The sequence below is a fragment of the Salibacterium qingdaonense genome (assembly GCF_900114715.1).
Classification (GTDB): domain Bacteria; phylum Bacillota; class Bacilli; order Bacillales; family Marinococcaceae; genus Salibacterium; species Salibacterium qingdaonense.
The window spans coordinates 57,066-114,736 of the sequence record NZ_FOTY01000002.1; the positions used below are offsets into that span (position 1 = coordinate 57,066).

Consider the following 57,671-nt stretch of genomic DNA (forward strand, 5'->3'; position numbering starts at 1 on the left):
AGTCGTGCCTTCTCAGGATAAAAAAACCGAACGATTCATGAAAGAATCGTTCGGAAAAAGTCGTTGTATTCCAAAACGCGCTTTGTTTAACGTTTCCGCCCGAGACCAAGGGCCCGCTCCGCTTTTTTCAGTGTTTTAAAAGATGCACGCTGCGCCCGGTCCGCCCCTTCATCGAGAATTTGATCCAGTTCCTCGGATTCCATCAATTCATGATGACGTTCCCGGATAGGGCGGAGCAGTTCCACCACGGCAGCGGCGGTGTCTTCTTTAAACGTCCCGTACCCTGAGCCGCTGTAGTCTTTTTCAATGGAAGCGATATCCTTTCCGGAAGCAAGGGAGAGGATACTCATTAAATTAGCAACACCAGGCTTGTTATCCCGGTCAAATCGTATCTCCTGATCGGAATCTGTAACGGCGCTCTTAATTTTTTTCGTTATTGTCTTATCATCATCGAGCATGGAAATGTACGCTTTCTGATTTTCATCGGATTTGCTCATCTTTTTGTCCGGGTCCTGAAGCGACATAATTCTCGCTCCGACTTTTGGAATCTGTACTTCCGGCACCGTGAAAATGTCGTTGTACTGCTGGTTGAAGCGTTCAGCGAGGTTTCTGGTCAGCTCCAGGTGCTGTTTCTGATCTTCTCCAACCGGGACAATATCTGTCTGATAGAGCAGGATATCAGCGGCCATCAACGGCGGGTATGTAAGAAGTGCAGAGGATACCCCGCTTTTGCCGGCTGACTTATCCTTGAACTGGGTCATCCGTTCCAGCTCTCCTATGTAGGATACACATTGCATAATCCACGCGAGCTGGGCGTGGGCCGGTACTTCCGACTGAATGAATAATGTTGACTTCTCAGGGTTGATCCCTGACGCCAGGTAGAGAGCCGCCAGACTCCGTATGTTTTTTCGAAGCTTTGTTTTATCCTGCGGAACCGTAATGGCATGCTGATCAACAATACAGAAAAAACTGTCATGTTCTTCCTGCATGCCGACAAAATGCTGAAGCGCTCCGAGGTAGTTGCCAAGTGTCAATGTGCCGCTCGGTTGTATACCGGAAAACACTGTACTCATATATATCGAATCCTTCCCTTCTATACGCTTTTCTCGGTTATCTCCTCTTTATCATATCGAAAGTCGCCCCCTCCGTAAACCACAATCACAGAGGGACATGCATGTCTTCTGCTGTTCAGGCATACACTGACCACAGAGTATACCTAAAGGGTGGTTTCATGCGCATTCACATATGGACAGCCTCTATAGGGGCCGGCCACAATGAAGCAGCCCGGGTGCTGCAGCAGGAATGGAGGACACAGGGACATACAGCAGAGATCTATTATCCGCTCGAAACCGGTCCGCATTTATTTTTTAAGCTTGGTAAGAATGGGTACAAGCTGCTCGTAACATGGTTTCCCTCTCTCTGGAGACACCTTTCAGAAAAAAAACTGCCGGTTCAAAGCGCGGTCCCGCCGGGAGGATGGTGGCCGGAGACTATTCGGACGGCGCTCGATGCAGATGCTGTCGTATCTGTCCATCCTATCCTGACAGCTCTGGCAGCTTCGGCGAAGGGAAAGTGTCCGAATATAAAGCTGTTTCATGCAGCAACAGACTATTGGCACGTACCGGCAGCCAACCTCCCGGAAGTGGATGGAGTGTTTCTGCCAAAGCAGGTGGGGACAGACCATCCGGCATCCCCGGTAATGCCGTTTGGGATACCGGCATACTTTCAAAAAAGTCCTTTTTCGAAAAAAGAATGCTGCCTGGCAAACGGATGGGACCCGGAAAAGCCGCTTATTTTGATGAGCGGAGGAGGGGAAGGTCCATTCCCTTATCAGAAACTCCTTCGCGCCACCCGGAACCTCCACCCCTTGTGTACGATCGTACTATGCAGCGGGAAGTGGAAAGAGCCGCGCCGGATGGTGATGGAAGGTCATGACGTATTCTTGTATCCATGGAGGAAGGAGTTCAAAAATTATCTTCAGATATGCGATGTTCTCGTTACAAAAGCCGGGGGTATGACGCTGACAGAGGCGTTTCTCTATGAAACCCCTGTCGTCATAACTGCTCCTCTCCCCGGACAGGAAGAAAAGAACGCCCGTTATGCCTTGTGCCGTCAGGCCGCCCGGCAGGGAAACTGTCCCGATACGGTATGGAAGCATGTATCAACACTGCTGCAGTCACCGTTTGAGAGAGAACGTATGAAAAGAAGACAAAAGCGGCTTCAGCAGCCGGATAGTGTGAAACGGATAACCCAAACGGTATGCCGGGTCGTCACTGCTTCCGGTGCTTCAGCCCCATATATACCGCAAGTACAGGAACAGCGGCAAGCAGAGTCAGCCCAAGCGGGGTTTTTCCAAGAAGCGGAAACCAGTTTGACAAAAGAATAAAAGCAGCCGCCGTTGCGGTCAGGATGTAAAGAATAACCCGTAAAATGTTCATGTAAACCACCTTCAGATCATGAAAGGAAGGATCTTTCATGCGATTTTTCCAGAAAAGATTAATGTTTATGACCTTATGCGGTCTCATATGCATAACCGGTTTATTTTATCAGGCTTCTTATAATCCAGCAAAGCCGGCCTCCGGTTATCCGGCTGCCGGACAGGCTGAAGCGGCAGCAGACCTTAAGCTTGAAGGAATGGATGAACAAACTTATGAACTGTCTTCCTTTATGGATAAGCCGCTGCTTGTCACTTTTTTTGCAAGCTGGTGCGGTATCTGCAGTCGTGAACTGCCGCAGCTGTCCGCTTACCAGGAAAAACACAAAGAGAACTGGAACATGGCAGCCATAAATGTGACAAAAGAAGAGATTAATTTGGAAGGTGTTCGTTCATTTGCACGTGGTCTTACGGTCCCGGTTCTTTTGGATAGAAAAGGGGAAGCGATGGATCATTTCGGGGTGAGAGGAGTTCCCGCTTCTTTTTTACTGAATGAACGAGGTGCCGTCATCAAGAGATTCTACGGCCCGATTGAAAAAGACGAGCTGGAAAAGGCATTGTCGGATGTTCAGGCCGGAGCCTGAGGACAAAGTGGAGAGATCACCCTCTTTGTCCCGGGAATCAGTGTACTAAAAAATGAAAATAAAATACGATGTCAGGAAATAAACGAGAATAAGGAGTGCTGACGGCCAAGGGTAAAAGTGAAAATCTTTTTTCCTGCCGCGAAGCACCGAAAACAACACAATTGCTGCCAGCAGACTGACCGCACCTGCCGTAATCTGATGAACAGGGTTGGAAGAGGCAATGATTGGACCATTCAAAAACCCTGCATCACTGACGAACAACAGAATAACATTGAAAAGATTACTCCCGAGAATGGATCCAAGTGCGAGGTTATGATTGTGCAGCTGCAGCGCGACAAGAACAGCGACTGCTTCCGGCAGGGAAGTGGAAGCTGCAATCAGAAAACTCCCCACAAAACTGGAGCCAAGACCGGTCTGCACCGCAATTTGATCTCCTGTAATGGTTAACATCGACCCGGCGCCGAGAATGACAATGGCGGCAATAACAAAACCGACACCGGCATGTTTCAACGAGGTGGCGTAGGAAGGAGACGTTTCATCTTCTACTGCTGGAGCCGCTTCCTGCCCGGGTTCGCTGTTTCCAGTTTTTTTATTGATGAAAGTGATGCCGGCGATGTAGACAGCAAAGATAACAAATGTATCGAGACCGATCCAGAACAAAGACGCCTCGGTTTGAATAAACATGGCTGCCAGTACCAAAAGAGCAAGCAGGATACCAAGTGATGCCGTGTAGGCGTGGGAGACATCCGTGCGCGAGAACAGTTTTTCTCTGCGGTAGTACAGGTCAAAGGCCGCAATAATCAGTAAATTGAACATATTGCTGCCGAGAACGTTTCCTACTGCGATATCCGGGTTATCAAGAAATACTGCAGTTAAACTGGTCGTCACCTCCGGAAGAGATGTGGCTCCGGCAAGAAGCAGTGTACCTACCATCAACCCTCCCCATTTCGACTTAATGCTGATGACATCAGCATAGGTGGATAATTTAACAGCAGCAATAACCGTAATAACAGCTGCCACAGCAAACAGGAAAAAAACCATCAATTTCACTCCTTTTTCTATAAAAAAGGGAGAAACATAAAAAAGACCTTTTTATAAAAAGACCGAAAAAAGATACTTCGCTCCTTTTATAAAAAGGTCTTGCGCACATTCACTGCAGCTGACGAAAAGAACGCAGTGAAGCTTAATGAACCGAGTACACTACCCGCATACTGTCCTGACGATTCATTAATCCTATTGGACGCTACTCCCCTTCTTATTCCATAATAAACATACCACCAGATTCAGGTGGCGTCAATATAAAAAAACAGGACGAACAGGCAGGAAAATCGGGAAAATACCGCAAAGTATTACATTGCCTAAAAAAAGGTTCAAGAAGGGAGAGGCTGTATGAAATTATTTGCTGTACTGCTTCCATTAAAAGACAAAGAATTATCGCAGACACACAGGCCCGAGCATCTTCAGTTTCTGGAAGAACAAAGGAACAAGGGAAACGTAGCCGCCAATGGTAAATTCACGGATGGTTCCGGCGGACTGGTAATATACCGTATGCCGGATAAAGAAGCGGTGGAAGAACTTGTTTTGAATGATCCGTTTGTAAAACATGGAGCCCGCCATTACCATATACACGAATGGGAAATGGTTTCCGGCGAATGGGAGTAGAAGGAGGAAGCCTATGGCTGTAATAGGATTTATCGGACTTGGAAACATGGGCATGCCGATGGCACGAAATCTAGTGCAGTCGGGATACCTAGTCTATGGTTTCAATCGATCAAAAAAGAAAGAAGAAATGTTTGAAGAGCTGGGAGGGCGTAAGGCGGAATCTCTGTCTTTAATAGCAGAAAAGGCGGATGTTATTATGACCTGTCTGCCCGAACCAAAAGATGTACAAGACGTCCTGTCTGAGCTCTTTGAACTGGGAATCGGCGGTTCGCAGATCATCGATTTCAGCACCGCATCTCCTGCTCTTCATGAAGATATGAAGGAAAAAGCATCACGTGAAGGAGTGGAGTATCTCGATGCCCCGGTAAGTGGAGGCACGGCCGGGGCAGAAGCTGGAACCCTTTCGATAATGTGCGGCGGGGAAGAAGATGCATTCGAAAAAGCCCGCCCTCTCTTTGATGTACTTGGTGCCAGTATCACACATACCGGTCCAGCCGGAAGCGGGACGAAGGTGAAACTGATCAACCAGTATATGGTCGGTATGCATACCGCAGCCGTCGGGGAAGCACTCCATCTTGCCGAAGAATCCGGCATTGATCAGAAATTGCTCTATGACGTTCTTAGTCAAAGCTTTGCACAAAGTAAGATTTTTGATAGACACTACCCTGATTTTATCGCCGCGGATAGAGAAGAACCGGGCTTTGCATTATCCCTTCTTTTAAAAGACCTGAATCTTGCGGGAGAGATGGCAGGAAATGCAGAAGTGCCGCTTGAAGCCGGGAGAAAAGTGAAAGAAATGTTTGAAGATGCAGACCAGCAGGGCTACGGGAATAAAGATATGAGTGCTTTTTACCAGTATACTTCTGGAAAACACTACTGAAGGGACTCGTGTAAAGGGGGAGAGCCGCCCGTGCACTTTTCTTTTCATTCTCTCCCGGATTCGTTACAATAAGCTTTGTATGTCAAAGTATTTCACGAATTTTTGGGAGGGATAGCAGTGAAAATTGCTGCGATAGTAGGAAGTACAAGAAAAGAATCATTTAATCTAAAACTGGCCCATTTTATGAAAGAGCGGTACGCGGATCAGTTTGAATTGGATATCCTGGAAATCGGCCATCTGCCGTTTTACAATCAGGATGAAGAAATGACTCCAACGGCTGAAGTTGTAGAGTTCAAAAAAAATGTTGCTGATGCGGATGCTGTATTGTGGGTCACGCCGGAATATAACGGGACAATCACCTCTGCGATGAAAAATGCCATAGACTGGCTGTCCCGCGTCGATCAGGTGATGATCGGGAAACCATCCTGGATCGTTGGAGCTTCAATGGGAGCTCTTGGAACAGTGAAGGCTCAGTCGCACCTGCGCGATATTCTCTTTGCCCCGGGGCTTTCTTCTCCGGTCCTTCCGGGAAATGAAGTATTGATCGGTTCTGTCCACGAAAAAGTGGATGAAAATGGCTATCTGGCAGATGAAGGAACAATTGCCTTTCTGGATGCTACCGTAGAAAATGTGCGTCCATGGTTGGAAAAGCAAGCTGCTGTTCGAAACTAAGGGGCAGTAATGGACCAAAATACAAAGAGTCCGGGACAAACAATACCGATTCACTGATTATCCGAATGATGGGACAAGCAGCTGCGCTCCGGCCTGCTGTTCCATCATTCGGATTTTTTGATCAAAGGTTTTCCTCCAGGCAGCAACCAGTTTGTTTGTCTTTCGTCCGTCAGCAGATCAGCACCTGAACCTGGTGTCCGGCAGCCATCCTTGCACCCTGGAGTGAAAGCAGAGCATTTGGACAAAAGGGTGCAGTATGAAAAAAGTGCCGGACGATTCAACATTGAATCGTCCGGCACTTTTTAGTTGGTAATGATTTTGTTCCGGTTTTTTTGCAAAAAAGCGTCATTCTTTTGTTATATGTCGCTGGTCTGTTTTTCCGCGGAAGGTTTCAGAGCTTTGTCGATAAGTTGATCGAGTTCGACAATCTGCCGGTGGGCTCTTCTTTCTGAAATCCAGCGGTAATGATGCTTTCCTTCCGGTTCTTCATCAAGCTCATCCGCCTTGGCAACAATCTGCTGAAGCGTGCTGAGCTGCAGCTGGTCATGATCGACAGGGAGAAAAGAGTCTGTATGCAAAAGCACTGCCACAGAAATTTCTTTGGCAGCGGCAGGATCTTCCCCCAGACGTATCAGCAGCTTATGGGCGCGCTCTGCTCCTTTGATAGCATGAATATCGTTATTTCTGTAAAGATCAAAATCCCACTGTCCGTCACGATACCAGGTATAGTGCCCCATATCGTGCAGGAATGCAGCTTTAGCAGCCGAATCTGGATTTGTATTATTTTTTACAGCAAGGCGGAAGGCATGATAAGACGCCGCGATCGCATGAGCAAGACCGGCTCTTTTTACATATTTCTGGGTAACCGGGTGCTCATATATCTGCTCTAACGTTACGTTTCTCATCTTTACCCCTCCTGCTTAACGTGTCTTTAAATATATTTTTACTATAATAACGATTTCTTTATTGAATTTCAAGAAAAATTTAAGAGGGAACGAGCATATAATGTAATATAACACGATTTATCCGAAAAAGGAGGATAGTCGGAGACGGAGAACTTGGCATATTTTTCTTTAGACCTATTGGTGAATGATAAAAAACTATGTATAATTTCAAGTAGAAGCCGTTATATGATTGTGAAAACATAATTGAATAAAAGAGAGATGGGAAATGATGAAAAAAATCTGGGTATCTATGGGGGCTGCCGCCCTTGCGGCAGGAATATTCTGGTTGGCAGGCGATACAAGCGGGGAAGAACATAATTCTATAACCTATCACACACATAAACAAACCAATGAAATCAATAAAGAAATGAAAGAAGACATGTCCCGGTTCACTTACGACAGTGGTTATGATTTCACCTATCCGGAAAATGGAGTGAAAGGAACCTATGTAACAGGTCATTCGGCGGGAGGGGCCCGTTTTAATGAACTGCTTGAACTTACAAATTCCACCGGCCTGAATTCGATGGTTATCGATATTAAAGACGACCGGGGGAATTTGACGTTCAAACCCGGCGAAGACAGCGATCTTCCAGATATCGGAAAGAATATGATCAGTGATCCGAAGCAGTTGTTAAAAACACTGGAGGAAAATGACATTTACCCAATAGCCAGAATTGTGGTGTTTAAAGACACGGTTCTCGCAGAAAAAAGACCGGATCTCTCCTATCAGAAAAACGGAAAGGTATGGAAGAACGGAAAAGATGAAGCATTTGTTAACCCCTACGAAAAAGAGGTTTGGGAGTATAACCTCGATATTGCAAAAAAAGCTGCCAAAATGGGTTTTCAGGAAATACAGTTTGATTATGTCCGGTTTCCCGAAGGGTTTGAACATCGGGATGAAGAACTCAGTTATTCACGTGGAGATTACGGGAAAGAAGGAACCAATGTGGAGCAGCGGGTAACAGCCGTTACTGATTTTGTGAAACATGCCCGCGAAGAATTGGATAAAACATTCGATGTCGATGTGTCGGTTGATATCTTCGGATATTCAGCCACGCTGAAACAAGCTCCCGGCATCGGCCAGAACTTTTCCAAAATTGCAGGGAATGTGGATGTCATCTCGTCTATGATATACCCGAGCCACTGGACTCCGTATTTTGGAATCGATAAACCGGATCTTCACCCTTATGAACTGACTAAAGAATATGCAAAAGTGGAAAATGAGGTACTCGGAGAACTGGAGCAGACTCCGCAGTCCCGTCCGTGGATTCAGGATTTCACCGCCAGCTGGCTCGGTTCCGGGAATTACCAGGAGTACGGCGTAGAAGAGGTGGAAGCACAGATCCGCGCTCTGAATGAACAGGGGATAAATGAGTTTCTGCTTTGGAACGCGACAAATAATTATACAGAAGGGGTGGATTACACTCCTTAAGTGGGTAAAATAAGGGATGTCCTGACTCTGGATTATCCCTTTTTTTTATGTGGAATCCATGAAATCTCAGAACCCGGCCATAAGAGGTGGGCAGAAGCAGTCGTTTCGGTATATAATATAGAAAAGAAGGAAAAGGAGACTTTTGTGAACTCGATGAACTGGTATGACAAATTAAATCAATACTTTCCCGTGGAAGAAATGAAATCCAAGGAGCACATGGAACTTCTCCTTCAGGAACAAGGCGACATTTATCATAAAGAAGAAGGTCCGGACTACGTTATGATGTACGTTGAAATGGAGGGTTTCATCTTCATTGATTATCTTTTTGTTTCCCGTCATGCAAGAGGAAAAGGAACGGGAATGCAGTTAATCGAAAAGCTGAAGCAAAGAAAGAAACCCGTTATTCTTGAAGTGGAACCGCTTGATTATGAAGATACTGACTCAAGAAAACGATTCCGTTTTTATGAAAGAGCCGGATTCCGGCGGGCAGCATCGATTGGATACAACAGAAGGTCTCTTGCTACCGATAAGATCAACACATTGGAAATCATGTTCTGGTCTCCTGAAGATGAATCAGAAGAAAAGATTTTTGAAAAGCTGAAACAAACGTATAAAAATGTTCATACGTATAAAGATAAAGAACTGTACGGCAAATCGTATGAACCCGCAGAAGAAGTACTGTCCTATGATCAATCAAAAGAACAATGGGATATAATCATAAAAGAGGGGGGAGATAAAATGAGAAATAAGGACAAACAAAAACGCCGGAAAAAACGCCGTGTACTGAAAGATCTGCTTCCCGGAAATCTGAAAGACTGGAAAAAAGCACCCGGCGGTCAAAAACCAACCACTCCCACCAGTATGAAACCCACCGCCTGAACACGTTACTCGTAAAAAAAAGCTGCTCTCTCACGGGGCAGCTTTTTACAATAATAAAACTTTGTCACATTTTCGTCATACTTTTTCCCGGCACTTTTGTTTGAGGTATAGTAAAAAGTGGAATGATAGAAATAACCCTGCTGTTTTCAATGATAAAGAATAAATTATAGATGTAGAATATCTATAAAATCAAACATAACAGGATAAAAGAACGAAGCCATTCACCATTGTTCATTGAAAACACTTTTCAAATTAGAATAATTATTGTATAATGACATTGTATGAAAACAGCATGGTAGATAATGAAGCATAGAACTCCTTTATGAACTTATCTGGCGGATGAAGAAGGGAGAGATGAACCAGATGGTTACATTGCTAACATCTCCAAGCTGCACTTCCTGCCGGAAGGCAAAAGCTTGGCTCGAAGAATATAATATCCCGTTTGAAGAGCGGAACATTTTTGCATCTCCACTGACTGTGGATGAAGTAAAAGAAATCGTCCGGCTCACAGAAGATGGAACAGATGAAATTGTATCAAAACGATCAAAAGTATTCCAGGAACTTAATGTAGAATTGGAAAACCTTTCTCTGCAGCGCTTATTTGAACTGATCAGCGAGTATCCGGGACTGCTGCGGCGCCCTATTATTTTCGACGAAAAACGTCTTCAGGTCGGATATAACGAAGCCGAGATCCGCAGATTTCTGCCCCGTAAAGTCCGTACCTTCAACTTGATGGAAGCACGGGATATGGTCAATTAAATAAAGCGGCACAGAAAAACTTCTACTTTTATTAACAGTAGAAGTTTTTTTGTTTTCATGTCGGGAGAACCTTTGTTATCCTTGTAGTAATAAAGCTTTTCTTTTAAATGAAAAGGATAATGAACATTTCATTTGAATACGGTAAGGGTAAATGAGTATTTAACTATTGACAATGCACAATCTTTCCTTGACAATATACATTTAATAGCAGGAAAGACCGCGTTTTCTCTTTTCATACGCTCCGCTCCCTCAAAATATCGACGGGATGAGCATTGGTCCTTAACAACCGGCATCGTCCTCGTATAAAATAATGGTAAGATGAGGATGAAGGTTACAGGTGCCCGTCAAAGGGTATGATGGTAATATATAGAGAAAACATGGAAGCGGAAGTCACCTTACCTTCTAAGGAGGGAGAAAATCGTGGAAATCGAAAGAATTAACGAGTCTACGGTCAAATGCTACATTTCCTATAAGGATATTGAAGATCGTGGGTTTGACCGGGACGAAATCTGGTACAATCGGGAACGCGGGGAAGAATTATTTTTTGAAATGATTAATGAAGCGCATGACCGTGAAAATTTTGAAATTGAAGGCCCTCTGTGGATTCAGGTACAGGCGCTGGATAACGGCATGGAAATTGTAGTCACACGCGGTCAGATCACCGATGGAAACGTGAAACTGGAAATACCGGTATCCCAAGGCAAAGGGGAAGATATGCCGGTTGATGATAACATTGTTGATATGCTTGATGAGCAATTCCGTTCTTCCCAAAAGTCAAGACAGGCTCACGGAGATTCCGATTACCTTGAAATTGTCATTTCTTTTGATGATTTGGAAGATCTGCTCGCCTTGAGCCAGGCTTTTGCACCGGCGGGAGTACAAAATGAGATTTATCATTTTGAAGGAACGTATTATCTATATTTGATGTTTGACAATCAATATACAGAAGATGAGCAGGACGATATGGTCAGTCATGTTCTGGAATACGGGGAAGAATCCGACGTATCTATTTTCCGTATACGGGAATACGGAAAAACCGTGGCAGCATCGAGTGGTCTCGAGACGCTGCGGGAAACCTTTTCATAATCCTGCCTGAAAAACCAGCCCAAATATGGAGCTGGTTTTTTTTAGGTTGAAAAAAGGGATCCAACCCTGGCATGTCGAATAAGAAATGGCTGCGATATAAGTATTCTCAGTCAAAAAAGAAGAAGGAGCACATGCCATGTTCAGTGCCGTCACGAATCAGGGAAAACGGGTTATACTGCATCCCTTCGAGCATACCGGTATTTCTGATTCTCCCCCGTACCATTGTCCTATCTGTAACGAAGAAGTAGTATTAAAAAAAGGAAAAGTCCGCCGTTGGCACTTTGCCCACCGTCATCACTCTCTATGCCGCGTTGCCCCGGAGTCTGAAGAGCATCTTGAAGGAAAAGCGGTACTGTTTCAATGGCTTGAACGGCAGAATGTCTCACCGCGTCTTGAAGTTTTCCTCCCGGAGCTGGGACGTCAAGCTGATATATTGTTTACGTGGAATGCGGGAACGTACGCGGTGGAATATCAGTGTGCTTCGATTCCGCTGGAGGAGGCAGTCCAGCGTACAAACGATTATCTGTCACATCATATCCAGCCGCTTTGGATATATTCTTCGGACCGTCTCCGTTTTGACCGCTCCCAAAGATATTCGATCCATGCGTTCGAATGGACAGGGCTGCGTGAAGATCAAACCGGTTCCCGCCGCACCGCACTGACATATTTCTCCCCGGTAAACGGTCGTTTCTCTTTTCTTTATCCCCGTGCTTCTCTTTCTTCAGCCATCACCTATGGAGATCTTTATACAGCGGATCTTTCATGCATGTCCATTTCCGGACTCGTTAATCTTCCTGTTGTCGTTTCGGGGGAGAGAACGTGGATACGGACCTGGCTTGATACCAAGAAAAAGTGGAGGTACTCCCGCAGCCGGTGGCACCTTTACCCGGACACCCGTTATCTGCGCGTTCTATTTGCAAAACGCCGCTCGGATATCCCATATTTTCCCGCAGAAGCAGGCTGGCCCGTTGAAGGTATGAACCATTTTAATACACCTCCTCATCACTGGCAGAGTGTCGTGCTGCTTTCTTTTCTGGATCCCCTGCCTTTATATACTTCTTTCTCCTTACAAACCGCTGTTGAAGAGTTCCGCTCTGCTGCTGATGGGATTCTAAGGTTGAAACAATCCCCGCTTGTGAATCATCCAATAGACAAGGCATTGGAACAATATTTCAGATTACTGGAGAAAACATCCCTTCTTCAAAAAAACGGGGATGGATGGAAAAAAGTAAAAGATGTGTATCTGCCTGCTTCTATTGACGAAGGATATAAAATGGATGAATATTATTTCTCCTGTCTGTTTTGAAGAGAATCAACAGAGCATAGTATATTTTGTGCCTGCAAGCGGTACATGATTTCCTGCCTTGTGTCTGAAAGGCAAACATTGGTCATTTATCCAAGTGTCCGGTAAAATAGACAGTGAAAAATGGAGGTGTTGAAATGAGTACTCAGGAAACGAAATCATTGCCAAAACGAGAAGAAGTACCGAAAGAATGGACCTGGGATCTCGAGGATATATTTGCTTCCGACGACGAATGGGAGCAGGAATTTGAAGCAGTGAAAACATATATTCCTGCAATGGAGGCTTTCAAAGGTACACTTGGGGAGTCAGCGGAAAATTTGTATCAGTGTCTGAAAACAGAAGATGAGCTGGGTGCCAGGTTCGGCAGACTGTTTTCCTATGCCCACATGAGAGCGGACCAGGACACCGGTAACTCTTATTATCAAGGGCTGGAGGACCGGGCATCCAGTCTGGCAGCCAAACTAGGCCAGGCGCTTGCTTTTGTCACCCCGGAAATACTCTCCATCCCGGAAGAAACGATTACTTCTTTCCTACGTGAACATGAAGGGCTGGCTTTTTATAAACAGGCTCTCGAAGAAATTAATGAAGAGCGGCCCCACGTATTGAATGAATCGGAAGAATCCATGATGGCTCAGGCCTCTGAAGTCACAGCCTCTCCAGGAAATACATTCGGCATGCTTAACAATGCGGATCTCTCATTTCCTACTGTGAAAGATGAGCAGGGAGAAGAAGTGCAGGTGACACATGGACGTATTCTGCGGTTTCTGGAAAGTGACGACCGGAGAGTGCGTAGAGATGCGTTTAAAGCTGTATATGATACGTACGCCAAATACAGAAATACATTTGCCAGTACACTTGGTGGTGAAGTGAAAAAGCATCTGTTCACAGCCGGTGTACGTAACTATGAGTCGGCAAGACAGGCGGCCTTGAGTTCCAATCACATTCCGGAAGTAGTCTATGATCAATTGGTGGACACGGTGAATAATCATCTCCATCTGCTGCATCGTTATGTACGACTGCGGAAACAGATTCTCGAGCTTGATGAGATTCATAATTATGACTTGTATACACCGCTTGTCAAAGACGTCGACATGAACGTTACGTATGAAGATGCACAGGAGAAGATATTGAAGGCGGTTGAACCACTTGGAGATGAATATGTAAATAAAGTCGCAGAAGGCTTTCAAAGCCGCTGGATTGATGTGTATGAAAATGAAGGAAAGCGCAGCGGGGCTTATTCTTCGGGAGCATATGGAACCAAACCATACATTCTGATGAACTGGCAGGATGACGTAAATAACATGTTTACGCTTGCCCATGAACTGGGACACTCGATGCACAGTTATTTCAGCCACCGGGAGCAACCTGTACGTTACGCCGATTATACGATTTTTGTCGCGGAAGTGGCATCTACCGTCAATGAAGCACTCCTTAACGATTATCTGTTGAAAACGACGGAAAACAAAAGAGAGCGGCTGTATTTGTTGAATCACTTCCTGGAAGGTTTCCGGGGAACCGTGTTCCGCCAGACCATGTTTGCAGAATTTGAACAGCTTATTCATGAAAAAGCAGCAGCCGGGGAACCACTCACACCGGATGTTCTGGAAAAGGAATATTACGCTTTGAATGAAAAATACTTCGGCGAGGACATGACAGTGGATGATGATATTGCGCTGGAATGGGCCCGCATCCCTCATTTCTACATGAATTTTTACGTGTATCAGTATGCGACAGGATACAGTGCAGCGGCAGCCTTGTCCAGGCAGCTGCTGGAAGAAGGACAGCCTGGTGTTGACCGGTACCTCGCCTTTCTTCAATCCGGAAGTTCCGATTATCCAATCAACCTTTTGAAGCAGGCAGGTGTTGATATGACATCTTCTGCTCCGGTGGAAGAAGCGATGAAACTTTTTGAAGACACTTTGTCGGAAATGGAGAAACTGCTTGAAGAAATATAAATCTAAAAAAGAGGAGCCCCCTTGACTAAAGGGAAAGCTCCTCTTTTTTAGATAAAAGCACAGCGTCTATCGTTTCATGCGCATGCCCTTAAAGCGGCGGCGCTCATTAAAGCAGAATACAGAGAAAAAAATAGATAAATATAAAAGTATTATTCCGACCAGTATAGGAAATAAATTCATTAAGCCGAGAGTAAAGAGACAGAAGCTGGTGAAAATACTGACAAGACCGATTATACCTTTTTTCAACCTCGGAGTCTCCTTTCTCCCTGTTGATTACTACCATCATATGGAGAGAAAGAAATTATTATGATCCAGGGTCAGGAAGAACGGATAACTCTCCAAAACGTCCCGTGTTTAACCGGTACCTGCTCAATCTTCTGCTGAAGGGCAAGTTCATTCAGTTTCGCTTTGGCTGTACGCTCGCTCCAGTCATATACAACGGCGACTTCTTTTGTGGCAGCCAGCTTGTGTTGATCCATAAAAGCTTCCAGGCTGATTCTTTCTTTTGGAACCGGTGTTTCCCCGAGCATTTCTTTCATGATTTCCACATACACATCGAAGGAATACAATCCGGGTACTTTGACTCCGCCGTCTTCTACACAGTCGTTAAAGAATAGAAAAGTGGGTGTGCTGTCGACCTCCATTTCTTTTGTTGTCTTCACGTCACACTGCAGAGCGTTGATGGCGCAGTCGGAATGAATGTCTTTTTTAAACTCTTCCACATCAAGCCCGACAAGGTCTGCGCATTCGATTAACACCGACTCATCAGCGATGTTTCTTTTATCCAGAAACAGCATTTCACGAAGCCGTCTGAAAAACACCGTTCCGAGCTGTCGTCCCTGCATTTCAGCGGCTTTTACCGCAATCGAGGGGGCATAGGGGGAATTAACTGGGTTTTCCAGCCAAACGTCACCATCACAGGGCATCCCGGTATTGGCCGCTGTCTGTTCATATCGTTCGGCCATATTTTTATGGGTTGTTGATTCGTTTTTGTCTGATGTGTTCCACGCGTCCAAATGAGCCGCGACAAAAAAACGCATGGAAAAATAATGGCTGTATTCGAGCATTAATTTTTTCAATGTGGGTTCGAACGCCCAGCAATCAGGGCACAAAGGGTCAACAAATACATAGAGCTCCAGCTTTTTGGAGGTCTTCGGTTCCAATGTAGCACTTTCTTCAGGAGAAAGACCGCAGATTCCCAGCTGTTCATCGCAGTTTAGCTGATTATCTTTTTGATTCACTGGTCCGGACTCCTTTCTCTGTTAATCTTCTGGTGTGTTTATCATGTTTCGGGCCGTCATCGTCAGGCGCTGCATCATTTCTTCCCGAGCGGGCCCCTCCAGCTCTATTTCGTCCATGGCATCTTCCATACAGGACAGCCATGCTGAGGCTCTTTTTTTAGTAATAGTAAATGGGAGGTGTCTGGCTCGAAGCATTGGATGGCCGTGCTCTTCCGTATAACGCCTCGGACCTCCCAGAAACTGGGTAAGAAACTGTTTCTGTTTCCGTGCCGTTTCGGTGAGGTCTTCCGGAAAAATGGGGATAAGATCCGGATGACTTTTTACATTACTGTAAAAAGTCTCAACAAGACGGTCTAAAACAGGCTTTCCCCCAATTGCTTCGTAAAGACTTTCCTGTTGTTTCATGGTTCACCTCGAGTGTAATCTGAGTGACTGTATACTTTGTTTAAGATAACGATTATAGAACAGGATTGCAAGAAAAACGGTTCGTTATGAAAAATGCCGGTACATCAAAGCATTGTTATGGGGCAAAGGAACCGGCTGTACAGGGCATATAACAGCTTCATACCTCTGTGTTTCTTATTTTACATTGTAGCAATGCTGTTACATGACAGCAAACAATATGACCGAACCAAAAAAAGTAACGAATCCATCCGGACCCGTTACCAGTTATGCCATATTATTATATTTACTTAATACGGATGGAACGTAAGACTGAGTTTCCGAAAAAGGCGGGATACCGTTATGCTGATCGACATTGCCCGGGCCTGCATTATAAGCGGCCAGTGCCAGAGACTTATCCCCGTCGTATTTATCAAGCATCTGTTTTAAGTATTTCGTACCGCCTTCAATGTTCTGTGCCGGGTTGTAAGGATCAGAAACGTTCAAATAGTTGGCGGTTCCCGGCATGAGCTGCATCAGCCCCATTGCTCCGGCGTGACTTCGCGCATTAGAATCAAAGCTGGATTCCTGTTGAATGACAGCCCGGACTAAATCCGGATCGACGTTATGCCTTTCTGCACTGTTTTGAATCATGCTGTCGTAATCACCGGAAAAAGAGGGGGAAGCTGTTGAAGATGCCGTATGATGAACGGGCGCAGCTGCATTGTATCTGCTCTGAGCTTCCGGATTTAGAAAAAGTCCACTGCTTTTCGATGTAGAAGCATCCACAGAGGCAGATGCCGGAGAATACCCGTTCATTTCCTGTTCCAGGTACGACTGGAACGAAGAAAATATGGAAGAAGCTGCTGAAGGGCTCTGATTTTTATAGCCGCCGGAAAGACTGTTCCTCTGTCCAAGTGCCTGTAAAAGGATATCTATCCTCAACTGACGGTCACCTCACTAAAGTAGGACTGTTACTCAAAATATAGCAGAACTTTCCCCGAAATACAATCAGCTTCTGTGTTCGTCAAAATCGTTTAATTCCTGTTTTCGTTGAAAAAAGCGCTTTATTTTGTTTGGTGTGCTGCGTTCGGGGATTTTCTCTTCTTTTAATAGTTCATCAAGTAAACTCTCCACTTCTTTTTCCGACGTTCCCTCGATTTCGATCTCAAAATCCTCTACATCCAGATATGTACTGTGATCGAGAAACAATACTCCTGTTTTAAATGGGAATTGTGCGCGCGTCGTTTCCAGTGTTCCAAGTTGTTTAAGATTTTCCGGATCGATATGCAGCGATTCAGTCAACGCTTTTTTCACTTCCCCTTCAGGAAACATCCGGCCGGCCATTACTGCCTCTGTTTCGTCTGCTGACAGGGGTTGATTTGTTTCAAGCAGACCTTCTTCTGCCGGCTGTTTCAGGGTAAGAACCATATCTTTGTTCTTCTTCCTTATTCGAAGAGCGGCTCCTTCTTCTCTGATTGCTCCCTGCTCTGTATCAAAATACGTATTAGCCTGCCGGGAAAATTGGTCCTCGTTTACGTTAAACCTATCGCACAACTGCTCGAATTCCTCTTTTGTCAGCAGATTTTTCTTTTCAATTTCCGTTTCGCTGCTCATAATGATTCCCTTCATCCTTTCTTTCATGTTTCCCTTGATTTTAAAGACGTACCAGCTTTCTATATGGTATCATATCGTTTGGAAAATGTAGTGCGCAGCACCACAGTACCCTGAAGGATGAGCTTTTCTAAAGAAGGGTACAGATGTGATAAAATAAGGAACAGATAGGCGAAATGAGGTGGACGACTAATGGAACATGTACTAACAGTGACGGAAACAGAATACAGAGAAGATGCGGTATATCTCATTCCAATAGAAGAATGGCCGCAGTCAGAATGGGTGGAGCTTGAAGATGGCGGGCGTATGCTGGCAGACTCGGATGCCCTCGCGTTCGTATATACCCTTGAAGGGCCGGACTCTTTTGTGCAGCTGCGTCTCCCAAAACAGGTCTGGCCATCTTTAAAAAAAGCATATGAAGAGAATTTGAAGGTCTGGGTGAAAGGCCCGGAACTTCTTGAACTGCCGCTTTTTCCGGGAGAGCTTTCGTTTATTCTTGATAATGTTCCGGGAAACGGTAATTACGGAAATACAATGGTTGAAGCTGTAGAAGACGCATTCAAGCTGGAGTAGAATGATGCATAAAACAAGGTGGTGCTTGTTATCAGTAACTGGGACACGTTTTTAACGCCTTACGTGCAGGCGGTAGAGGAATTGAAAGTGAAATTAAAAGGACTGCGGGAGCAGTATCAGCTCTCTTCCAAACATACGCCGATTGAATTTGTGACCGGCCGGGTAAAGCCGGTGACAAGTATTCTGGAAAAAGCACAGCGGAAAAATATCCCGCTGGACCGGATCGGCAGGGAGATGCAGGATATCGCCGGCGTGCGTATTGTATGCCAGTTCGTAAATGATATTGATACGATAGTTGAACTAATACGCTCCAGATCCGATTTTAAAGTGGTGGAAGAAAGAGACTATATCAAGAGGAAAAAAGAGAGCGGTTACCGTTCTTATCATATGGTCATTGAATATTCGGTGCATACTATAGATGGTGAAAAAAGTGTGCTTGTGGAACTGCAGGTAAGAACGATGGCTATGAATTTCTGGGCTACGATTGAACATTCCCTGAATTATAAATACAGCGGGGAGATACCAGATGAAATAAAGGAACGTCTGCAGCGTGCAGCGGAAGCGGCGTTCCAGTTGGACGAAGAAATGTCGAAAATCAAAGGGGAAGTCCGGGATGCCCAGCAGATTATTATAAAAAACCGGGAAAACTCTTCAAACTAACGAAACTCAAAGGGGAGGCAGTATCATGCATTTTGCGGTGACATCCCGGGGAGATGACGTATCGGACACACTGAAAAAAGATATTACATCGAGCCTGGAAGAACATGGGCTGACCGAAGATATCGAACAGCCGGATGTGGTAATCAGTGTCGGGGGGGACGGTACGCTTTTAGAGGCTTTCCACAGTTATCATGAACGGTTGGATGACACCTGTTTTGTCGGTATTCACACGGGGCATCTCGGATTTTATGCTGACTGGCAGCCGGAAGAAGTCGAAAAACTTGTTATTCATATTGCGAAAACGCCGTTTCAGGTGGTGGAATACCCTCTTCTGGAAGTGGTGGTACGCCACTATGACTCCGATAATCCTGACCGCTATCTCGCGTTGAATGAGTGTACGGTGAAGACACTTGAAGGTTCTCTCGTCTGTGACATTGACATTAAAGGGGAACCATTTGAAACATTCAGAGGAGATGGTCTCTGCATTTCCACCCCTTCCGGAAGCACAGCCTATAATAAAGCACTGGGAGGCGGTATTCTTCATCCTTCGCTGCCTTCCATGCAGCTCACGGAAATGGCTTCTATCAACAACCGGGTGTATCGTACCATCGGCTCTCCTTTAATCCTTCCCCAGCACCATACCTGTCTGCTGAATCCATTAAATGATGTGGAGATGCAGATAACCGTGGATCATATGTCTATGGTCGACCGATCCATTAAATCGATACAATGCCGGGTGGCCGAAGAAAATGTCAGATTTGCCAGGTTCAGACCTTTTCCTTTCTGGAAGCGTGTGAAAGAATCATTTATTGGAGATGGGGAGTAACGGGATGGAAGACTTCCACAAGCTGGAATGGTCGATCCCGCAGGAAGCAGACGGTAGATCCGTGAAAACCTACCTGAGACAGAACAAAAAAATGTCGGGAAGCACGTGGAAAGTGCTGAAAAGAGACGGGGAAATCATACTAAATAATAAGCGGGCTTCGGGGAAAGATGGAGTCACGTACAAAGATCTGCTTTGTGTGTATCTGCCGGGAATGCCTTTTCCGGAAGGAATTCCAGCCTGCCATCTGCCGCTTGATATCCTGTTTGAAGACAGTCATCTGCTGATAGTAAATAAGCCCCCAGGTCTGCCTACGCTGCCCGGCCGGGGCAGAGAAGCAGAAACGCTTGCGGGAGCGGTGCGTTATTATTACGAAAAGTACGATATACGAGCTTCTTTTCATGCTGTCTCAAGATTGGACCGGGAGACAAGCGGTATTGTAACCATTGCCAAACATCGTTATGCCCATCAGCGGCTGGCTGCCTTTTTTGATACATACAGCGGTATGAAACAGTACATCGGCATCACAGACGGAATATGGTACCCTTCAGAGGGTGTTATCCATGCACCGATGGAACGAAGACCTGACAGTATCGTGAAGCAGCATGTGTCCACACATGGAAAAAGAGCAAAGACCGGTTTTCAGGTAGTAAAAAGAAAGCACGGCCGCTCCATGGTTCGTTTTACTCTTTATTCCGGAAGGACCCATCAAATCCGGGTGCACAGCGCTTATGTGGGTCATCCGATTGTTGGGGACGATCTATACGGAATGAAAGGCAGAGACGTTGAACGCCATGCACTGCACGCCTCCCGTCTTTGTATTTTTCACCCCGTGACAGAAAAATGGCAGACGATTGAAGCTGATTTGCCGGAAGATATGGAGAATATACTATAGTGGAATGTCAGGAAACATGCGAAATTTTTCAGGAATGTAGGGCATGCTCGACAACACCTGGGTATATGTCATTTCAGGATAATGCAGCCCTGTTAAATGCCCGCCAAATACACATCCGGTGTCTATGTTGACGGTATTATTTAATTTCCGCGGCTCCGGAACAGGAGTGTGTCCGTATACAATCAGGCGTTTTCCGTTATAATGAGCGGCCCAGTCCCGTCTTACCGGTGTGCCGTCCTCCTTTTTCTCCCCGGTGATGTCTCCGTAAAGAACAAATGTTTTGACGCTTTTCCCGCTTTGGCCGATATATTTTTCCAAAATACCGGCATGAGCCGCAACGATGCGCTCCTGGTCCAACGGAAGGTAAAGCGGGGCGTCCTTGAATAGATGGATGAACTTGTTTTGAATGCTTTTCGATGTTTCCAAAGAGAGGGCATTCAGTTCTTCAATGGTAGTGTCCATCCCTCCGGTGATCTGCACAGGGCGCCCCAGCATATAGCGGTACAGCTTATCACAATGATTACCTGGAATATAGAGCGCGGCTCCTTTCTCCACCATTGCAGCCACAAGTTGAATAACGCCTGCAGAATCAGGTCCGCGGTCGGTCAGGTCCCCTATGAATACAGGGATCCGTCCATCCGGGTGCAGGTAACTGTCTCCGTTCTTTTTATAACCGGCTTTGTGAAACCAGGCCGTCAGTTCCTTATAACAGCCATGCACATCACCGATGAAATCGAATGTCTCCAATTCGGGGCCTCCTTTTTTCCCTGATGGAACAATGCTATAATATATCGTAACACTATGTTAAGATCAAACCATTCAACCAGCCCAAAAGGAGCGAATAGTAATGAATCTTTCACTCGAAGGAAAAACATACGTCATCATGGGGGTGGCGAATAAACGAAGTATTGCCTGGGGAATCTCGCAAAGCCTTTCCAAAGCCGGCGCGAAACTCATATTTACATATGCCGGGGAGAGAATGGAGAAAAATGTGAGACAGCTCGCTGATTCGCTCGACCAGGAAGAAACGATTGTTCTCCCCTGTGATATAACAGATGATGCTGAGATTGAAAAAACATTTCAGGATATTAAAGACAAGGTGGGTCACATTGACGGTCTTGCGCACTGCATTGCCTTTGCCAATAAGGAAGAGCTGGACGGGGATTATCTGAATACGACCCGCGATGGTTTTATGCTGGCTCACAGCATCAGTTCCTATTCATTGACGGCGGTGGCCAAAGTGATCCGGGATCTGGACTTGATGAAAGAAGGCGGGTCCATCGTTACGATGACGTATCTCGGAGGAGAACGGATTGTAAAGAACTATAATGTGATGGGAGTGGCTAAAGCCTCTCTTGACGCAAGTGTTCAGTATCTTGCCAACGATCTGGGCAAAGAGAGCATCCGCGTCAATGCCATTTCCGCCGGGCCTATCCGCACCCTTTCTGCCAAAGGCATCGGCGGCTTTAACGATGTTCTGCAGGAAATGGAGGAAAAAGCTCCATTAAACAGGCTCGTTACCCAGGAAGAAGTAGGAGACACCGCTCTCTTTTTAATGAGTGACCTTGCCCGGGGTATTACAGGAGAAACCATTCATGTCGACGCTGGGTACAACAAGGTCGGTTTATAAACCGTAAAAGAGAACCGCCGGCTCATCCATCGGGTGAGCCGTTTTTTTGTTGACGATGTCAGAAAACGCAGGTAAGATGATGGACTGAGTAAGATTGGAGATGGGGTTGGTTTATGGAAGTGAAAAAAGTACTAAATAATAATGTTGTCATCGCCCTTCATTCCGAACTCGATGAAGTCATTTTAACGGGAAAGGGGATAGGGTTCGGAAAAAAAGAAGGAGACCCTGTGGATGAAAGTGGTGCTGAAAAGTTCTTTGTTCTGAAAAACGAGAAGGAACAGGAACAATATAAACAGCTTTTGATTGAAGTGGATGAATCATTTATCGGCTGTATGAACGATTGCATGACGATGCTTGAAAATCGTTTCCAGGTCCAGCTGAACGAACATATTCACGTTGCATTGACCGATCATCTGTACTATGCGGTGCACCGGATAAAACAGGGCATGGAAATACGAAATCCGTTTCTACAGGAGACAGAACTTGCCTATCCGGCGGAATACCAAGCAGCGAGAGACTTGTTGTTTCATCTTGAAACGTGTACCGGGATCTCGATGCCCGAAGGTGAGATTGGTTTTGTCGCGCTCCACATTCATACGGCATTGACCCAGCGCCCGCTGCAGGAATTGAATGAACATACAAGGCTTGTTTCCGGACTTGTAGAACGTATTGAAGAGACACTGCAGGTTTCCATGAATACGAAAAATCTGGATCATCAGCGGCTTCTACGCCATCTCCACCAGACATTGGAGCGTATTCAGAAAGAGGACTACGGGGACGAACCGGATTCATTAAAAAATGTATTGAAATACGAATACCCCCTGTGCTACAATCTTTCATGGAAGTTGATAAAAATGATGCAGCAAGCATTGAAGACGCCTGTACCGGAAAGTGAAGTTGTGTATTTAACACTTCATTTGCAAAGGCTTTCAAGAAAACATAAATAAATCTATCCAATCATTTCCGTGTGACTGGTCAAGCAGGCATGAGAGAAGTGGCTGGTTCGTTTCTTGAAGATCGGGGATACGTGTATCGTTCCCGGGTCCAGTGAAACGCACCGCCTGTCTCTCATGCCTTTTTTTATGCTGCTGTTTCAAACAAAAAGGGAGGAAATACAATGTGGAAAAAAGCGTTCGGCCTGCTTCAACGTATCGGCCGGTCCTTGATGCTTCCAGTAGCGCTGCTGCCAGCCGCTGGATTAATGCTTGCCATCGGGACGGCAATGCAGGAAGACAACATGATTGCCATCATGCCGTTTCTCGAATCTGAAATATTTGTTTTCATTTCACAATTGATGATGGATGCGGGTGGAGTCGTTTTTGACAACCTTGCTGTCTTGTTCGCTGTCGGGGTGGCCATCGGTCTTGCCAATGGGGACGGTGTTGCCGGTCTTGCCGCTCTTATCGGCTTTTTCATCATCAATGTGACGATGGGAGTCATTGAAGAGGTAACTCCGGAAATGGCATCGGATAATCCGGCTTTTGCCGAAATACTCGGTGTACCGACGCTGCAGACGGGGGTATTCGGTGGTATCATTGCCGGAATACTTGGTGCGTTCATGTACAACCGCTATTATAATATTCAATTGCCTCAGTACCTGGGATTCTTTGCAGGAAAGCGATTTGTACCGATTGCTACGGCATTTGGAGGTTTGATTATAGGGGCGGCATTAACAGTTGTATGGCCGCCGGTCCAGGGTTTCTTGAACAACATGTCCCATGTCGTAACTGAATCGAATACGACGATTTCCGTTTTCATTTTCGGTGTCATTGAACGGGCTTTGATACCGTTTGGGCTGCACCATGTGTTTTATAACCCGTTCTGGTATGAATTTGGATCGTACGTTAATGAAGCGGGTCAAACCATTACTGGAGACCAGCAGATCTTCTTTGCACAGTATCAAGACGGAGTGGAAGAATTTACAGCGGGCACGTTTATGGTAGGACGTTTTCCGTTCATGATGTTTGGCCTTCCGGGTGCTGCGCTTGCGATTTATCACTGTGCAAAAGCAGCCAAGAAAAAATATGTAGCAGGTATCATGGGATCAGCTGCTTTGACATCGTTTTTGACAGGAATTACAGAGCCGCTTTCGTTCAGCTTTCTATTCGTCGCGCCGGTTCTTTTTGGAATCCACGCGATTTTGGCAGGATTTTCGTTTGTGGCGATGCACCTGCTGGACGTTAAAATCGGTCAGACGTTCTCCGGCGGTGTCATCGACTTCTTCCTGTTCGGTATTATACCGAACACTACACCGTGGTGGCACGTAATCTGGGTCGGATTGATCCTCTTTGTTGTGTATTACGTTATCTTCCGGTTTGCGATTACGAAGTTCAACTTAATGACACCGGGACGTGAAGATGATGACGAAGATGAGAATGACCAACAATCCGGTTCTTCAAGCGCCGGCGAGCTGCCGTATAATGTACTTGAAGCTTTTGGCGGTAAAGAGAACCTGGATCATCTTGATGCCTGCATTACAAGACTCCGTATTACCGTTAACGACAAAAGCAGTGTCGACAAAAAACGACTGCAAAAACTTGGAGCATCCGGGGTGATGGAAGTCGGCAATAATGTGCAGGCTATCTTCGGCACACAGTCCGACGCGCTGAAATCACAAATGCAGGATATTATCGAAGGCCGTGCTCCTGCTGCCCCAACCGACGAATCACCTGAACTCGATCCGCAAAAAGAAGCTGAGCCTGCCGTGCAGATTGGGGAAGATTCCTCTATTGTAATAGGTGGTATCGCGGACGGTGAAATTGTGAACATGGAAGACGTGCCGGATGATGTATTCTCAGGAAAAATGATGGGAGACGGTTTCGCCGTGAAGCCGGAAAACGGAGAGTTTGTCTCCCCGGTCGATGGTACGATTCACAATGTGTTTCCGACAAAACACGCTGTCGGTATAAAGACAGCAGAAGGTCTTGAAATCCTCGTTCATATCGGGCTTGATACCGTCAACATGAAAGGGGAAGGATTCGATGTGCATGTAGAAGAAGGAGATGAAGTCAAGCAGGGACAGGCTCTTGTGACTGCCGATCTTCAAAAGATTGAAGAAAATGCAGCTTCAACCATCACACCGATTGTCTTCACCAATCTATCTGAGGGTCAAAGCATTCATATGGAAACGAAGGGCTATATGAAAAAGGGAGAGAAACAGACAGCGGAAGTAAAATAAAAAACAAAACATGGGCATATGTTTGATTCCGGATGAATCTTGAACAAAAGCCTTCCCTGTGCATACAGCTATGGTGAGAGGCATATCTCAATCTTCCTTGAAAGGGAGGAATAGCTGATGTCCCACGGTTTTAACAACAGTTTCACGCTTATCGTTGTTCTGTTCATCCTGCTCGTGATCGTTGGGTCCGCTTACGTTTGCTAGAAACGAAGCTGCTCAAAAAAAGAGCTCCGGATTCCATTCAAGATGGACCGGGGCTCTTTTTTAATGTCTATATCCATTAAATAAAAAAGATCGAATGAAAAAATGGAACTGTTGCAGGAATGAATAAAAAACACATGCATATAGTGGAAGTAGGAAAAAGACTTTTGTTTGCAGAGGGGGATGGATGGAATGGAACAGGAAGAGCATGGACAGAAAAAGGAAACCGGGCCGTTATATTACATCGAACAACCTGCATTTACCTCATTGTCCGGGCCTGGACAGACCGTTTCCATTAAAAAAAACGCGGGAACGGGAAAACGGAGAAAAAACGGTGTCCGCAAAAACAACCGCTCCAAAAAAGCGGAAGAAGAACAAAAGAACGACGATCCCCCTGATGAAGAAGAAATACCGGAGAACCTATTGGAAGTAGAAAGCGACAGCTCCGAGCAGACAGTCCGGGATCTTCTGCATTATATAGAAACCCTTCCCCACTTTCTTCACCCGGTGGTGGCGTGTGAAACCAATGAACAGTACTTCCATGGAGATATCCTTGACTCCACAAAAGAAAAAATAACATTCAGGGACCGGAGAAGTTTTGAAGAAAACGTCATACAGGTAAAAGATATCGTCCACATGCGTATCATCAGTCTATAAAAAAATCAGCCGGATTATACCGGCTGATTTTGCGTTTACCCTTACCCTATTTGCAGTGGTGATCGATGTCGCCGACAAGATTTGGATCCAAGCACTGAATCGCGCAGAAGCAATCGAGATCTACTTCGATGCAGTAGCGGGTGCGCTCGAGTTCTTCCACTTCGCATAACGAAGTAGGGTCTACGCAGCACTTGTTGAATTCCAGTTCACTATCAGGACGAAGAAGAGAGAGGGTAGCGCAGCAGTTGTCCTCATCAATTTTTTCCACACGGAAGAAAGTGGTTTGGAAGCAGTCGTTTCTGCCTACCGCTCCGACAGAGGAAAAATATTCGCCTGTTTTTGTTTGAAGAAGGAATGGAACTGTATCCAGCCCGTTGTTATTGCCGGCAGGACTTAATAAGCTGTCGAAGCATTTGTTACGGCAGTTGCCACCATTGTTGTCAACCTGATCCTGAGCATTCTTGATGGCCGCAACCGCATCGCAGACGCAGCTGCCTGCAGTCTCATCGTGTTTTCTGCATCCCATTACATTCACTCCTTTAGCTGTCTTTTCCTTATCATCATATATCTACAGCCCGCAAATGGTGTATGAAAATAGAGGATTTTATGATAAATGGGCGTTTTTATTGAAGGAATAAGATTAAAAATATAAATTTCGGGTATATAAAGAATAAAGAAAGCAAAAGATGATGAGCGGAGTAAAAGCGGAGAGGTGATAAAATGGGTTATATTGCACCTGTGAATAATGAGACCGCCGTGAATTATGAAAGCCGCCGAGCAGAACAGGCACCGGCAGTACCCAGAGTGGACCGGGTACAGGAAGCCGTCATGACGCAATTTCAGGATAAGAATGAAAGAAATGACATCCATCATTATGAAGAGACAGCCGTCATGAATAAACGAAAAGAAATAGAACAGGAACTGTATGGCATTGGAGAACGCCTGGATTTTCAGGCATAAAAAGCAGCTTCAGTTTTTCCTGAAGCTGCTTTTTATTTTGGGAAGTGATCATGTCCATGTTTTTTTCATCTCAACGTGGGGCATGCCGGCATCGTAAAACTCCCCGGAAGTAACTGTATAACCGAGTTTTTTGTAAAAATCAGCTGCGCTGATCTGGGCGTTCAATTTCATACCGGAGGCTCCGTTGTTCTTGGCGGTCTGTTCCATTTTTTCCATAATAGCTCTACCGGTGCCGGTGGAGCGGTAAGAAGAGAGAACGCAGACACGTTCTGCTTTTCCAACGTTGTCCACAAAACGAAGACGCCCGGCACCGACCGGAAGATGATCATCGTACGCCGTGAAGTGGTAACCTGTTTCGTCATATTCATCCATTTCCATCTCTTCGGGCACGTTTTGTTCGTGCACGAATACCTGGAAGCGGACATGGTACGCATCCTGCTGTTGTTTGTCATCCTGCACCTGAAATACAGTTATCATCGGGATCATTCCTTTCCAGTATCATGTTGGAGCATAAAACGTAAAGCCCGGGGCAGATCTTTTTCCCAAACCGCCCAGTTATGCGCTCCATCCAGTTCATCATAATAGTAATGTCTGTTTTCCTTCCGGAAATGGTGAAACAGCTTTCGGTTTGGCGTGAGAAAATCAACGATTTTACCGTCTGTTGTATGTACATCTGTTTCCCCGGTTCCTATGGTATGGTAGATGTCAAATGATTTCCAGGCATCATTTTGGGATATGGTCTGTAAAACATCGTCATTAACAAAAGGAGAATGCATGATAACACGTGCAAATGTGTTCGGATAATGCAGAGCCGTCAGCAGAGAAATGGTTCCTCCGAGAGAATCACCCATTAATATCCGTCCGTATGGGAGGCCATACGTCGAATACGTCTGTTCCAGAAATGGCAGGAGTTCAGACGCCAGGAACACCATATAATTCCGGACGCTGCTGCCATCAGGATGATACCACTGCCTGCGCTTCATTTTGTCAGGATAGGGGATACCGACTACGATAGTCTGTTCCGCTCCCTGCTCTATAGATGCTTCTATTTTTCTTCCAATCTTACCGAGTTGAAAATAATCCCGGCCGTCCTGGGTGATGGCCAGGTGGTATGTATATAACGGACTGTAATAGGGCGGGAGATAAACAGGAAGTTCAAAAGTATGATCGAGGAGACTGCTGTAAAAGGGTAAAGCTTTCATTGTTCCATTCAAGGCAGGGCTTCCTTTCAAGACATTTTATAGATATAGAGCGTAACACGGGGCAGAACGAAGTTCAACTAAGAGAACCTGTTAAACAGAAATCATACAGCCTTCCTGTGCATATGATAAAATTAAAAGTAAGGGGGAATTTAAAATGAAAAAACCCGTAGCAAGCGATGTTGTAGAAAAAGCCGCCCGTGATGCCCTGAAAGAAAGAGGTGTCACGATAGAAAGCATCGCTGATATTGTATATGAAATGCAGGCGAAATACGCTCCAAACCTGACAATGGACGATTGTTATGAAAGCGCGGATGCTGTTTTAGGCAAGCGGGAAATCCAGCACGCCATTCTGGTTGGCATTGAACTGGACAAACTGGCTGAAAATAATCAATTGTCCGAGCCGCTTCAAACACTGGTCGATACAGATGAAGGATTGTTCGGCGTGGATGAGACGATTGCGCTCGGTTCCGTGTTTGGTTTTGGAAGCATTGCCGTGACGACATTCGGCTATCTTGATAAAGAAAAATCCGGTGTTATTAAAGAGCTTGACGGTAAAGAAAAAGAAGTACACACGTTTCTCGATGATCTTGTAGCAAGTGTTGCTTCCAACGCATCCGCAAGACTGGCTCACCGGATGAGAGACCGCGATGAAAGCCAAAGCAATGATAAAATAAAAAAGCGGGAAGATGAAGAACTAATCGGTTAAACAATAGAATAAGATGCAAACTGTCCCTTAAAGGACAGTTTCTTTTTAGCCGGGGCGAAATAAACGAAAAAAACTTGCTGTATGACGTGATTTTTCCCCGGTAATGGGATAAAATAGAAACGAAGATCAAAAGAAGGAGCAGGATGTTTGTGAATGCAGCACAACCTCGTTGGATCTATTGGAAAGAAACGTTCCGCTCCAAGTTCCAGGCGGGCTGCCTGAAAGCCAAACTGGAAGATAACTGGAGCAACGGATATGAACTCGGGCCGCTTGTTGAAATCCGCAAACTAAAGTCAAACAAATACGTCGTCCGCTATACGTTCGATGAATCGTAAAGTATGGAAAATAAAAAGCGCTCGGGGAACAGTTCCTCGAGCGCTTTTTGTTTATTCTTTCGGAGATACCATTTTGGAAGGATCGACGATTTCATCAAATTGTTCTTCGGACAGCATACCGCTTTCAAGGACTGCTTCTTTCAGCGTCTGGCCTTTTTCGTGAGCAGTTTTTGCGATTTTCGCCGCATTCTCATATCCAATATGCGGATTGAGGGCGGTGACAAGCATCAAGGAATTGCGGAGATGATCATCAATCTTCTCCTGATTCGGTTCAATACCGACCGCGCACTTCTCATTAAAGGAAGTCATGGCATCAGCCAGAAGATACGAAGACTGCAGGAAGTTGTAGATAATAACCGGTTTAAATACATTCAGTTCAAAATTCCCCTGGCTGGCCGCAATGCCGACTGCCGCGTCATTTCCCATAACCTGGGTGGCGGCCATGGTTGTCGCTTCTGCCTGTGTTGGATTGACTTTACCCGGCATGATGGAACTTCCCGGCTCATTGGCGGGGATGGTGATTTCACCAATGCCGCTGCGCGGTCCGCTTGCAAGCCAGCGCACATCGTTTGCAATTTTCATCAAGTCAGCAGCCAGTCCTTTTAAAGCCCCGTGCGCGTAGCTGATCTCATCATGACTCGTCAAAGAGTGGAACTTATTAGGGGCGGAGCGGAATGTGATGCCGGTTACTTTCGTGATTTCTTCTGCGGTATAGTCACCGAAAGAAGGATGGGCATTAATGCCGGTACCGACCGCTGTACCGCCGATAGCCAGGTCTTTTACATGGGCAGTGCTTTCCTGAATCATCTGCCCGCTCTTTTCGAGCATCCGGTGCCATCCGCTGATTTCCTGTCCCAGTGTAAGCGGGGTGGCATCCTGAAGGTGGGTGCGCCCGATTTTGATGACGCTGTCGAAGGTGTGCATTTTTTCATCAAAGGTGGATTTTAATGTATGCAGCGCAGGCAGCAGAGTATGTTCCACCTTCTGTACCGCGGCAATATGCATAGCGGTCGGAAAGGTATCGTTGGAGCTTTGCGAACGGTTGACATCATCGTTTGGATGGATGGAGGCACTGCTTCCTTTTTCTTTTAGGATTTCCGTTCCCCGGCGCGCCAGTACTTCATTCATGTTCATATTCGACTGGGTGCCGCTTCCGGTCTGCCAGACAACAAGCGGAAAATGTTCATCCAGATCCCCGCTGATCACCTCATCTGCCGCCTCAGAGATCGCCTCGGCTTTTTCCGGTTCGATGACTTCAAGACGTTTATTGGCAAGAGCTGCCGATTTTTTCAAAACAGCAAACGCGTGAACTACTTCAATCGGCATCGTCTCCCTGCCGATTTTAAAATTTTCAAGGCTGCGCTGCGTCTGCGCTCCCCAGTACTTATCGGCTGGAACCTGCATTTCACCGAGGGTATCTTTTTCGATTCTGTACTCCATGGTCGTTCCTCCTGTTTTCTAGTCAGTGTGTGTTACATGCATGTCTGCAAGTAAAATAGTTCTATTCTCAGGATAGAAAAAATTCAGTCGAAAGAAAAGTATTCCGCGTATTTTTTTCAAAATACATCGAAAAAAACATTAAGAAACACAAGGTATAAGCCGATAAAAAAATATATAAGCAAAAAGTCTTGTGCTTGAAGTACTTAATAGGAAAGAAGGGGATGTATTTGAAATCGATTCGGGCGAAGTTAATGGGGATATTTTCATTTATTCTTGTGCTGCTGCTCGCGTATGCGGGATTTATGTTTGTGTCTGTCCAGGATATGAATGATAAAATTGGCAGCGTTATCAATGATGACATGAAAAAAATTCAGACCTATGAGAGTTTGGCTTACAACATTGCAGAACGCCAGTCTGCCGTGAGCGCTTATATTCTCACAGATGATAATACGTACAAAGAACAATTTAATGAACTGACCGAAAATTCCAAAGAACTGGAAGAAAGTCTGAAAGGTCAGGTAGAGCAGCGCCGGCTTGATTCTATCATCACGGCGTCCCAGAATTGGGAAGCATCGGTGCGAAAGGATGTATTTGACCGGCACGACAGCGGGATGAAAGAGTACGCGGAGTCCACCCTGACCGACGATTTGATGCCTAAGGGAATGGAAATTAAAGAAAGCCTGCAGCGGATGATTTCGATGGAACAGGCCTCTGTTGATATCAACGCAGCACTGCTTGATACCCAAGCCGATCGTCTGCTCTGGATTACCATCGCAACCGGGGCCGGTATTACCATTATTGGTCTTGTCATTGCACTCATTATGTCCGGAAAAATATCAAAACCGATTCGTCAGATTTCAACCAAAGCAAAAGTCTTGTCCGAAGGCGACCTTACGGTGGAAAACATTCAAACAAAATCGAAAGATGAGATTGGGCAGCTGGCCCGCAATTTTAATGAGATGGCAGATAATCTTCGCGGCCTTCTCGTTCAGACGACATCTGCTGCTGAGAGAGTGGCTGCTTCCTCGGAGCAGCTTTCAGCCAGTTCTGAAGAGACATCGGCCTCCACCAATGAAATCGCGTCTACGATACAGGAAGTGTCCGAGCAGACGGATTATACCAAAGGCAAGGCTTCCGAAAGTTCAGCTGTCATGGAGCAGCTGCGACAGGATATTGACAAGGTGGCTTCCGCTTCTGTTGACGTGTCAGAAAAAGCCAGGGAAACAGAAGAAGCCGCGGAAAAAGGAAAAGAAGAAATTGCACAATCATCCGAACAAATGACGATCATTAACAATGTGGCTCAGGAAACAACCGAGACGATCAAAAAACTTGGCGAACGTTCGAGAGAAATCGGAACGATTATTGGGACGATAACCGATATCTCAGAGCAGACCAATTTACTTGCGCTGAATGCGGCAATTGAGGCAGCCAGAGCCGGTGAACATGGAAAAGGGTTTGCTGTTGTAGCCGATGAGGTGCGAAAACTGGCTGAGGAATCAAACCAGTCCGCCGCAAAAATCACCTCACAGATTAAAGCCATTCAAAACGAAACGCAAACAGCCGTAGAAAAAATGGAAAAAGGAGCAGATGAATCGCAGGAAGGTGTGGCACTGGTAAATAGAGCCGGAGAATCTTTTGAGACGATCAAAAGCTCGATAGAGGAAGTCGGAAGCCGTCTGAAGTACGTTTCTGACTTATCCTCCAATATGTCTGTCAATTCCACGACAGTAAACAAAGCTGTAGAAGAGATGAGTGACGCTGCAGCTACCAATGCAGGAAGCGTTCAGAATGTTGCAGCGGGAACAGAAGAACAGCTTGCGGCAATGGAGGAAATATCCAGTTCCTCGGAGGATCTCAGTTCGATGGCCCGGGAACTGCAGGAAGAAGTCAGCCGTTTCAGATTATCGTAAGCGTCGTTGAGACTGGAACAAAACCTTTGTAAGAAACGGAGAATGCCGAATGATTAAAAAATCATTCGGTATTCTTCGTTTTGGAGATACACCGCTGCGCCAACATACTTCGCTTTCACTCCGGAGTACAAGGGCGGCATCGATTCGCCAGGGCTCGCGGGCGCGGTCCTGCCGTATCAGCTGCTTGTTGAATCCGGCGGATTCCGGACGTTCCAGGCTCCGTTTGCCGGAGGAATCGATATCACACCTGAACTGCTCCGCGAGGGTATCATGATGCCAGCCGGTATAACGGAGAATAAGAGACCAATTCCGTCAGTACGAATGCAGAAAAATAAAGGCATTTGTTTGTTGCGTTCAGGTTGGGTGGACGGACGTTCGTTGGAAATGAGTCCCAAGGCACTTCAGGGTATCACGCAGGCTCTCAAACGTCGTTAGGCATGTCGCCAGAGGCACTTTAGAGAGTCCGGTGTGCTCTTAAACGTCATTATGAATGATTCATAAAGCACTTTAGAGAGTTCTGTGCCCCCGCAAACGTCATCATGAGCGGATCGAGGCTGCGTTCAGCGGGAAAACGCACGTTCCGAAGCAGCAAAAGCCCGTGTCGCTGCGTGAAAGGAGAGATGAATAGTCCCAAGGCACTTTAGAGAGTTCTGCGCACCCGTAAACGTCGTTAGGCGCATCGTCAGAGGCACTTTAGAGTACCAGGTGCGCCCATAAACGTCACTATGAATGATTCCGAAAGCACTTTAGGTGGTTCCGCGCACTCGTAAACGTCATTATCCTGTGGAAGTACATTACGTGCGGTCGCCGATCTGACCGCACATTCTGCGGGGTGCCCGCGGCTCAAGCTGTCCTAAGCAGGAGACAACGCATGTTGACTCCGCTGATTTACTACTGAACAGTGCCGTAAAACATTCGCGTTTTCCTCCGCCTGTTTTTCTTTTGTCCCGTACTCTTTTATATTATGATGAAGGTATTGAAAATCTTGGAGAAAGTGGGGAACGTTCATGGACGAGCCTTATGTATTCATCACAAGACGCATGCCTGAAGATATCAAAGCACGGCTGGAAGCATCATGCCGCGTTTCGATGTGGGAGTATGAAGATATCCCGGTATCAAAGGGCCGGCTGGAAGAAGAAATAAAACATGCCGACGCTCTTTTTTGCAATGTCTCTGACAACATCGATAACGAGATGCTGAACAAGGCCGAACACTTAAAGGTCATTGCGACGATGGCTGTCGGCTATAATAACATCGATATTCAGACCGCGGCGGATAAGGGGATCCAGGTGGCACACACACCAGATGTTCTGACAGAAACGACCGCTGATTTAACATTTGCACTGTTGATGGCGTCTGCCAGAAGGATCGCGGAAGGAATAGATGTCATTAGAAACAATGAATGGGGAGCCTGGGCACCTTTCTTTTTGACCGGCCGGGACATTCACCATGCCAGGATTGGAATCATCGGTATGGGGCGTATCGGGGAGGCCGTGGCCAGACGCGCTTCAGGCTTTAACATGGACATCGTGTATCACAACCGCTCCCCAAAACCTGATGTCGAGGAGTCGCTTGGTGCCTCGTATGCCGGTATGGATGAGCTTTTAACCACCAGCGATTTTGTATGCGTACAGACGCCATATACAAAAGAAACCCATCATTTGATTGACGGGAATGCCCTGCAGAAAATGAAAAAAAATGCGGTTCTTATAAACACCTCGCGCGGAGCAGTGGTGGATGAAACGGCGCTTTATGAAGCACTGCAGGCAGGTGAGATCCGCGCCGCCGGTCTTGATGTGTTTGAAAAGGAGCCGATTGGCGCCGATCACCCGCTTCTCACTCTCCCCAATGTCACCGCTCTTCCTCACATCGGCAGTGCCAGTGAGGACACCAGACAGAAAATGGCCGAAATGACAGCTGATCATATTCTGGAAGGTCTGCGAGGAGATACGGTTTCCAATAAAGTTGTATAATCAGGTCAGGAGAGAACTACCGGGTGGGAAGAAAAGTTTCTGCCAAAACAAGCTCCCGCTTATCATGAAAGATAGGCGGGAGCTTGTTGTGCTGCGTTTACTGCCGGGATGCGCTCTCTTCCTGCCGTTTTACTTTCAGAAAATGGGTGGTTTCTGCCACCACAATGCCGGATAGTCCGAGCAGTCCGATCAGGTTGGGAGCGGCCATCAATCCGTTCATCACGTCCGCGATCGCCCAGACGGTCTCCAGATTAAGCACGGCTCCGGCTAAAATGGCAGCCGTGAACACGAGCCGGTACGTGAGGATTGAAACAGGCTTTTTGGTAAGGTAGTAGATGCAGCGCTCTCCGTAATATGACCAGCCGAGTATCGTGGAATAACAGAAAAAAATCAGTCCGATGGACACAATGAGAGAGCCCGCCGGCCCGAGAAAGGATTCGAACGTGGCTGATGTAAGCGCTGCGCCTTCCACATCCGATCCCAGACCTTGATAAAGTCCTCCCATGACAAGGGCAATGCCGGTTATCGAGCAGATGACAATCGTATCGATAAACACCTGAGTCATAGAAACGAGAGCCTGCCGTCCCGGATAATCTGTTTTAGCAGAGGCGGCTGCGATGGGGGCGGACCCAAGTCCCGCTTCGTTTGAAAACACGCCCCGGGCCACCCCCATCTGAATCACTACTCCGATTGCTCCGCCGGCTGCTGCCTGACCGGTAAAGGCGTCTGATAGTATCAAACCAACGGCTGCAGGGACGGCCTCCAAGTGAAATAGGATGATCCCAAGACCGGCTGCTACATACAGCACTGCCATGAATGGAACGATGATCGAGACAACTTTACCAATCGTCTTGATCCCTCCAATAATAACAATTCCTACAAGGATCATTAATATAATCCCGGTAGCCAAATCAGGAAAACCCCAATTGGACTGAAGAACCTCTGCTACGGAGTTCACTTGAACGGTGTTGCCGATTCCAAACGATGCCCCTATGGCAAAAACCGCAAATAATACCGCAAGCCATTTCCAGCCGAGTCCTTTTTCAATATAATACATCGGTCCGCCCGCCATCTCTCCGTTGTCGTCTTTTATCCGGTATTTGACGGCGAGAATCGCCTCAGCGTATTTGGTCGCCATACCGAACAGGGCGGACACCCACATCCAAAGTACCGCACCGGGACCGCCTACCACAACGGCGGTCGCCACTCCGGCAATGTTTCCGGTGCCTACGGTTGCAGCAAGAGCCGTCATCAAAGACTGAAAGTGGGAAATATCGCCTTCGGATGATTGATCTTTTTTCCGAAAAACGAGTTTCAGTGCGTATGGAAGCATGGAAATCTGCAGGAATCCAAGCCGCACTGTAAGAAAAATGCCGGTACCGACGAGTAGAATTAAAAACGGCGGTCCCCAGACAAAATCACTGATTGTTCCGAGTATCTCTTGTACATTCATTAACATTCTCCCCTTTAACGTGCGATGAAGCCATCACTGAACATATTCTTTTTTTCATTTTAAAGATGAAGGATACAGCTAATATATCAGATTGGAAACAGATGTAACATAAAAAAATGCCCACTCTGTGCCTTTTTATCTTTTTTATGGATATGGTACGCTGAGTAATAAAGGAACAGAGGAGGCCGACGATGACAACAGATAATAAGAACATAGTGGGGATTGCAGGAAGTCTCAGGCAGAATTCTTTTAATCGCAGCATCCTTCGGGAAATGTCTCAACATCCGCCGGAAGGAATGGATATTTCGATTTTTAACCTGAAGCATATCCCTCTTTTCAACGCAGATCTGGAGGAAAACGGTGACCCGGAAGCGGTAGAGGATTTCAAGGATGCTGTCAAGGAAGCGGACGGTTTTCTTATTGTGACGCCTGAATACAGCCACGGCATGCCGGGGGTACTAAAAAATGCACTCGACTGGGCAGCGAGTGTGAGCAATAGAAACGTGCTCGATGAGAAGCCGGTGTATGTGCTCGGTGCTTCCCCGACTCCGCTCGGGACGGCTTTTTCCCAGGCACAGGTGAAACAGACACTGGCTGCAGCCGGATCTTTTGTCCTTCAGCAGCCGGAACTCTATATCGGCAAAGTTCCAAATAAGCTCGATGAAACCGGCGAGCTTCAGGATGAACGTACAAAAACCAAACTGTATGAGGCACTTGAAGCTTTCGATAAATGGATCGACACGATGAACAGCGCAACATAAAAATAAAAGCTGCTCCTGAATGAAAGGAGCAGCTTTTATTTTAATTCCGATCCGGATCCTTCCGGCGCAGATCGATGCGGCGGATTTTGCCGGTATTTGTTTTCGGCAGTTCGTCGACAAACTGAACCCTGCGTGGATATTTGTATGGAGCGGTTAATTCTTTCGTGTGGTTCTGCAGTTCTTTTTTCAAGTTTTCTTCTGTTCCCGGGGCAGGCTGTTCTTTCAACACGACAAACGCCTTGACGACGTTCCCGCGGATTTCGTCCGGGCTGGCAGTAACGGCACATTCTTTAACAGCTTCGTGCGAGTTCAGGGCATCTTCCACTTCGAACGGCCCGATGGTGTAGCCGGAGCTGATAATAATATCATCGCTTCGTCCTTCAAACCAGAAATACCCGTCCTCATCTCTGTACGCCCGGTCCCCGGTGAGATACCAATCTCCCCGGAAAGTGTCTGCGGTGCGCTCCGGTTCTTTGAAATATTCCTTAAATAGTGCAGGGCAGTCTTTATATACCGCAATGTCACCGGCTTCTCCTGCAGGCACCGGATCACCGTTTTCATCAATAATATCGACTGGATTTCCAGGTGTTGGTCTTCCCATCGACCCCGGCTTAATTTCCATTCCGGTTAACGTCCCGACGAGCAGGGTGTTTTCAGTCTGCCCGTATCCATCCCGGACGTCCGCGTTAAAGGCCTTTTTAAATGTTTCAATGACCTGCCGGTTCAGAGGCTCGCCCGCGGAGACCGTACTGCGCAGTGCACTTAGATCGTAACGCTCAAGTTCTTCAACTTTTGCCATCAACCTGTATTCTGTCGGGGTGCAGCAAAGAGCATTGACTCCTTCATTCTGAAGCAGTTCAAGATACGTTTTGGGGTCAAATCGGCCGTGGTAGACAAAGGCGGTAGCTCCGAGAGTGATGGTAGAGAGCAGCGGACTCCAGATCCACTTCTGCCAGCCGGGGGCGGCAGTCGCCCAGACGACATCTCCTTCCCGGACATCAAGCCATTCCCTGGCTGCCGTACGAACGTGCGCATAAGCCCATCCGTGGGTATGCACTACCGCTTTAGGATGACCGGTCGTCCCGGATGTATAGGAGAGAAATGCGATATCCTCCCGTTTCGTTTTTTCACCGTGGTATGTTTCTGAATGCTTCTCCGCCAGCTGTTCAAACGTCTGCCAGCCTTCTTTTTCCCCGCCGAGTACAAACTTGTACTCAAGTGACGGGAGTGATTCTGTAATGCTGTCCATTTCTTCCGTCACGTTATAGAAAGCGGCAATGCCCTTTGCTTCTGCATGCTGAACACGGTACACAAGGTCTTTGGCACGAAGCATAGCAGAGCAGGGAACGGCGATGATGCCAGCTTTCAGGCAGGCAAGATGAATCACGTATGCTTCCGGCATCCGTGGAAACATGAGCAGCATACGGTCTCCTTTCTGAAGTCCCTGCTCGAGAAGAGCATTGGCATACTGATTCGTTTGTTGAACCAATGCTGCGTAAGACATATCTCTTCTTTCTCCATTTTCATCCATCCAACGTATTGCTGTTCTTGTATCCTCCCCGGAGAATTTCTCCAGGTCATCCGTAATATTGTATGTTTCCGGTGCAATTAAGTCTTGACGATTCACAACGTATCCTCCGTTCGTGTTGGAATATCATCTTCATTATACTAGAAACTTTCCTGAAAAAAACATCAAAATGGCAGTATCCATCTCTGCCGTGATGTTTAAAATATATATTTCTGCAGAAACTACCATAATAATATGAACTGGAAAGGATGGACGATGTGAAAACAGCGGAACTGCTTCTTGCATGCCTCGAAAACGAGGGAGTGGAATATATGTTTGGTGTACCGGGGGAGGAGAATATTGATGTAATGGATGCGCTGATGGACTCCCGGATTGAGTTTATTGTGACCAGGCACGAAACCGGAGCTGCTTTTATGGCGGGAACCTACGGGCGTTTAACCGGGAAGCCGGCAGCGTGTCTGGCGACGCTTGGTCCCGGAGCCACTAACTTAATGACCGGGGTCGCCAATGCGAATATGGATAACAGTCCGCTGATTGCCATAACGGGGCAGGCGGGACTTGACAGGCATCATAAAATATCGCATCAGCATTATGATCTGGTCTCGATGTATAAGCCGGTGACCAAATGGAATACGCAGGTGAAATCACCCGATACCATTCCGGAGATTGTTCAAAAAGCGGTGGAACAGAGTACGGGGGAAAAGCCGGGAGCGGTTCATATTGACCTTCCCGAAGATGTGGCCGGGATGGAAGCAGAGGGTTCTCCACTGCCCGTTCGATCGGCTGCAAAAATGAAAGCGTCAGAACAGAATATGAACGAAGCACTCGAGATCATCCACCGTTCGGATCATCCCTTAATTCTTGCCGGCAACGGTGTGGCCAGAGCCGGTGCGGCAAAGGAACTTCTTGAACTCGTTGAAAAGCAGCATATCCCTGTCGTGCATACGTTTATGGGAAAAGGGGCTCTGCCGCGCGATCACGAAAGAAATCTGCTCACGGCCGGGTTGAGCGGAAATGATTATATCACGTGTGGATTCAGAGAAGCCGATCTGATTATCACCGTCGGCTTTGATATGGCGGAATACCCGCCCAAAAACTGGAACCCTGACGGCCGGACACCAATTTTGCATGTAGACGGAAAGGAGGCAGAAGTAGATGCGTACTATCCGGCAGCCGTTCAGGTTACCGGTTGTATCCGGAGGAACCTGACAACTCTTGCTCAGTCTCTGTCTTCTCGAACAAGAGATATCGATTGGGTGAAAAATGTACGTACCCAGGCTCTTGAGGAGTTATCCTCGTTTCAGGAGAGTGAGGATTTCCCGGTTAAACCACAGAAAATCATTGCTGACCTGCGGAACGTTTTAGACGAAGGGGACATTGTTATTTCTGATGTGGGAGCACACAAAATGTGGATGGCCCGGATGTATCATACCTCCCGGCCCAATACATGTCTTATTTCGAATGGTCTTGCTTCGATGGGGGTTGCTGTACCGGGAGCTGTCGCGGCTAAAATGGTCCGCCCGGACCGGACGGTTGTTGCGGTCTGTGGAGACGGCGGTTTTCAGATGACAGGAGCAGAACTGGAAACTGCTGTGCGCTTAAATCTGCTGGTCATCATTTTATTATGGAGAGACAACGGCTACGGCTTAATTGAATGGCATCAAAAACGTCATTTTGAGCGTACTTCCCATATTTCTTTTGGCAATCCGGATTTTATCGAACTCGCCCGGGCTTACGGACTACAAGCATATGGTATCAATCATCCAAAAGATCTAAAGCCTGCTCTGAAGGAAGCTGTTTCCCTGCAGAAGCCGGTACTGATTGATTGTCCGGTCGATTACGGTGAGAACATGAAACTGACTGAAAAACTTGGAGATATCCTTTGTTAGGGAGGACATGGTAAATGAGGATTGGATCAATCATTGACGGCATAGAGAGAATGAAATCCAACCAGCCGGCAATGTATGTAAAAAACCCATACAATGAGGAATATGTGGCCGAGCTGCTTCCTGCAGACGAGCAGGATGTAAAAGAAGCGGTGCAGAACAGCAAAGATACGTTCCATACTGTCATGAAGCAGATGGCCGCTCATGAAAGGGCTGACATTCTCCGCCGCGCTGCTGATCTTCTGGAGGAAAGGTCCGAATCATTTGCGGAAGTGATTATGCTTGAAGCCGGAAAACCGATCCGCCACAGCAGAGCAGAAATAGATCGATCCATTCAGGTACTCCGCTTCGCTTCGGAAAAGACGAAACACATGACCGGTGAAGTGCTTCCGATGGACGCAGCGGTCGGGGGATCCGGCCGCAAAGGATTTGTAAAGCGGGAGCCGATTGGTGTAGTCGGAGCCATTACGCCGTTTAATTTCCCGTTAAATCTGTCGCTGCATAAAATCGCCCCTGCTCTGGCTGCGGGAAATACTGTCGTTTATAAGCCGGCAGAAAAAACACCGGTGTCTGCGTATAAGCTGGTACAGCTGCTGCAGGAGGCGGGACTTCCTAAAGGGGTGCTGAACTTGATTATCGGTACGGGACAAGAGACGGGTGTTCCGCTGACCAGAGATGACCGGGTGCAGAAAATCACGTTCACCGGAAGCCTGCCGGTGGGGCGTTCAATCCAGCAAGAGGCGGGTTTCAAGAAAGTGACGCTGGAACTTGGATCCAACTCCCCTAATCTTATTTTTGAAGATGCCGATCTGGACCATGCGGTGGGGGCACTCGTTAAAGGAGCGTTTGCGTTTTCCGGACAGGTCTGTATTTCCGCCCAGCGAATTTACGTCCAACGTACAATATACGAAACGTTTCTGGATCGGTATGTACAACAGACCGAGAGCTTAAACGTCGGGAATCCAGCAGAGGAAACGACCGATATCGGCCCGATGATAAACGAGAATGAAGCAAAGCGGGCCCATCAGTGGATTGAAGATGCAGCAGCCAAAGGTGCGATTGTTCAGACTGGTGGAAGCTGGAACAAAACCATGCTGAAGCCGACGATTATGACAAACGTGACCTCCAATATGAAAGTCACAGCCGAAGAAGTATTTGCTCCGATTGTATCGGTCATTCCATTTGAAACGGAGGAGGAGGCCGTTTCACTGGCAAACGATTCTATTTACGGGCTGCAGGCCGGTGTATTTACAACAGATATTAACCGCGCGTTCCGCACAGCCGATCAACTGGAAACCGGCGGGGTGTGGATCAATGACATTTCAACCTACCGTCAGGATAACCATCCATACGGAGGAGTCAAGCAGAGTGGTATCGGCAGAGAAGGAGTAAAGTACGCGCTCGAAGACATGACGGAGCTGAAATTTATTGGTATTCGTTTGGAAGAGGAGTAAATGAAAAGAAAAAGCGGAGATGGTATAACACAAAAAGACGGAGCCGGGTACTTTTCGCCGGCTCCGTCTTTTTGTGTCATGTGTCATATGGTTCTTCGATCCATCCGCGGGCATAGAAGGCTTTGGTAATATGGCCAATACCGGCAGTATAGGCGGCCTGACGCATCCGAACTTCTTTCTCCCTGCGTATGTCGAGAACCTTCTGAAATCCTTCTTTCATTTTTTCGGTCAGCTTTGCATTGACTTCTTCTTCTTTCCAGTAGTAATTCATTGCATTCTGGACCCATTCGAAATAGGAGACCGTCACCCCCCCGGCATTACACAAGATGTCCGGGATGACGAAAATGTCTTTTTCCTCCATTATTTTATCGCCCTCCGGTGTGGTTGGTCCGTTAGCAGCTTCTGCCACTATTTTTGCCTGGATGGCTGGAGCAGTATTTTTTGTAATTTGATTTTCCACGGCTGCCGGGATAAAAATGTCGACAGGAAGTCCGAATAAGTCTTCGTTTGTTAAAGACTCGGCACCGGGATACGTGTGAACCTTATTCCCTTTTTTGACGAATTCCTGTATGTCTGGAATATCGAGCCCGTTTGCGTTATAGATGCCGCCGTGGGCGTTGGTGATACCGGTAATTTTTACCCCGAGCTGGTATAAAAATTCAGCCGCCATGCTGCCGACATTGCCAAATCCCTGCAGGGCTGCTGTGGCTCCATCAAGTTCCATGCCAAGGAAGGCAGCTGCTTCCTGAATAGTAATTGCCACCCCGCGTCCTGTGGCGGCCAGTCTTCCCGCCGAACCCCCGATAATAACGGGTTTGCCTGTCAGCATTCCTGGTATATTATGGCCGCGCAGTTTGTCGTATTCATCAATCATCCAGCCCATTACTCTCGGGCTTGTATTTATGTCAGGTGCCGGTATATCTTTTTGAGGACCGATAAGGGGGGTGATTTTTTCGATATAGGTACGGCTTAATGTTTCCAGTTCACGTTCGGAAAGTTTATCCGGATCGACGATGATGCCGCCTTTCCCCCCTCCAAACGGCAGGTTGAGAATAGCCGACTTTAAAGACATCCAGATAGACAGCGCTTTGACCTCGTCCGCGTTTACATCAGGATGAAATCGGATGCCTCCTTTGGTCGGTCCGAGAATATCCAGATGCTGGGAGCGGTATCCGGTGAAATTCTCGATTCGCCCGCTATCCATACGGACAGGAATGGAAACTTCAAGCATCCTCATCGGCTGTTTCAGTAAATGGTACACATTTTCGTTCAGCCCCAGAGCAGTAGTGGCATCTTCCAATAGTCCCTGAACAATGTCATATGGATTTTTCAGATGGGTGGTAATATCAGCCTCTGCTTTGTCAGTTCTTGATTGCAATGAAAAACCATCCTCCTTCTTCTGAAATACAGTCTTTTCCTTAGTAATGCAGAAGACTCTTTCCCTTCTCTATAAGAAAAGTCTGAAAAGATGAAGAAAACCCATCTTTTCAGAGTAGTTCCTGTTATTGGTTCTACAGCCCCGTATTATTTTCTCCAGGCGAGTTCTTTTCATTCACATGTTGGTCTGTAGAAAGAGGGGTATCATGAATATAAGGGGGAGCAGGATGCAGGAAAGGAACCTGTCCCATAGGCTGCGGGTTCCCATCGTATTCAAATGTACCTTGCTGATCCATGCTTGTCCCGCCGGCCCAGCGTCCGGTTTGGCTTTCGGTTCCTTCGGAAAAATTCATGAATGAATAGGCCACTTCCTGTTTTTCCTTTTCTTTTGGAAAAGTGGAAGGGACAACAACGGACTGCTGCTGCTCCAAGTCTTCTATGGCAGCCATCCATTGATTTTGGTGCATCGTATCTCTGGCGATCAAAAAAGACAGCATGTCTCTCACACCTTGGTCGGTGGTGGATTCATACAAACGAACGACCTGCAGTCTGCCTTGGGATTCGGCGTTTAAATTAGCACGGAAATCAGCCAGCAGGTTACCGCTTGCAATTGTGTATTTTGAATTCCACGGATAGCCTGCACTGTCAGCCGGTTGGGCTCCCAACCCCGAAACAATGATATGCTGGGGATTCATGCCACCCATGACTGCTTTCAAAACAGGGTCTTCGGCCGCAGTTTCCTGGGTTTCTACCGGTGCAGAATCCAGCAGCTGGGCAATCATGGTCGTCAGCATTTCGACATGGGCCATTTCTTCGGTTCCTATATCAAGCAGCATGTCCCGGTATTTTTCATTTCCCCGGCAGTTCCAGCCCTGGAATAGGTACTGCATAGCTACGGTTATTTCTCCGAACTGCCCTCCGAGTACTTCCTGGAGCTTTTTGGCGTAAACGGGATCCGGTTTATCGGGTTTTGCATGATACTGAAGTTCTTTTTTGTGATAAAAAATGATAAACGCTCCTTTCAAGAATACACTTTTGGATTTTTAGAAATAACAGCATTGATAACATATTTATGAAAAAGCCATTCTCCTGCTCCGATAAGAATCCCGGAAGTGAGCGCTGCAATGAAAGGAACAGGGCCTTTTAGAATAAACGGTCCGGCGAACCAAATCACTAATGTGCACAATCCGATATCAGCTATGCTGGAGACGGTATTATTTGTCGCTTTTAATATAAATAAATCCCCGATGATGTAGGCAGTACCTGTCACAATGAGGGCCAGTCCGGCTGTATTCCAGAACGGATATCCCCCCGATGGTAACAGGACAGCAAGGAGAATCAGGAATGTAAGAACGGCTTTAATGCCGAGTGCTATGACATGGTTCACGAGCCTTCCCCCTTTCATCAAGCTTAGGATTGTGCAGAAGGATCCGGTTTATGCAGCGGGAAGTATTGGAAGGACGGCGTTATCTTTCAAATGCTGGAGAAATGCCGGAGAGGGATGTTTCGCAGTATTCTTTATTTGTAATGTCCGCCGATTTTCTGCGCCCGCAGTAAAGCCTGCCCGGCCGCTGTAAGGGAGGAAGCGTGGAGGACGGCGGCACTGCCGAAGCGTTGTTTTAGATGATCAATGGTGTGGTTCAGGTTTTCTTTGTCCTGAAGCGGAGAAAACAAAGAAAGCTGGCGGAACGTATCGGGAATCAGCTGATCCAGTGTAATACCGACGCTGCGGAGGGGAAATCCAGTCCAATGCTCATGGAATAAGCGGCAGACCGCCTCATAAATGACCGTTCCATCGTTCGTATAATCCAACAGTTTCTCCTGACGGTGAAAGCCGGCTGGGAAATCAAAATCATGGCCGCCGGCTCCAGCTGACACCGTGCACCCTATGTATCCGCCTGCCCGCACCCGGCGTGCTGTTTCTTCGCTCAGTTCACGCAGGACGACACGAATGTCATCCCAGCTGTAATAATCGCGCGTCAGCGTCATATGGTGGCCGATTCCTTTACGGTGGACATGGGTGTCGGTGGCAACCGGTGAAGAATCCCGTCCGTACGCCGTATGCCAGATAAGTTCGCCGTTGATGCCCCAGCGTTTTTTCAGCTGCTCCAGCGGAAAGGCAGCCAGCTGCCCGATCGTGCGGATGCCCATGCTGCGAAGGTGTGCTTCCATTTTCCTGCCGACGCCAAATAAATCACCGACAGAACGGGGCCACAGCTGTTGCTGCAGGTTGGCAGCAGAGAGAGTAAATATTTCATCAGGTGTCTTTTTGGCAAAGTGGTCACAGGCCATTTTGGCGAGCACCTTGGTCGGTCCAATGCCGACCCGGGCGTTCACACCGAGCATTCGTTTCACCCGTCGTTTCAACAGATGAGCAGCTTCTTCCGGGCTTTCATCCGGATGGAGCACGTGGGTCATTTCCACGAAAATTTCATCAATTCTGTTGTCAATAGCTTGTTAATTATTTGTCTACGATTTTTAAAGAGGCATGTATTTTTATTACTAAAAGTTAAGTAATTTATACAATTCCAGTCATAATTCCTAAATAAAATGATAAAACCATTAGTAAAGAAGAAAGAAAAGAAGGAAATAACGCAGACTTTCTGGCAGCTGCAATTATGGTTAAGACCATAAATAATAACCCTAGAAGGAATAACATGATACTTTCAACACCAAGTGATAATGAAACATTCAAAACATTAATATCGTTGGAGTTCTGTATCGTATTTATTATTTCTCCGTCATATAGGACATTAAAAAGGGGAGAAGCTCCTTGGTCTTTTATTAAACTGTAAACTTGGTGCGGCGGCCATGATTGACCCATAAAAGCAGTTAGTCCAAATACAATTAGACCAAAAACACTTTCCATTTTTGCCCATATTAAGGGGTTGAAAGTAGGGTGATTATGTTTTTTTCTAAATAGAACACCGTTAATGGTTGCAAATGCTACTAATGAAATAATAAAGATGTGCTTCAAAATCAATGCTTGCCCGTAATTGACTAAGAGTGCGTTTTGATATTCTTGAAAAATCGTTGCGTTTGGATCGTCATAGGAGTTGATGTCAATCTGCATGGTAAAATAGCCTGCAATGAAAGTGATGAAAAGGCATACTATGGCAACGGGAGTATACCACTGCAAAAAATGGGGCCAGTTGTTTTTATTTTTGGAAAACCAACTTACAACAAAGAGGATTCCTATCCAAATGGAAACAGCCAGAAAGTGAAGAGTATGGACAACAAATCCTTGTCCTTCTGTAATCGTTGCTGCGTGACTTGACCTGGTATAGGCAAGAAGGATGAATAATGTAAGAATTAGTCCTGTGATGGTTAAATTTTTGTTGTTTTTATCACCCATAACTGACAATATAATAATTAAAATAACGGACAGGATCGTAAGGAGCAACCAAGCTTTTCCTATTTCGAATGTGAAGAGAACGTTTGTTAAAATAAATTGAATATCCATATCTCCTGCAAGTGTTTTAGCAGTTTGAAATACTGGAAAGAAGGCTGCTAAAGGTATTAAACTTGCTGCTAAGATAAGAAATTTTTTTGGTATGTATATTGGAGGTTTTCTATTTTCAGGAATCAATGAAATAATCAAAGATCCTATAAGAATAGAAAAACTAATGTATAATAAAAATTCTGTTATAGAAACGACAAGCATCCCTTTACTCCTTTCCTTTTATGTTTTCCTATTATTGAATAAGATCCAAACAAGTAAAAGTAACCCTGCAACAAACAGCACCACAATAAATCCAGTTGCCCCGATATTTATCTGATCCCTATCATTGCTGGTTTGTTCCCTAGCATTTTGTGGTTCTGGGTTTTCGTTTTTGTTATTTTGTGTCGTTGTTTCACTATCAACATTAGAATTATTGTCCTTTTTTTCACTATTTTGATCCTCTTCCTGTTGAACATCTTGAGCTTCATTCATTGAAATAGTGAAAGAATACTGGTTTTCAATTGGATGCCCGTCCGCACCAATAATGTTCCAATGGACTTTATACAAACCACTTTCAAGAGATTCTTCAAAAGAAGCTTCTAATACATTATCTGTTATCTCCACAGAGGTTGGTTCTATCTCTTCTCCATCATCCTTTTCGAGAAGGAGTGTACTGCCTTTTTCAACTTTAGTACTAAAAGTTAATTTTACATTGTCTATAGCATCCTCTAGTTGTTCTCCATCTTCAGGTGTAGCAGTTTCCAGTACTGAATGAGCTTCAACTCCATCTATTGGGAATAAGAACCCAAAAAATAACGCTGATAGTAACCAAAAGTAAAATCTGTTTTTTAACATGAAAGACCTCCATTCCCTTACTTCTCTATTCATTGTCATTACAATGAAACATAGACGTAATTTTTCATAGATTAATTTTATGTTTATACTGTACATGTTAAATATTTTTATATTTTAAGTGAAGGACATTATCAAAAATTAAAAATAAGTTCAAAATTGAATGGGAGAGTTAGTATTGAAGGGCCAATGGATAACTATGATCTTATTAATCTTTCTTCTATATTTTTCAGTAGTCTTTACATCACCGATTCAAGCAGAGGATAGGCCAAGTCTAATGAGTGAATCGGCCATTTTGATAGATACAAATTCCGGTCAAATACTCTATGATAAAAATTCAAAAAAGAAAATGTATCCCGCAAGCATTACAAAAATCGTAACAGGTATACTTGCTATTGAAGAAGGAAATTTAAATGATATTGTTACGGTAAGCAAAAATGCAACTGAGACACATGGGACTAGTGTCTATTTATTAGAAAATGAAAAAGTGAAACTAAAACGTTTGGTCCAAGGGCTTCTTATTAATTCGGGCAATGATGCTGGAACAGCTATTGCTGAGCATTTTTCCGGAAGTCAAACAGCTTTTGCTGAAAAAATGAATGACTTTGTTAAAACGGAAATTGGTATAACCGATTCGAATTTTACAAATCCCCATGGATTATTCAATAAAAACCATTATACAACGGCTTATGATATGGCAAAAATATCTCAATATGCAATGAAAAATAGCATATTTAGGGAAATTGTTAGCACAGAACAACTTAAATGGGACGGTGAAGGCTGGAAAACAACCATATATAATCATCACAAAATGCTGGGAAATTACAAAGGGGTGACCGGTATAAAAAATGGCTACGTTCCCGAATCCGGCTATACACTCGTAACTTCTGCAACACGTAATGGTATGGATTTAATTGCTGTGACCTTAGGTGCTCGAACTTCTCAGAGCGCATACAATGATACAACTGCCCTACTCGATTTTGGATTTAGTAATTACACGCTGAAAACTTTATCTGAAGATAAAGTGTATAACGATGAGAAAAAAAATAAGTATAAACTTAAAAAACAAAGATATTTTACTGTGCCCAAAGATTTTGAAATTAGCAGATATATTCGCGAAGGTGATTTAATAATTGAAAACAAAAATGGAACAGTTCTTTTTGAACAAGAACTTAAAAAAATAAATAAAACTTCCAGCAAGAAGAGGACAATAAAATCAAGTGAGCCATCAGAAGACGGCAAAAAACAGTCTCAGAATAGTCAATGGATTATTCAGGTGTTGGATTTTACCTCTTTATTAAATTATATTGTTATTTGATCGCTGTCTATCTTTTTGGAGAATAGTTCACCTTTCTTTGGCAACTATTTTAAGAAATCGGAGAACGCCGAGTGATAATCATCATTTTATAAATCATCATTGTAAAGACAACGCTGATAGTTAATGCATGAAGTAAGGCGAATGTTAGATAAGGAGCTCCGTAAATAATAGCTAGACCTGCGCCTGCTTGAATTAGTATTAAGATAAACATTGCTATACTGATTCCTAATAGGGACGAGTAGGAATGGTACCTCTTTAATGTCCAAACCATTAACCCAGCTATTATCAGTATCAAAAGCACGGCTGCACTGCGATGAATCCATTGAATAGTCATATCATAGCCTGAATGTTTTATATACGCGCCTGTATAGATCACAATATATGAGTATATAATCGTAGTAATCAAATAGTTTATATATTTTTTGCTTACCAATGGATGGGGTGAAACATTATTATTCTCAAAAGCCAATGCTGTTAATAAAGAGACAGTGGCGAATGAAATGGTGCTGATACCAAAATGTAAAGCCAATATTAAACCGGAGTTGTTCCAAATAACAGCACCGGCACCCATAAATCCTTGAAATACTATAAAAAGTATAGCCATTAATGCCAGAAATTTGGTTTCACGCAGATGAGATAACTTTCGCCATGACCAAATAGCAAGAATAAGTACTAATAAACCTGTTAAACCAGACCACAGACGGTGGCTGTATTCAATAAGAGTTGCCAAAGCAGGATTAGCAGGCAATATTTCCCCGAAACATAAAGGCCATGTTGATCCGCAGCCTTCACCTGACCCAGTAGTTGTTACTAAGGCTCCCTGAAGCAAAACAATTAACATTGCAAAAGAAGTGATTACACCGAGTACACGTAATCCTACATTCAATGTGTGTTCCCCTCCTCTTTATAATTTTCAATTGTTCGACTGATATTGATTTATCAGATGTTTGTTGATAATGAATAAAATTCGACCAAGAATAGTCATAATAGATAATATCCTGAATTATCATCGTAAAAAAGGTTTTAATAAAATGGCTATGCGACTTAATCCGTTTTTGGTTTTACTCCTGTTCCCATTCAATGATTTCATGCACTAATCGTTCTATATTGTTGTTTTTGATTTGATAGTGATTTTCTCTGCCTTCCTTTCGTATTTGTAAAATATTAGCTTCGTGCATTCTTCGTAGATGATGGGATGCTGTCGCGGCAGAAGACTGAATCAGACCTGCCGTTTCAGTTACATTTAGTTCTTTCTCTATAGTTAAAGCATACAGAATACGTAAACGAACGGGCTGAGTGAAATGGTGAAAAATTGAAGATAAAAAGTCAATTTTTTGAAGTTCTCGACTCAATCGAAGCATTTTTAATTCTTTAATGGGTATTGGTTTTCTATAAGCCATAGATAATCACCTCATGACAATAATTAATCATTTATTGATATATTAACATATGTTAATATATAGTTATGTTGAACATTCATTGACATTTGAAAGGGGCTTTTACTGTGGACACCGATGAACAAAAAATATTAGATGAAGAGACATTATTTATGGTCTCACAAACCTTTAAAGCGTTGTCTCACCCTAACCGTATTCGCATTTTATATTTATTAGCTCACGGTGAATACTCTGTAAATGAAATTGCTGAACATTTGGACTTGAAACAAGCAACAGTTTCGCACCAACTTGTGTTTTTAAAGAACTTACGTTTAGTGAAATATCGAAGAGCTGGTCAAAGTATTTTTTACTCTCAAGATGATGAGCATGTCATGCACACTTTGAATGAAATGATCGAACATGCGCAACACTGATTTTAAGGAGGGCATATATCATGAGTCACGATCATGGTCATGATCATACACACGGTGCAAACAAAAAAGCTTTAATGATAGCATTTATCATTACGACGGTCTATATGATCGTGGAAGCCATTGGTGGAATAATAACCAATAGTCTCGCGTTATTATCTGATGCTGGACACATGTTGAGCGATTCCATTTCGCTAGGGGTTGGACTTGCTGCTTTCATTGTTGGAGAAAAAGCAGTTAGTCGTAGTAAAACATTCGGTTATAAGCGTTTTGAGATTTTAGCAGCACTATTCAACGGAGCTACGCTGATTGCCATTGCTCTCTATATTATGTATGAAGCATATCAGCGGTTTATTGATCCACCAGATGTGGCTTCAGTAGGCATGCTTTTTATTGGGTTCCTTGGGTTACTGGTCAACATTTTGGTCGCCTGGATGTTAATGTCTAAAGGTGATACGGAAGACAACTTAAACTTACGAGCTGCATTTCTTCATGTTATTGGTGACTTGTTAGGCTCTGTTGGAGCGATTGCAGCTGGTTTGCTCATATTCTTTTTTAATTGGGGATGGGCAGATCCGTTTGCCAGCGTTATTGTCGCTATCTTAATCACGATCAGTGGTATTCGTGTGGTCAGAGAAAGTATTCATGTATTAATGGAGGGCTCTCCTAAAAATATAGATATTCATCAAGTTCAACAAACGATCGAGACACAACCTGAAATTCAATCTATTCATGATTTGCATGTGTGGAACATTACTAGTGAACAAATTATTTTATCTTGTCATGCTGTTGTTTCTGGAGATTATTCGCTAAGAGAAGGTCAACAAGTCCTGGGAAATCTTGAAAAAAAACTTAAAGACGTCGGTATTCAACATGCAACGATTCAGTTAGAAACGAGCGACCATCCCCATGACGAACAATTATTATGTTCCATAGAAATCGAGGAAGAAGACCATGGACACCGAGGACATGCACATTGATGAAAAAAGCCCAAAAAGTCCCCGTACGTAAAAGAAAAAGCTTTCACGTACGGGGACTTTTTTACATCCCTGATTCCATAATCCATATCGTTCCTGCTACGACAATTATTGCTACAGTAGCTCCATAAGAAACTACAGCAATTTGAAAAGACTTTTCAAGTTCATTCAAGTGCATAAACATTATTAATTGAACTAACAATTGGAAGGAAGCCAAAGCTACGATAACAACTATTGTTGTTTCACGGCTGTAAGACATAAAGAATGTCACTAGTAATGCTAGAACAGTTAAGATGATAGATAAACAGAATCCTAAAATTTGTTTCCAGGGGAAATATTCTTGATGCTCACTAAATGCCTTTTCAGTCATAGATTTATTCCACCTCCAATAAGATAAACACCAGTAATAACAAAAATCCATACGGCATCTAGAAAGTGCCAATATAGGCTGGCTACGAACAGTTTTCTGGATGTAGTGGGATTAATCCCTTTACGAATGAAATGAATCAGAACTATACTCATCCATATAATACCAAAAGTTACATGAGCCCCGTGAGTACCTACTAGAATATAGAAAGAAGACCAAAAAGCACTAGTTGAAATAGAAACTCCTTCTTCTATATACGTAGCAAATTCTTTGATTTCCATACCTAAAAATGATATACCAAGCAAAAGCGTTATTCCCATCCAAATCAACACACGTAATTTGTTCTTACGTCGAAGTTCAAAAATACCAATACTTGACGTAAAACTACTAGTCAGTAACAAAAAAGTTTGAATGATAACTCCAGGATATTCGAATATTTCTGTTCCAGTCGGTCCACTAGCAGTACGATCTAAATAGACTAAGTATGTGGCAAATAAGCAAGAAAAGAGTACAAGTTCTGCAGCTAAAAAGATCCAAAACCCAAATATTTTTATTTGCCCCTCTTCTTCTTCATACTCAGGGGGAATATTCGCCGGATAATCATTTATTGACTTCATGATTTTGCCCCCTTTGTTTCATTTCTGTCTTTTTTATTTTCCATGCTGGGATATGGTATCCTTTATCTTCGTCAAAGGAACGAACGATCATAACAGCACCGATACCTAAAGTTCCAGTGATAGCTATTGGAATCCATTCAAAAACTAACCCAAAACCAGCGATAAAGAAAAACAATGACATGAAAAATGGTTGACCTGAATTATTTGGCATATGAATAGCCTTGTATGTTGAATGATTGGATGGTTCTTTCCTATTGTCTTTTTTAGTTAACCAGTACGTATCAATACCTTCAACCCTTGGTATATGAGCAAAATTATACTCAGGTGCAGGAGAAGGAATGGACCATTCTAACGTGCGTCCGTTCCAAGGATCTCCCGTTTGATCTCGCCTTCCGTGTCTAGCACTGTAATAGATGTTGTAGACAATAATCAAGAATGCAATTCCCATTAAATAAGCGCCTATTGTTTCAATGAAATTCAGCGAAGTCCACCCTGCATCGGCACTATACGTGTTTACCCGACGGGTCATTCCCATGAGCCCCACGATATACATTGGGAAAAAAGTTAAATTAAAACCTATAGCAAACAGCCAAAATCCCCATTTTCCTAAAGTCTCATTAAGAGTATGACCAAACATCTTGGGCCACCAATAGTGAAGCCCGGCAAAAATCGAAAAGACTGTACCAGAAATAAGTACGTAGTGAAAATGGGATACAAGAAAATAACTATTGTGATACTGATAATCCGCTGGAGCACTTGCTAGCATGACACCAGTGGCTCCACCTATAACAAAAATGGGAATAAAACCCAATGCCCATAGATTCGCTGCACTCATTTTTATTTTTCCCTTATAAAGCGTTAAAAGCCAATTAAAAATTTTAACTCCTGTAGGTACAGCAATGGCCATTGTAGATATTGAGAAGACCGAATTTACCGCTGGTGAATTTCCCATTGTGAAAAAATGATGGACCCAAACCACGAAACTTAACAATGAAATAACGATCATGGAATAGACCATGGCTCGATATCCAAACAAACCTTTTCGAGCGAATGTACTGATAATTTCAGAGAATATTCCAAAGGCCGGCAGAATCAGAATATAAACTTCCGGATGCCCCCACAACCAAAACATGTTCACATACATCATTGGCAGTCCTTCTCCAGCTACTGTAAAGAAGTGGGAACCGAATATTCGATCGATCGTTAAAAGAGCTAAAGCTATAGTGAGCACTGGAAATGCAAATACGATAATAATAGATGTAATTAATGTGGACCACGTAAAAATTGGCATGCGCATTAAAGTCATTCCAGGAGCCCGCATCTTGATAATAGTGGCAATAAAATTTATTCCACTCATTAACGTGCCTAAGCCGGAAATTTGTAAACTTAATAAGTAATAATTAATGCTTGGTCCAGGACTTAATTTTTCCCCAGCCAATGTCGGATAGTTTACCCAACCTGCATCGGGAGAACCACCGATGACGAATGATAGGTTAAATAACATGGCGCCGAAAAAAAATAACCAAAAGCTCAATGAATTAAGATAGGGAAATGCTACATCCCGCGCACCAATTTGTAATGGCATCGCAACGTTTATTAATCCAAAGAGAAATGGCATCGCCATAAACAGGAGCATGACAACACCATGAGTGGTAAAAATTTCGTTATATTGTTGGGAGTCTAAAAAATTCATCGAAGGAAGCATCAGCTGTGTGCGCATCATTAATGCATCAATTCCTGCACGAATGAGCATCATTAATGAGGCAATCATATACATAATCCCTATTTTTTTATGATCTACCGAAGTAATCCATTCGTTCCATAGCCATTTCCATTTCTTGAAATAAGTAAGTACCGCTATAATTAATATACTGGTCAACCCAATCATGATGTCGGCAGCATAGATAAATGGATCTCCGGTAACGAAGAAATCTTCTAACAAAAACTTTTTAATGCTCTCCAAATTCATTCATAGTACCTCCTTTCAAATTACTTAAGTAATCATAGTTTTTTGGGTAGGAAGAATAAGTCATGATATCAACAGTTCCAGGAGATAAAAGTTGATCCATTCCGACTGCAGTGAGTGGTGGTTTCATTTCTAAGGTCTTTTGTATCCAGTTTTCAAAGTTTTGATTGGATTGAGATGAAATGGTAAAGGTCATATCACTATACATTTTTCCGGAAAAGTTTGCAGCTTTTCCATTAAACGTTCCAGTTTCATCAGCCTCTAAAAATAATACTTCTGTCATACCTGGCATTGTATATTTTTGTCCTCCGAGTTGAGGGATCCAAAAGGAGTTCATAGCAGCTGCAGAGGTGAGTTTGAACTTAACAGGACGATCCTTTGGGATATTTGCATAATTGACAGTTTGAATTCCTTGTTCCGGATATTGAAAAATCCATTTCCATTGAGCGGAGATCACCTTAATGACAAGAGGTTTTTGTTCGGGACTAGGTGACTTTTCCAAGCTGTACGTCGCTTGAACCGTTGGAATGGCCAGCATTGTAACAATAATGATGGGGATAATGGTCCACAGTATTTCTAATTTTTTATTTCCTTCCATCTCCGGCGGCTCGTAATGGTGACTAGAAGCTTTTTCGCGATATTTGAAAACTATAATACCGAATGCAATGAAAACGGGAATCAAAACCAGACTCATTAGAACAATTGAGTAGATAATTAGATTATATTGGGTATCGGCAACAGGACCCCTAGGGTCTAGAACCCCTTGACACCCTGTCATTAAGAGAGATAAAAAAACGATTGGAATCATCCCTGATAAAAGCTTTTTCATTTATATCTACCCCTCCCTTTCCAAAATGAGTGAGCTAATCCTCTCTCGTTCCTTATATGAATCAAAATATCAAACAAATATTCAAATATGGTGTAAGATATATGAATGTTGATAAATTGACACTTTTAACAAATAATACTCCCTCATTCCTAGTGGGCTATTAGTGGGCTACGGAGAAAATTTCAGAAGTGTTTGCCCAATCCCGGTATCCCGTGCGAAAACAACTGGGTGCTTATCATGTGTTTCAAGCCCTGAACAAGGCACTGGAGTCGGTCCTAAGCGAAACAAAAACAGAGCTTCGGAAAGCGCTATAGAATGGTAATAAGACGTGGAGTATGGGGAAAACATGCCGACATAAGTCCGTACCCTGGGAGTGATGGTAATCGTTGTTATGGAGACGATGGTAAAAATAAAACAGGCATTCTGAGTCCTAGACGGCTGCCTTATTTCCGAGACAGCAATTAGTGAAAATCTTTTTCTAGATTTTTACAAAAGTCATATGAAAAATTTGATACATATTAAGGTGATAAATGATTGGAGATACGAGGTCCCAAGAATATACACTGACGGGAAGTAATAGTCTTTTATTCCTCCCGTATTTTCTTGTTCAAAAAAGAAGTGTATAAGTTACATATAAGCTTATGGAAAGAATGAAGGGAATCAGTGTATGTTTTATTTTATATTTTGCGTAATCCATGATTTCTAGTTCCATAATTTTTGAAATGGTGACTGTTGTTCCACTTAATGGCGAAGTCAAACCTCCTAGAGTACCGCAGGCAAAAATAATGCCGATCATTAATGGTAAGGAGATCTCGGAGCTTTGTGCTAGTGACACACCAATAGGCATTAACAGCCCCCACGATCCCCATGAAGAACCAATGAAGTAGGCCAAAACAGATCCTAAAACAAAAGTGATTGGCGGAATCAACAAAATGGGTATCGTTCCTAAAGTACTTGTAATGAATTTAGATAAACCAAGATCCTTTGTTGCCAGAGATAATCCCCATACAAGCGCAAATAAAAAGAAAGCGGGCATTAGTTTATTTCCACCATCAAAAAAAGCTTTCACTAATTTTTTTAGTGGATATTTTTGCATAAGAAACTGTACGAATGCAGCCAATAATGTAATAATAATGGCAATTAACATATATCTAGAAACGTCTGCAGCAATAAATGCTTTAAAGATTTCCGATGTTTTTCCGTAACCATCCCACCAAGATAAAAATATGGAGAGGCTAAGAGCCAGGGCTAGGGGGATAAATAAATTGGCTGGTCTCGACTCTATCCCCGTATCAGAATCCTCCTGTGCATCTTTTTCCCTTTTTGTATTTTTGTATTGATTTTCTTGTTCATCTTTCTTGTCTTTATTTCCATTAAATAATTTTAGATGCCCAAAAACACTATAAATCACAGATAATATAATTATAATAATTGAAAAAAAGTTAAAGGGAATGCTTTTCAAAAAATATTTATATGGATCAGCATTCGCTGAACTTTCTAAAGACATATCAATGGCAGAAGTCATATAACCAATAAAAGCTGTCGCAATAGGAATTAAAGCAATCACCGGTAATGAGCTGGCCTCAATCACAAAACTTACTTTTTCCTTCGTGATATTAAGTTTATTTTGTAGTGCTTTCATTATTGGCGCAATAGTAACAATACGTAAATTCGGAGAAATAAAAGTCCCTAATAAGGTGATCCAAATCATAAAGATGGCCTGCTTTTTTGTTTTTATTTTTTGAGATGTTATATTCGTAAACCCTTTTATCCCCCCGGTCATCTCAATCATATTTACAATACCGGTGAATATATATAAAAACCCTATAATTTGTAATTTGGGTTCTTTGGCAAGACTACTGATAAGGTAATTTGTCATTTTTTCTATACCACCGAGAAGAGAAGGTTCCACTATGTAAGAGGCTGCCAAAAGGCCAAGCGCTAGTCCAGGTAAAACTTGTTTGGTCCCAATAGCAACGGGAATAATTATTAAAAACGGTATGATGGATTCCCAATTATTCATAATTATCCTCCAATATTATGTTATATTTAAATGTAATGTTCTCTA

The 57,671-nt window shown here is 44.6% G+C and carries 57 protein-coding genes and 1 pseudogene; 31 read left to right on the forward strand and 27 right to left on the reverse strand.

Going from position 1 to position 57,671, the window contains the following annotated elements; all coding sequences use genetic code 11:
* Positions 1-86: 86 nt before the first annotated feature.
* On the reverse strand, positions 87-1,073 hold the full coding sequence (gene trpS, locus BM058_RS01875; protein WP_090925347.1) for a tryptophan--tRNA ligase: 987 nt from the start codon (positions 1,071-1,073) through the stop codon (positions 87-89).
* A gap of 158 nt (positions 1,074-1,231) precedes the next feature.
* On the opposite strand from trpS, the gene BM058_RS01880 reads away from it, so the two are divergent.
* Positions 1,232-2,386 (forward strand): glycosyltransferase, encoded by a 1,155-nt coding sequence (locus BM058_RS01880; RefSeq protein ID WP_090925348.1) that lies wholly within the window; start codon positions 1,232-1,234, stop codon positions 2,384-2,386.
* Positions 2,387-2,475: 89 nt separating this feature from the next.
* A complete protein-coding gene (locus BM058_RS01885) occupies positions 2,476-3,018 on the forward strand; it encodes a TlpA family protein disulfide reductase (RefSeq protein WP_090925349.1) in 543 nt (180 codons plus the stop codon).
* A 45-nt stretch (positions 3,019-3,063) separates the two neighbouring features.
* On the opposite strand, the gene BM058_RS01890 is transcribed toward BM058_RS01885, so the two are convergent.
* Entirely contained in the window at positions 3,064-4,059 is a 996-nt protein-coding gene (locus tag BM058_RS01890; RefSeq protein WP_090925350.1) for a sodium:calcium antiporter, read from the reverse strand.
* Positions 4,060-4,407: 348 nt separating this feature from the next.
* On the opposite strand from BM058_RS01890, the gene BM058_RS01895 reads away from it, so the two are divergent.
* The 3 genes from BM058_RS01895 to BM058_RS01905 all read left to right on the forward strand — a co-directional run bounded on the left by BM058_RS01895 (position 4,408) and on the right by BM058_RS01905 (position 6,232).
* The gene (locus tag BM058_RS01895) at positions 4,408-4,680 is read left to right on the forward strand and encodes a YciI family protein (protein ID WP_090925351.1); all 273 of its coding nucleotides are present in this window, start codon (positions 4,408-4,410) and stop codon (positions 4,678-4,680) included.
* Positions 4,681-4,693: 13 nt separating this feature from the next.
* Positions 4,694-5,560, forward strand: a complete 867-nt coding sequence (locus BM058_RS01900; RefSeq protein WP_245736783.1) for an NAD(P)-dependent oxidoreductase — start codon at positions 4,694-4,696, stop codon at positions 5,558-5,560.
* 117 nt (positions 5,561-5,677) lie between these two features.
* A complete protein-coding gene (locus BM058_RS01905) occupies positions 5,678-6,232 on the forward strand; it encodes an NADPH-dependent FMN reductase (protein ID WP_090925353.1) in 555 nt (184 codons plus the stop codon).
* A gap of 356 nt (positions 6,233-6,588) precedes the next feature.
* Here BM058_RS01905 and BM058_RS01910 read toward each other — a convergent pair whose 3' ends face one another.
* Entirely contained in the window at positions 6,589-7,137 is a 549-nt protein-coding gene (locus tag BM058_RS01910) for an HD domain-containing protein (RefSeq protein WP_090925354.1), read from the reverse strand.
* A 268-nt stretch (positions 7,138-7,405) separates the two neighbouring features.
* Between BM058_RS01910 and BM058_RS01915 the strand changes: the two genes are divergently transcribed.
* The 6 genes and pseudogenes from BM058_RS01915 (at position 7,406) to pepF (ending at position 14,590) form a co-directional block, all read left to right on the forward strand.
* On the forward strand, positions 7,406-8,608 hold the full coding sequence (locus BM058_RS01915; protein ID WP_407690159.1) for a putative glycoside hydrolase: 1,203 nt from the start codon (positions 7,406-7,408) through the stop codon (positions 8,606-8,608).
* 153 nt (positions 8,609-8,761) lie between these two features.
* Positions 8,762-9,325, forward strand: a pseudogene (locus tag BM058_RS01920) (GNAT family N-acetyltransferase); the annotation flags it as partial.
* A 525-nt stretch (positions 9,326-9,850) separates the two neighbouring features.
* Entirely contained in the window at positions 9,851-10,246 is a 396-nt protein-coding gene (gene spxA, locus BM058_RS01925) for a transcriptional regulator SpxA (protein ID WP_090925575.1), read from the forward strand.
* Positions 10,247-10,666: 420 nt separating this feature from the next.
* The gene (gene mecA / locus BM058_RS01930; protein WP_090925356.1) at positions 10,667-11,332 is read left to right on the forward strand and encodes an adaptor protein MecA; all 666 of its coding nucleotides are present in this window, start codon (positions 10,667-10,669) and stop codon (positions 11,330-11,332) included.
* A 136-nt stretch (positions 11,333-11,468) separates the two neighbouring features.
* Positions 11,469-12,638 (forward strand): competence protein CoiA, encoded by a 1,170-nt coding sequence (locus tag BM058_RS01935; RefSeq protein ID WP_090925357.1) that lies wholly within the window; start codon positions 11,469-11,471, stop codon positions 12,636-12,638.
* 134 nt (positions 12,639-12,772) lie between these two features.
* Positions 12,773-14,590: an oligoendopeptidase F gene (pepF, locus tag BM058_RS01940; RefSeq protein WP_090925358.1), complete on the forward strand. Its 1,818-nt coding sequence runs from the start codon at positions 12,773-12,775 to the stop codon at positions 14,588-14,590.
* Positions 14,591-14,907: 317 nt separating this feature from the next.
* On the opposite strand, the gene BM058_RS01950 is transcribed toward pepF, so the two are convergent.
* The 4 genes from BM058_RS01950 to BM058_RS01965 all read right to left on the reverse strand — a co-directional run bounded on the left by BM058_RS01950 (position 14,908) and on the right by BM058_RS01965 (position 17,829).
* Positions 14,908-15,831, reverse strand: coding sequence for a ClpXP adapter SpxH family protein (locus BM058_RS01950; protein WP_090925360.1), 924 nt, complete (start codon positions 15,829-15,831; stop codon positions 14,908-14,910).
* A gap of 21 nt (positions 15,832-15,852) precedes the next feature.
* Positions 15,853-16,236 (reverse strand): globin domain-containing protein, encoded by a 384-nt coding sequence (locus tag BM058_RS01955; protein WP_090925361.1) that lies wholly within the window; start codon positions 16,234-16,236, stop codon positions 15,853-15,855.
* A gap of 264 nt (positions 16,237-16,500) precedes the next feature.
* Complete coding sequence (locus tag BM058_RS18715) at positions 16,501-17,157, reverse strand: lytic transglycosylase domain-containing protein (RefSeq protein WP_281244659.1); 657 nt, start codon at positions 17,155-17,157, stop codon at positions 16,501-16,503.
* Between the two features lie 66 nt (positions 17,158-17,223).
* Positions 17,224-17,829 carry a CYTH domain-containing protein gene (locus BM058_RS01965; protein ID WP_177195388.1) on the reverse strand — a complete coding sequence of 202 codons (606 nt, stop codon included), beginning with the start codon at positions 17,827-17,829 and terminating at the stop codon, positions 17,224-17,226.
* Between the two features lie 189 nt (positions 17,830-18,018).
* Here BM058_RS01965 and BM058_RS01970 point away from each other — a divergent pair, with 189 nt between their 5' ends.
* From BM058_RS01970 to BM058_RS01985, 4 genes are read left to right on the forward strand one after another with little or no spacing between them, the layout of a single operon-like run.
* A complete protein-coding gene (locus BM058_RS01970; RefSeq protein ID WP_090925363.1) occupies positions 18,019-18,399 on the forward strand; it encodes a UPF0738 family protein in 381 nt (126 codons plus the stop codon).
* A 30-nt stretch (positions 18,400-18,429) separates the two neighbouring features.
* On the forward strand, positions 18,430-19,059 hold the full coding sequence (locus BM058_RS01975) for a GTP pyrophosphokinase (protein WP_090925577.1): 630 nt from the start codon (positions 18,430-18,432) through the stop codon (positions 19,057-19,059).
* Positions 19,060-19,081: 22 nt separating this feature from the next.
* Complete coding sequence (locus tag BM058_RS01980) at positions 19,082-19,885, forward strand: NAD kinase (protein WP_090925364.1); 804 nt, start codon at positions 19,082-19,084, stop codon at positions 19,883-19,885.
* A gap of 4 nt (positions 19,886-19,889) precedes the next feature.
* Positions 19,890-20,777, forward strand: a complete 888-nt coding sequence (locus tag BM058_RS01985; RefSeq protein ID WP_177195389.1) for an RluA family pseudouridine synthase — start codon at positions 19,890-19,892, stop codon at positions 20,775-20,777.
* On the opposite strand, the gene prpE is transcribed toward BM058_RS01985, so the two are convergent.
* Entirely contained in the window at positions 20,772-21,524 is a 753-nt protein-coding gene (gene prpE / locus BM058_RS01990; RefSeq protein ID WP_090925366.1) for a bis(5'-nucleosyl)-tetraphosphatase PrpE, read from the reverse strand. The two genes, BM058_RS01985 and prpE, sit on opposite strands and share 6 nt — an antisense overlap.
* Positions 21,525-21,624: 100 nt before the next feature.
* Here prpE and fabI point away from each other — a divergent pair, with 100 nt between their 5' ends.
* The 5 genes from fabI (at position 21,625) to BM058_RS02015 (ending at position 26,443) form a co-directional block, all read left to right on the forward strand.
* On the forward strand, positions 21,625-22,407 hold the full coding sequence (gene fabI, locus BM058_RS01995) for an enoyl-ACP reductase FabI (protein WP_090925367.1): 783 nt from the start codon (positions 21,625-21,627) through the stop codon (positions 22,405-22,407).
* 113 nt (positions 22,408-22,520) lie between these two features.
* Positions 22,521-23,354, forward strand: a complete 834-nt coding sequence (gene glcT / locus BM058_RS02000; protein ID WP_090925368.1) for a glucose PTS transporter transcription antiterminator GlcT — start codon at positions 22,521-22,523, stop codon at positions 23,352-23,354.
* A gap of 170 nt (positions 23,355-23,524) precedes the next feature.
* Positions 23,525-25,585, forward strand: coding sequence for a glucose-specific PTS transporter subunit IIBC (gene ptsG, locus BM058_RS02005; RefSeq protein WP_090925369.1), 2,061 nt, complete (start codon positions 23,525-23,527; stop codon positions 25,583-25,585).
* 117 nt (positions 25,586-25,702) lie between these two features.
* A complete protein-coding gene (locus tag BM058_RS02010) occupies positions 25,703-25,789 on the forward strand; it encodes a YjcZ family sporulation protein (RefSeq protein WP_090925370.1) in 87 nt (28 codons plus the stop codon).
* Positions 25,790-25,978: 189 nt separating this feature from the next.
* A complete protein-coding gene (locus BM058_RS02015; RefSeq protein WP_090925371.1) occupies positions 25,979-26,443 on the forward strand; it encodes a hypothetical protein in 465 nt (154 codons plus the stop codon).
* 46 nt (positions 26,444-26,489) lie between these two features.
* Here the strand turns inward: BM058_RS02015 and BM058_RS02020 are convergent, their stop codons facing one another.
* A complete protein-coding gene (locus BM058_RS02020; protein WP_090925372.1) occupies positions 26,490-26,969 on the reverse strand; it encodes a CotY/CotZ family spore coat protein in 480 nt (159 codons plus the stop codon).
* Positions 26,970-27,163: 194 nt separating this feature from the next.
* Between BM058_RS02020 and BM058_RS02025 the strand changes: the two genes are divergently transcribed.
* Positions 27,164-27,403, forward strand: coding sequence for a hypothetical protein (locus tag BM058_RS02025; RefSeq protein ID WP_090925373.1), 240 nt, complete (start codon positions 27,164-27,166; stop codon positions 27,401-27,403).
* A gap of 48 nt (positions 27,404-27,451) precedes the next feature.
* Here the strand turns inward: BM058_RS02025 and BM058_RS02030 are convergent, their stop codons facing one another.
* Both BM058_RS02030 and BM058_RS02035 read right to left on the reverse strand, forming a co-directional pair.
* Positions 27,452-27,880 carry a GNAT family N-acetyltransferase gene (locus BM058_RS02030; protein WP_090925374.1) on the reverse strand — a complete coding sequence of 143 codons (429 nt, stop codon included), beginning with the start codon at positions 27,878-27,880 and terminating at the stop codon, positions 27,452-27,454.
* Between the two features lie 5 nt (positions 27,881-27,885).
* On the reverse strand, positions 27,886-28,617 hold the full coding sequence (locus tag BM058_RS02035; RefSeq protein WP_245736784.1) for an alpha/beta hydrolase: 732 nt from the start codon (positions 28,615-28,617) through the stop codon (positions 27,886-27,888).
* A 142-nt stretch (positions 28,618-28,759) separates the two neighbouring features.
* On the opposite strand from BM058_RS02035, the gene BM058_RS02040 reads away from it, so the two are divergent.
* Together BM058_RS02040 and BM058_RS02045 are read left to right on the forward strand one after the other, a co-directional pair.
* Positions 28,760-29,311, forward strand: coding sequence for a phosphatidylglycerophosphatase A family protein (locus BM058_RS02040; protein WP_090925375.1), 552 nt, complete (start codon positions 28,760-28,762; stop codon positions 29,309-29,311).
* A gap of 149 nt (positions 29,312-29,460) precedes the next feature.
* On the forward strand, positions 29,461-29,646 hold the full coding sequence (locus BM058_RS02045; RefSeq protein WP_245736785.1) for a hypothetical protein: 186 nt from the start codon (positions 29,461-29,463) through the stop codon (positions 29,644-29,646).
* A 51-nt stretch (positions 29,647-29,697) separates the two neighbouring features.
* On the opposite strand, the gene fumC is transcribed toward BM058_RS02045, so the two are convergent.
* On the reverse strand, positions 29,698-31,086 hold the full coding sequence (fumC, locus tag BM058_RS02050) for a class II fumarate hydratase (protein WP_090925377.1): 1,389 nt from the start codon (positions 31,084-31,086) through the stop codon (positions 29,698-29,700).
* 227 nt (positions 31,087-31,313) lie between these two features.
* Here fumC and BM058_RS02055 point away from each other — a divergent pair, with 227 nt between their 5' ends.
* Positions 31,314-32,996: a methyl-accepting chemotaxis protein gene (locus BM058_RS02055; RefSeq protein ID WP_177195390.1), complete on the forward strand. Its 1,683-nt coding sequence runs from the start codon at positions 31,314-31,316 to the stop codon at positions 32,994-32,996.
* 1,007 nt (positions 32,997-34,003) lie between these two features.
* Positions 34,004-34,969 (forward strand): 2-hydroxyacid dehydrogenase, encoded by a 966-nt coding sequence (locus tag BM058_RS02060; RefSeq protein ID WP_090925379.1) that lies wholly within the window; start codon positions 34,004-34,006, stop codon positions 34,967-34,969.
* A 97-nt stretch (positions 34,970-35,066) separates the two neighbouring features.
* Here the strand turns inward: BM058_RS02060 and BM058_RS02065 are convergent, their stop codons facing one another.
* Entirely contained in the window at positions 35,067-36,428 is a 1,362-nt protein-coding gene (locus BM058_RS02065; RefSeq protein ID WP_090925380.1) for an alanine/glycine:cation symporter family protein, read from the reverse strand.
* A gap of 185 nt (positions 36,429-36,613) precedes the next feature.
* Here BM058_RS02065 and BM058_RS02070 point away from each other — a divergent pair, with 185 nt between their 5' ends.
* Positions 36,614-37,183 carry an NADPH-dependent FMN reductase gene (locus tag BM058_RS02070; RefSeq protein ID WP_090925381.1) on the forward strand — a complete coding sequence of 190 codons (570 nt, stop codon included), beginning with the start codon at positions 36,614-36,616 and terminating at the stop codon, positions 37,181-37,183.
* A 40-nt stretch (positions 37,184-37,223) separates the two neighbouring features.
* On the opposite strand, the gene mbcS is transcribed toward BM058_RS02070, so the two are convergent.
* Positions 37,224-38,810, reverse strand: a complete 1,587-nt coding sequence (gene mbcS / locus BM058_RS02075; RefSeq protein ID WP_090925382.1) for an acyl-CoA synthetase MbcS — start codon at positions 38,808-38,810, stop codon at positions 37,224-37,226.
* Between the two features lie 149 nt (positions 38,811-38,959).
* Here mbcS and BM058_RS02080 point away from each other — a divergent pair, with 149 nt between their 5' ends.
* Positions 38,960-40,600 (forward strand): acetolactate synthase large subunit, encoded by a 1,641-nt coding sequence (locus BM058_RS02080; protein ID WP_245736786.1) that lies wholly within the window; start codon positions 38,960-38,962, stop codon positions 40,598-40,600.
* 14 nt (positions 40,601-40,614) lie between these two features.
* Entirely contained in the window at positions 40,615-42,051 is a 1,437-nt protein-coding gene (locus BM058_RS02085) for an aldehyde dehydrogenase family protein (RefSeq protein WP_090925384.1), read from the forward strand.
* Between the two features lie 76 nt (positions 42,052-42,127).
* Here BM058_RS02085 and BM058_RS02090 read toward each other — a convergent pair whose 3' ends face one another.
* From BM058_RS02090 to BM058_RS02115, 6 genes are all read right to left on the reverse strand, one after another.
* Positions 42,128-43,429, reverse strand: coding sequence for a Glu/Leu/Phe/Val family dehydrogenase (locus BM058_RS02090; protein WP_090925385.1), 1,302 nt, complete (start codon positions 43,427-43,429; stop codon positions 42,128-42,130).
* Between the two features lie 133 nt (positions 43,430-43,562).
* Positions 43,563-44,435, reverse strand: a complete 873-nt coding sequence (locus BM058_RS02095) for a manganese catalase family protein (protein WP_090925579.1) — start codon at positions 44,433-44,435, stop codon at positions 43,563-43,565.
* 14 nt (positions 44,436-44,449) lie between these two features.
* A complete protein-coding gene (locus BM058_RS02100; RefSeq protein ID WP_090925386.1) occupies positions 44,450-44,815 on the reverse strand; it encodes a DUF2512 family protein in 366 nt (121 codons plus the stop codon).
* A gap of 131 nt (positions 44,816-44,946) precedes the next feature.
* On the reverse strand, positions 44,947-45,879 hold the full coding sequence (locus tag BM058_RS02105; RefSeq protein WP_322787869.1) for a DNA polymerase IV: 933 nt from the start codon (positions 45,877-45,879) through the stop codon (positions 44,947-44,949).
* A gap of 67 nt (positions 45,880-45,946) precedes the next feature.
* Positions 45,947-47,092, reverse strand: a complete 1,146-nt coding sequence (locus BM058_RS02110) for a copper resistance D family protein (RefSeq protein ID WP_090925388.1) — start codon at positions 47,090-47,092, stop codon at positions 45,947-45,949.
* 18 nt (positions 47,093-47,110) lie between these two features.
* Positions 47,111-47,725 carry a copper resistance CopC family protein gene (locus BM058_RS02115; RefSeq protein ID WP_177195391.1) on the reverse strand — a complete coding sequence of 205 codons (615 nt, stop codon included), beginning with the start codon at positions 47,723-47,725 and terminating at the stop codon, positions 47,111-47,113.
* Positions 47,726-47,921: 196 nt separating this feature from the next.
* Here BM058_RS02115 and BM058_RS02120 point away from each other — a divergent pair, with 196 nt between their 5' ends.
* Positions 47,922-49,040 carry a D-alanyl-D-alanine carboxypeptidase family protein gene (locus tag BM058_RS02120; protein WP_090925580.1) on the forward strand — a complete coding sequence of 373 codons (1,119 nt, stop codon included), beginning with the start codon at positions 47,922-47,924 and terminating at the stop codon, positions 49,038-49,040.
* 49 nt (positions 49,041-49,089) lie between these two features.
* Here BM058_RS02120 and BM058_RS02125 read toward each other — a convergent pair whose 3' ends face one another.
* Together BM058_RS02125 and BM058_RS02130 are read right to left on the reverse strand one after the other, a co-directional pair.
* Positions 49,090-49,926: a COX15/CtaA family protein gene (locus tag BM058_RS02125; RefSeq protein WP_090925390.1), complete on the reverse strand. Its 837-nt coding sequence runs from the start codon at positions 49,924-49,926 to the stop codon at positions 49,090-49,092.
* A gap of 175 nt (positions 49,927-50,101) precedes the next feature.
* Positions 50,102-50,440, reverse strand: coding sequence for an ArsR/SmtB family transcription factor (locus tag BM058_RS02130; protein ID WP_090925391.1), 339 nt, complete (start codon positions 50,438-50,440; stop codon positions 50,102-50,104).
* 149 nt (positions 50,441-50,589) lie between these two features.
* On the opposite strand from BM058_RS02130, the gene BM058_RS02135 reads away from it, so the two are divergent.
* Together BM058_RS02135 and BM058_RS02140 are read left to right on the forward strand one after the other, a co-directional pair.
* Complete coding sequence (locus BM058_RS02135; RefSeq protein ID WP_090925581.1) at positions 50,590-50,850, forward strand: ArsR/SmtB family transcription factor; 261 nt, start codon at positions 50,590-50,592, stop codon at positions 50,848-50,850.
* Between the two features lie 20 nt (positions 50,851-50,870).
* Positions 50,871-51,827 (forward strand): cation diffusion facilitator family transporter, encoded by a 957-nt coding sequence (locus tag BM058_RS02140; protein ID WP_090925392.1) that lies wholly within the window; start codon positions 50,871-50,873, stop codon positions 51,825-51,827.
* A gap of 61 nt (positions 51,828-51,888) precedes the next feature.
* Here BM058_RS02140 and qoxD read toward each other — a convergent pair whose 3' ends face one another.
* The 5 genes from qoxD to BM058_RS02165 all read right to left on the reverse strand — a co-directional run bounded on the left by qoxD (position 51,889) and on the right by BM058_RS02165 (position 57,626).
* Entirely contained in the window at positions 51,889-52,194 is a 306-nt protein-coding gene (gene qoxD, locus BM058_RS02145) for a cytochrome aa3 quinol oxidase subunit IV (protein ID WP_177195392.1), read from the reverse strand.
* Positions 52,191-52,808, reverse strand: a complete 618-nt coding sequence (gene qoxC / locus BM058_RS02150; protein ID WP_090925394.1) for a cytochrome aa3 quinol oxidase subunit III — start codon at positions 52,806-52,808, stop codon at positions 52,191-52,193. The genes qoxD and qoxC overlap by 4 nt, the downstream gene beginning before the upstream one ends.
* On the reverse strand, positions 52,792-54,777 hold the full coding sequence (gene qoxB / locus BM058_RS02155) for a cytochrome aa3 quinol oxidase subunit I (RefSeq protein WP_090925395.1): 1,986 nt from the start codon (positions 54,775-54,777) through the stop codon (positions 52,792-52,794). Before qoxB ends, qoxC begins: the two co-directional genes overlap by 17 nt.
* Positions 54,758-55,603, reverse strand: a complete 846-nt coding sequence (gene qoxA / locus BM058_RS02160) for a cytochrome aa3 quinol oxidase subunit II (protein ID WP_090925396.1) — start codon at positions 55,601-55,603, stop codon at positions 54,758-54,760. The genes qoxB and qoxA overlap by 20 nt, the downstream gene beginning before the upstream one ends.
* A 607-nt stretch (positions 55,604-56,210) precedes the next feature.
* Complete coding sequence (locus tag BM058_RS02165) at positions 56,211-57,626, reverse strand: Na+/H+ antiporter NhaC family protein (RefSeq protein WP_090925397.1); 1,416 nt, start codon at positions 57,624-57,626, stop codon at positions 56,211-56,213.
* Between the last annotated feature and the right edge of the window lie 45 nt (positions 57,627-57,671).

Coding starts and splice junctions, on each gene's coding strand:
- trpS (WP_090925347.1), bottom strand. CDS start 1,073: ATGAGTACAGTGTTTTCCGGTATACAACCGAGCGGCACATTGACACTT.
- BM058_RS01880 (WP_090925348.1), top strand. CDS start 1,232: ATGCGCATTCACATATGGACAGCCTCTATAGGGGCCGGCCACAATGAA.
- BM058_RS01885 (WP_090925349.1), top strand. CDS start 2,476: ATGCGATTTTTCCAGAAAAGATTAATGTTTATGACCTTATGCGGTCTC.
- BM058_RS01890 (WP_090925350.1), bottom strand. CDS start 4,059: ATGGTTTTTTTCCTGTTTGCTGTGGCAGCTGTTATTACGGTTATTGCT.
- BM058_RS01895 (WP_090925351.1), top strand. CDS start 4,408: ATGAAATTATTTGCTGTACTGCTTCCATTAAAAGACAAAGAATTATCG.
- BM058_RS01900 (WP_245736783.1), top strand. CDS start 4,694: ATGGCTGTAATAGGATTTATCGGACTTGGAAACATGGGCATGCCGATG.
- BM058_RS01910 (WP_090925354.1), bottom strand. CDS start 7,137: ATGAGAAACGTAACGTTAGAGCAGATATATGAGCACCCGGTTACCCAG.
- BM058_RS01915 (WP_407690159.1), top strand. CDS start 7,406: ATGAAAAAAATCTGGGTATCTATGGGGGCTGCCGCCCTTGCGGCAGGA.
- spxA (WP_090925575.1), top strand. CDS start 9,851: ATGGTTACATTGCTAACATCTCCAAGCTGCACTTCCTGCCGGAAGGCA.
- BM058_RS01935 (WP_090925357.1), top strand. CDS start 11,469: ATGTTCAGTGCCGTCACGAATCAGGGAAAACGGGTTATACTGCATCCC.
- pepF (WP_090925358.1), top strand. CDS start 12,773: ATGAGTACTCAGGAAACGAAATCATTGCCAAAACGAGAAGAAGTACCG.
- BM058_RS01955 (WP_090925361.1), bottom strand. CDS start 16,236: ATGAAACAACAGGAAAGTCTTTACGAAGCAATTGGGGGAAAGCCTGTT.
- BM058_RS01965 (WP_177195388.1), bottom strand. CDS start 17,829: ATGAGCAGCGAAACGGAAATTGAAAAGAAAAATCTGCTGACAAAAGAG.
- BM058_RS01970 (WP_090925363.1), top strand. CDS start 18,019: ATGGAACATGTACTAACAGTGACGGAAACAGAATACAGAGAAGATGCG.
- BM058_RS01985 (WP_177195389.1), top strand. CDS start 19,890: ATGGAAGACTTCCACAAGCTGGAATGGTCGATCCCGCAGGAAGCAGAC.
- fabI (WP_090925367.1), top strand. CDS start 21,625: ATGAATCTTTCACTCGAAGGAAAAACATACGTCATCATGGGGGTGGCG.
- glcT (WP_090925368.1), top strand. CDS start 22,521: ATGGAAGTGAAAAAAGTACTAAATAATAATGTTGTCATCGCCCTTCAT.
- ptsG (WP_090925369.1), top strand. CDS start 23,525: ATGTGGAAAAAAGCGTTCGGCCTGCTTCAACGTATCGGCCGGTCCTTG.
- BM058_RS02010 (WP_090925370.1), top strand. CDS start 25,703: ATGTCCCACGGTTTTAACAACAGTTTCACGCTTATCGTTGTTCTGTTC.
- BM058_RS02015 (WP_090925371.1), top strand. CDS start 25,979: ATGGAACAGGAAGAGCATGGACAGAAAAAGGAAACCGGGCCGTTATAT.
- BM058_RS02020 (WP_090925372.1), bottom strand. CDS start 26,969: ATGGGATGCAGAAAACACGATGAGACTGCAGGCAGCTGCGTCTGCGAT.
- BM058_RS02025 (WP_090925373.1), top strand. CDS start 27,164: ATGGGTTATATTGCACCTGTGAATAATGAGACCGCCGTGAATTATGAA.
- BM058_RS02030 (WP_090925374.1), bottom strand. CDS start 27,880: ATGATAACTGTATTTCAGGTGCAGGATGACAAACAACAGCAGGATGCG.
- BM058_RS02040 (WP_090925375.1), top strand. CDS start 28,760: ATGAAAAAACCCGTAGCAAGCGATGTTGTAGAAAAAGCCGCCCGTGAT.
- fumC (WP_090925377.1), bottom strand. CDS start 31,086: ATGGAGTACAGAATCGAAAAAGATACCCTCGGTGAAATGCAGGTTCCA.
- BM058_RS02060 (WP_090925379.1), top strand. CDS start 34,004: ATGGACGAGCCTTATGTATTCATCACAAGACGCATGCCTGAAGATATC.
- BM058_RS02065 (WP_090925380.1), bottom strand. CDS start 36,428: ATGTTAATGAATGTACAAGAGATACTCGGAACAATCAGTGATTTTGTC.
- BM058_RS02070 (WP_090925381.1), top strand. CDS start 36,614: ATGACAACAGATAATAAGAACATAGTGGGGATTGCAGGAAGTCTCAGG.
- BM058_RS02080 (WP_245736786.1), top strand. CDS start 38,960: ATGGACGATGTGAAAACAGCGGAACTGCTTCTTGCATGCCTCGAAAAC.
- BM058_RS02085 (WP_090925384.1), top strand. CDS start 40,615: ATGAGGATTGGATCAATCATTGACGGCATAGAGAGAATGAAATCCAAC.
- BM058_RS02110 (WP_090925388.1), bottom strand. CDS start 47,092: ATGCTTGTCGTTTCTATAACAGAATTTTTATTATACATTAGTTTTTCT.
- BM058_RS02115 (WP_177195391.1), bottom strand. CDS start 47,725: ATGTTAAAAAACAGATTTTACTTTTGGTTACTATCAGCGTTATTTTTT.
- BM058_RS02120 (WP_090925580.1), top strand. CDS start 47,922: ATGATCTTATTAATCTTTCTTCTATATTTTTCAGTAGTCTTTACATCA.
- BM058_RS02130 (WP_090925391.1), bottom strand. CDS start 50,440: ATGGCTTATAGAAAACCAATACCCATTAAAGAATTAAAAATGCTTCGA.
- BM058_RS02135 (WP_090925581.1), top strand. CDS start 50,590: ATGGTCTCACAAACCTTTAAAGCGTTGTCTCACCCTAACCGTATTCGC.
- BM058_RS02140 (WP_090925392.1), top strand. CDS start 50,871: ATGAGTCACGATCATGGTCATGATCATACACACGGTGCAAACAAAAAA.
- qoxD (WP_177195392.1), bottom strand. CDS start 52,194: ATGACTGAAAAGGCATTTAGTGAGCATCAAGAATATTTCCCCTGGAAA.
- qoxC (WP_090925394.1), bottom strand. CDS start 52,808: ATGAAGTCAATAAATGATTATCCGGCGAATATTCCCCCTGAGTATGAA.
- qoxB (WP_090925395.1), bottom strand. CDS start 54,777: ATGAATTTGGAGAGCATTAAAAAGTTTTTGTTAGAAGATTTCTTCGTT.
- qoxA (WP_090925396.1), bottom strand. CDS start 55,603: ATGAAAAAGCTTTTATCAGGGATGATTCCAATCGTTTTTTTATCTCTC.
- BM058_RS02165 (WP_090925397.1), bottom strand. CDS start 57,626: ATGAATAATTGGGAATCCATCATACCGTTTTTAATAATTATTCCCGTT.